This is a genomic window from Kitasatospora sp. NPDC036993, from assembly GCF_055607525.1.
On the sequence record NZ_JBVJRP010000011.1, the window covers coordinates 56755 to 112445 of the forward strand.

General features: G+C 73.2%; 52 protein-coding genes (1 of these 52 running past the window's edge). 26 read left to right on the plus strand and 26 right to left on the minus strand.

The window, feature by feature from the left end:
- The first annotated feature begins 129 nt into the window (after positions 1-129).
- Both ACZ7C5_RS23810 and ACZ7C5_RS23815 read left to right on the plus strand, forming a co-directional pair.
- Positions 130-1023 carry a phosphotransferase enzyme family protein gene (locus ACZ7C5_RS23810; protein ID WP_401079241.1) on the plus strand — a complete coding sequence of 298 codons (894 nt, stop codon included), beginning with the start codon at positions 130-132 and terminating at the stop codon, positions 1021-1023.
- A 175-nt stretch (positions 1024-1198) separates the two neighbouring features.
- Positions 1199-2203, plus strand: a complete 1005-nt coding sequence (locus tag ACZ7C5_RS23815) for a polysaccharide deacetylase family protein (RefSeq protein WP_470323430.1) — start codon at positions 1199-1201, stop codon at positions 2201-2203.
- A 39-nt stretch (positions 2204-2242) separates the two neighbouring features.
- On the opposite strand, the gene ACZ7C5_RS23820 is transcribed toward ACZ7C5_RS23815, so the two are convergent.
- The 4 genes from ACZ7C5_RS23820 to ACZ7C5_RS23835 form a co-directional block, all read right to left on the minus strand.
- Positions 2243-2785, minus strand: a complete 543-nt coding sequence (locus ACZ7C5_RS23820) for a GNAT family N-acetyltransferase (protein WP_401079237.1) — start codon at positions 2783-2785, stop codon at positions 2243-2245.
- Positions 2782-3483, minus strand: coding sequence for an exonuclease domain-containing protein (locus tag ACZ7C5_RS23825; RefSeq protein WP_188301225.1), 702 nt, complete (start codon positions 3481-3483; stop codon positions 2782-2784). The genes ACZ7C5_RS23820 and ACZ7C5_RS23825 overlap by 4 nt, the downstream gene beginning before the upstream one ends.
- Before the next feature lie 116 nt (positions 3484-3599).
- Positions 3600-4079, minus strand: a complete 480-nt coding sequence (locus ACZ7C5_RS23830; protein ID WP_401079234.1) for a GNAT family N-acetyltransferase — start codon at positions 4077-4079, stop codon at positions 3600-3602.
- 61 nt (positions 4080-4140) lie between these two features.
- Positions 4141-5415: an SAV2148 family HEPN domain-containing protein gene (locus ACZ7C5_RS23835; protein ID WP_223245464.1), complete on the minus strand. Its 1275-nt coding sequence runs from the start codon at positions 5413-5415 to the stop codon at positions 4141-4143.
- Positions 5416-5809: 394 nt separating this feature from the next.
- Here ACZ7C5_RS23835 and glgX point away from each other — a divergent pair, with 394 nt between their 5' ends.
- From glgX to treZ, 3 genes are all read left to right on the plus strand, one after another.
- Positions 5810-8068, plus strand: coding sequence for a glycogen debranching protein GlgX (gene glgX / locus ACZ7C5_RS23840; protein ID WP_470323431.1), 2259 nt, complete (start codon positions 5810-5812; stop codon positions 8066-8068).
- A gap of 335 nt (positions 8069-8403) precedes the next feature.
- Positions 8404-10839 carry a malto-oligosyltrehalose synthase gene (gene treY / locus ACZ7C5_RS23845; RefSeq protein ID WP_470323432.1) on the plus strand — a complete coding sequence of 812 codons (2436 nt, stop codon included), beginning with the start codon at positions 8404-8406 and terminating at the stop codon, positions 10837-10839.
- Positions 10839-12602 (plus strand): malto-oligosyltrehalose trehalohydrolase, encoded by a 1764-nt coding sequence (gene treZ / locus ACZ7C5_RS23850; protein ID WP_470323433.1) that lies wholly within the window; start codon positions 10839-10841, stop codon positions 12600-12602. The genes treY and treZ overlap by 1 nt, the downstream gene beginning before the upstream one ends.
- Positions 12603-12614: 12 nt before the next feature.
- On the opposite strand, the gene ACZ7C5_RS23855 is transcribed toward treZ, so the two are convergent.
- Positions 12615-13508, minus strand: coding sequence for a transketolase family protein (locus ACZ7C5_RS23855; protein ID WP_401079226.1), 894 nt, complete (start codon positions 13506-13508; stop codon positions 12615-12617).
- Positions 13509-13555: 47 nt separating this feature from the next.
- Entirely contained in the window at positions 13556-14269 is a 714-nt protein-coding gene (locus ACZ7C5_RS23860; protein WP_470323434.1) for a transketolase, read from the minus strand.
- Positions 14270-14326: 57 nt separating this feature from the next.
- On the opposite strand from ACZ7C5_RS23860, the gene soxR reads away from it, so the two are divergent.
- Complete coding sequence (soxR, locus tag ACZ7C5_RS23865) at positions 14327-14872, plus strand: redox-sensitive transcriptional activator SoxR (RefSeq protein WP_470323435.1); 546 nt, start codon at positions 14327-14329, stop codon at positions 14870-14872.
- A gap of 105 nt (positions 14873-14977) precedes the next feature.
- Here soxR and ACZ7C5_RS23870 read toward each other — a convergent pair whose 3' ends face one another.
- Positions 14978-15586 carry a CGNR zinc finger domain-containing protein gene (locus ACZ7C5_RS23870; protein WP_470323436.1) on the minus strand — a complete coding sequence of 203 codons (609 nt, stop codon included), beginning with the start codon at positions 15584-15586 and terminating at the stop codon, positions 14978-14980.
- A gap of 155 nt (positions 15587-15741) precedes the next feature.
- Between ACZ7C5_RS23870 and ACZ7C5_RS23875 the strand changes: the two genes are divergently transcribed.
- Positions 15742-16809, plus strand: coding sequence for an alcohol dehydrogenase catalytic domain-containing protein (locus ACZ7C5_RS23875; RefSeq protein WP_470323437.1), 1068 nt, complete (start codon positions 15742-15744; stop codon positions 16807-16809).
- Positions 16810-16877: 68 nt separating this feature from the next.
- Positions 16878-17879, plus strand: coding sequence for an alpha/beta hydrolase (locus ACZ7C5_RS23880; RefSeq protein ID WP_470323438.1), 1002 nt, complete (start codon positions 16878-16880; stop codon positions 17877-17879).
- Here the strand turns inward: ACZ7C5_RS23880 and ACZ7C5_RS23885 are convergent.
- From ACZ7C5_RS23885 to ACZ7C5_RS23900, 4 genes are all read right to left on the minus strand, one after another.
- Positions 17876-18409 carry a GNAT family N-acetyltransferase gene (locus tag ACZ7C5_RS23885; protein WP_401079214.1) on the minus strand — a complete coding sequence of 178 codons (534 nt, stop codon included), beginning with the start codon at positions 18407-18409 and terminating at the stop codon, positions 17876-17878. The two genes, ACZ7C5_RS23880 and ACZ7C5_RS23885, sit on opposite strands and share 4 nt — an antisense overlap.
- Positions 18410-18491: 82 nt before the next feature.
- Positions 18492-19148: a formylglycine-generating enzyme family protein gene (locus ACZ7C5_RS23890; protein WP_401079212.1), complete on the minus strand. Its 657-nt coding sequence runs from the start codon at positions 19146-19148 to the stop codon at positions 18492-18494.
- Positions 19149-19207: 59 nt separating this feature from the next.
- Positions 19208-19717: a hypothetical protein gene (locus ACZ7C5_RS23895; RefSeq protein ID WP_470323439.1), complete on the minus strand. Its 510-nt coding sequence runs from the start codon at positions 19715-19717 to the stop codon at positions 19208-19210.
- Between the two features lie 155 nt (positions 19718-19872).
- Positions 19873-21963, minus strand: coding sequence for a HelD family protein (locus tag ACZ7C5_RS23900; protein ID WP_470323440.1), 2091 nt, complete (start codon positions 21961-21963; stop codon positions 19873-19875).
- A 78-nt stretch (positions 21964-22041) separates the two neighbouring features.
- On the opposite strand from ACZ7C5_RS23900, the gene ACZ7C5_RS23905 reads away from it, so the two are divergent.
- Complete coding sequence (locus tag ACZ7C5_RS23905; protein WP_470323441.1) at positions 22042-22704, plus strand: class I SAM-dependent methyltransferase; 663 nt, start codon at positions 22042-22044, stop codon at positions 22702-22704.
- Positions 22705-22738: 34 nt separating this feature from the next.
- Here ACZ7C5_RS23905 and ACZ7C5_RS23910 read toward each other — a convergent pair whose 3' ends face one another.
- On the minus strand, positions 22739-23230 hold the full coding sequence (locus tag ACZ7C5_RS23910; protein ID WP_401079204.1) for a MarR family transcriptional regulator: 492 nt from the start codon (positions 23228-23230) through the stop codon (positions 22739-22741).
- A gap of 99 nt (positions 23231-23329) precedes the next feature.
- Between ACZ7C5_RS23910 and ACZ7C5_RS23915 the strand changes: the two genes are divergently transcribed.
- Both ACZ7C5_RS23915 and ACZ7C5_RS23920 read left to right on the plus strand, forming a co-directional pair.
- Positions 23330-23713, plus strand: a complete 384-nt coding sequence (locus ACZ7C5_RS23915) for a hypothetical protein (protein WP_401079202.1) — start codon at positions 23330-23332, stop codon at positions 23711-23713.
- A 474-nt stretch (positions 23714-24187) separates the two neighbouring features.
- Positions 24188-24958 carry a hypothetical protein gene (locus ACZ7C5_RS23920; RefSeq protein WP_401079200.1) on the plus strand — a complete coding sequence of 257 codons (771 nt, stop codon included), beginning with the start codon at positions 24188-24190 and terminating at the stop codon, positions 24956-24958.
- Between the two features lie 84 nt (positions 24959-25042).
- On the opposite strand, the gene ACZ7C5_RS23925 is transcribed toward ACZ7C5_RS23920, so the two are convergent.
- The 3 genes from ACZ7C5_RS23925 to ACZ7C5_RS23935 all read right to left on the minus strand — a co-directional run bounded on the left by ACZ7C5_RS23925 (position 25043) and on the right by ACZ7C5_RS23935 (position 27288).
- Positions 25043-25588 carry a hypothetical protein gene (locus tag ACZ7C5_RS23925; RefSeq protein ID WP_401079198.1) on the minus strand — a complete coding sequence of 182 codons (546 nt, stop codon included), beginning with the start codon at positions 25586-25588 and terminating at the stop codon, positions 25043-25045.
- Between the two features lie 171 nt (positions 25589-25759).
- Positions 25760-26320: a GNAT family N-acetyltransferase gene (locus tag ACZ7C5_RS23930; RefSeq protein ID WP_401079196.1), complete on the minus strand. Its 561-nt coding sequence runs from the start codon at positions 26318-26320 to the stop codon at positions 25760-25762.
- Between the two features lie 65 nt (positions 26321-26385).
- Positions 26386-27288 (minus strand): LysR family transcriptional regulator, encoded by a 903-nt coding sequence (locus ACZ7C5_RS23935; protein ID WP_470323490.1) that lies wholly within the window; start codon positions 27286-27288, stop codon positions 26386-26388.
- 79 nt (positions 27289-27367) lie between these two features.
- Here ACZ7C5_RS23935 and ACZ7C5_RS23940 point away from each other — a divergent pair, with 79 nt between their 5' ends.
- On the plus strand, positions 27368-28153 hold the full coding sequence (locus ACZ7C5_RS23940; RefSeq protein ID WP_470323442.1) for a CTP synthase C-terminal region-related (seleno)protein: 786 nt from the start codon (positions 27368-27370) through the stop codon (positions 28151-28153).
- Positions 28154-28160: 7 nt separating this feature from the next.
- On the opposite strand, the gene ACZ7C5_RS23945 is transcribed toward ACZ7C5_RS23940, so the two are convergent.
- The 3 genes from ACZ7C5_RS23945 to ACZ7C5_RS23955 form a co-directional block, all read right to left on the minus strand.
- Positions 28161-28715 carry a GNAT family N-acetyltransferase gene (locus tag ACZ7C5_RS23945; protein WP_401079192.1) on the minus strand — a complete coding sequence of 185 codons (555 nt, stop codon included), beginning with the start codon at positions 28713-28715 and terminating at the stop codon, positions 28161-28163.
- Between the two features lie 171 nt (positions 28716-28886).
- On the minus strand, positions 28887-29486 hold the full coding sequence (gene coaE / locus ACZ7C5_RS23950) for a dephospho-CoA kinase (protein ID WP_401079190.1): 600 nt from the start codon (positions 29484-29486) through the stop codon (positions 28887-28889).
- Positions 29487-29605: 119 nt separating this feature from the next.
- Positions 29606-30256, minus strand: coding sequence for an MBL fold metallo-hydrolase (locus ACZ7C5_RS23955; RefSeq protein ID WP_401079188.1), 651 nt, complete (start codon positions 30254-30256; stop codon positions 29606-29608).
- Positions 30257-30318: 62 nt separating this feature from the next.
- Between ACZ7C5_RS23955 and ACZ7C5_RS23960 the strand changes: the two genes are divergently transcribed.
- A complete protein-coding gene (locus tag ACZ7C5_RS23960) occupies positions 30319-30750 on the plus strand; it encodes a MarR family winged helix-turn-helix transcriptional regulator (RefSeq protein ID WP_470323443.1) in 432 nt (143 codons plus the stop codon).
- On the opposite strand, the gene ACZ7C5_RS23965 is transcribed toward ACZ7C5_RS23960, so the two are convergent.
- Both ACZ7C5_RS23965 and rpsA read right to left on the minus strand, forming a co-directional pair.
- On the minus strand, positions 30730-32982 hold the full coding sequence (locus ACZ7C5_RS23965) for an MMPL family transporter (protein WP_470323444.1): 2253 nt from the start codon (positions 32980-32982) through the stop codon (positions 30730-30732). The genes ACZ7C5_RS23960 and ACZ7C5_RS23965 overlap by 21 nt on opposite strands.
- 232 nt (positions 32983-33214) lie before the next feature.
- On the minus strand, positions 33215-34705 hold the full coding sequence (gene rpsA, locus ACZ7C5_RS23970; protein WP_188296733.1) for a 30S ribosomal protein S1: 1491 nt from the start codon (positions 34703-34705) through the stop codon (positions 33215-33217).
- Positions 34706-35122: 417 nt separating this feature from the next.
- On the opposite strand from rpsA, the gene ACZ7C5_RS23975 reads away from it, so the two are divergent.
- The 3 genes from ACZ7C5_RS23975 to ACZ7C5_RS23985 all read left to right on the plus strand — a co-directional run bounded on the left by ACZ7C5_RS23975 (position 35123) and on the right by ACZ7C5_RS23985 (position 39356).
- Positions 35123-36016, plus strand: a complete 894-nt coding sequence (locus tag ACZ7C5_RS23975; RefSeq protein ID WP_401079181.1) for a class I SAM-dependent methyltransferase — start codon at positions 35123-35125, stop codon at positions 36014-36016.
- A 4-nt stretch (positions 36017-36020) separates the two neighbouring features.
- On the plus strand, positions 36021-38534 hold the full coding sequence (hrpB, locus tag ACZ7C5_RS23980) for an ATP-dependent helicase HrpB (RefSeq protein ID WP_401079179.1): 2514 nt from the start codon (positions 36021-36023) through the stop codon (positions 38532-38534).
- Positions 38535-38879: 345 nt separating this feature from the next.
- Positions 38880-39356 (plus strand): hypothetical protein, encoded by a 477-nt coding sequence (locus ACZ7C5_RS23985; protein ID WP_401079177.1) that lies wholly within the window; start codon positions 38880-38882, stop codon positions 39354-39356.
- Between the two features lie 191 nt (positions 39357-39547).
- Here ACZ7C5_RS23985 and ACZ7C5_RS23990 read toward each other — a convergent pair whose 3' ends face one another.
- Together ACZ7C5_RS23990 and ACZ7C5_RS23995 are read right to left on the minus strand one after the other, a co-directional pair.
- Complete coding sequence (locus ACZ7C5_RS23990) at positions 39548-39724, minus strand: hypothetical protein (protein ID WP_401079175.1); 177 nt, start codon at positions 39722-39724, stop codon at positions 39548-39550.
- 193 nt (positions 39725-39917) lie between these two features.
- Entirely contained in the window at positions 39918-40379 is a 462-nt protein-coding gene (locus ACZ7C5_RS23995; RefSeq protein WP_401079794.1) for an NUDIX hydrolase, read from the minus strand.
- A 17-nt stretch (positions 40380-40396) separates the two neighbouring features.
- Between ACZ7C5_RS23995 and ACZ7C5_RS24000 the strand changes: the two genes are divergently transcribed.
- The 4 genes from ACZ7C5_RS24000 to ACZ7C5_RS24015 all read left to right on the plus strand — a co-directional run bounded on the left by ACZ7C5_RS24000 (position 40397) and on the right by ACZ7C5_RS24015 (position 43436).
- Positions 40397-41176, plus strand: a complete 780-nt coding sequence (locus ACZ7C5_RS24000) for a GntR family transcriptional regulator (protein WP_401079173.1) — start codon at positions 40397-40399, stop codon at positions 41174-41176.
- Positions 41177-42128: 952 nt separating this feature from the next.
- Complete coding sequence (locus ACZ7C5_RS24005; RefSeq protein WP_470323445.1) at positions 42129-42494, plus strand: hypothetical protein; 366 nt, start codon at positions 42129-42131, stop codon at positions 42492-42494.
- 22 nt (positions 42495-42516) lie between these two features.
- Complete coding sequence (locus ACZ7C5_RS24010) at positions 42517-43002, plus strand: radical SAM protein (RefSeq protein WP_401079169.1); 486 nt, start codon at positions 42517-42519, stop codon at positions 43000-43002.
- On the plus strand, positions 42999-43436 hold the full coding sequence (locus ACZ7C5_RS24015) for a hypothetical protein (RefSeq protein WP_470323446.1): 438 nt from the start codon (positions 42999-43001) through the stop codon (positions 43434-43436). The genes ACZ7C5_RS24010 and ACZ7C5_RS24015 overlap by 4 nt, the downstream gene beginning before the upstream one ends.
- Positions 43437-43618: 182 nt before the next feature.
- Here the strand turns inward: ACZ7C5_RS24015 and ACZ7C5_RS24020 are convergent, their stop codons facing one another.
- The 3 genes from ACZ7C5_RS24020 to polA all read right to left on the minus strand — a co-directional run bounded on the left by ACZ7C5_RS24020 (position 43619) and on the right by polA (position 47789).
- The gene (locus tag ACZ7C5_RS24020) at positions 43619-44155 is read right to left on the minus strand and encodes a hypothetical protein (RefSeq protein ID WP_401079165.1); all 537 of its coding nucleotides are present in this window, start codon (positions 44153-44155) and stop codon (positions 43619-43621) included.
- A 346-nt stretch (positions 44156-44501) separates the two neighbouring features.
- A complete protein-coding gene (locus tag ACZ7C5_RS24025) occupies positions 44502-44903 on the minus strand; it encodes an NUDIX hydrolase (protein WP_470323447.1) in 402 nt (133 codons plus the stop codon).
- 201 nt (positions 44904-45104) lie between these two features.
- Positions 45105-47789 (minus strand): DNA polymerase I, encoded by a 2685-nt coding sequence (gene polA / locus ACZ7C5_RS24030; RefSeq protein ID WP_401079792.1) that lies wholly within the window; start codon positions 47787-47789, stop codon positions 45105-45107.
- Positions 47790-48013: 224 nt separating this feature from the next.
- Between polA and ACZ7C5_RS24035 the strand changes: the two genes are divergently transcribed.
- The 6 genes from ACZ7C5_RS24035 (at position 48014) to ACZ7C5_RS24060 (ending at position 54941) form a co-directional block, all read left to right on the plus strand.
- Entirely contained in the window at positions 48014-48538 is a 525-nt protein-coding gene (locus ACZ7C5_RS24035) for a PaaI family thioesterase (RefSeq protein WP_401079161.1), read from the plus strand.
- Between the two features lie 630 nt (positions 48539-49168).
- On the plus strand, positions 49169-50410 hold the full coding sequence (locus tag ACZ7C5_RS24040) for a branched-chain amino acid ABC transporter substrate-binding protein (RefSeq protein WP_401079159.1): 1242 nt from the start codon (positions 49169-49171) through the stop codon (positions 50408-50410).
- Between the two features lie 130 nt (positions 50411-50540).
- The gene (locus ACZ7C5_RS24045) at positions 50541-51470 is read left to right on the plus strand and encodes a branched-chain amino acid ABC transporter permease (RefSeq protein ID WP_470323448.1); all 930 of its coding nucleotides are present in this window, start codon (positions 50541-50543) and stop codon (positions 51468-51470) included.
- Between the two features lie 5 nt (positions 51471-51475).
- Positions 51476-53407: a branched-chain amino acid ABC transporter permease gene (locus ACZ7C5_RS24050; RefSeq protein WP_470323491.1), complete on the plus strand. Its 1932-nt coding sequence runs from the start codon at positions 51476-51478 to the stop codon at positions 53405-53407.
- Positions 53408-53415: 8 nt separating this feature from the next.
- Positions 53416-54228 (plus strand): ABC transporter ATP-binding protein, encoded by an 813-nt coding sequence (locus ACZ7C5_RS24055; protein WP_401079787.1) that lies wholly within the window; start codon positions 53416-53418, stop codon positions 54226-54228.
- The gene (locus ACZ7C5_RS24060; RefSeq protein WP_401079156.1) at positions 54225-54941 is read left to right on the plus strand and encodes an ABC transporter ATP-binding protein; all 717 of its coding nucleotides are present in this window, start codon (positions 54225-54227) and stop codon (positions 54939-54941) included. The genes ACZ7C5_RS24055 and ACZ7C5_RS24060 overlap by 4 nt, the downstream gene beginning before the upstream one ends.
- Before the next feature lie 74 nt (positions 54942-55015).
- Here the strand turns inward: ACZ7C5_RS24060 and ACZ7C5_RS24065 are convergent, their stop codons facing one another.
- Positions 55016-55691 carry the 3' portion of an ANTAR domain-containing response regulator gene (locus ACZ7C5_RS24065; RefSeq protein WP_401079154.1) on the minus strand. It continues 11 nt past the right edge of the window, so 676 of the gene's 687 nt are visible here — the last part of the coding sequence; its start codon lies off the right edge, out of view; it ends in the stop codon at positions 55016-55018.

Below are 55691 nucleotides of genomic sequence, written 5' to 3' on the forward strand. Positions count from 1 at the left end.
GCCTCCGAACCGACCGCCCCGACCCGCACCGGTGCCGGGCCCCGCAGCGCGCGGGGCCCGGCACCGGTGCGTCATGATGATCACCGTCCGGGGTCCCCCGGATGAACGTCGGCGAAACGGAACCCAGTCATGATCCCCTTCGACGAGGGCCGCGCCCGGCTGCTGCTGGCCCAGGCCTGCGAGTCCGCCGGGCTGGCCGCCCCCGACGGGGCCACGCTGCTCGCGCTCGGCGAGAACGCCGTCTTCGACCTCGGCGACCCGGCGGTGGTCGCCAAGGTCGGCCGCGGCCCCGAGCTGTACGACCGGGCCCGGCGCGAGCTGGCCCTCGCCCACTGGCTGGCCGGGCAGGACGTGCCCGTGGTGCGCCCGTACGACGCGGTCCCGCCCGAGCCGCAGCTGGCCGACGGCCACCCGGTCACCTTCTGGCACCGCCTCGCGCCCGCCGTCCGCCCCGCCCGCCCGGTCGACCTCGCCCCGCTGCTGGGGGCCCTGCACCGGCTGCCGCCGCCGCCCTTCACGCTCGGCCGGCGCGACCTGCTGGCCCCGGTCGAGCGCTGGCTGGCCTCCGCCGAGGGCCACGTCGACCCGGTGGACGTCGCCTTCCTGCGCCACCGCAGGGACGCCTTCGCGGCCGCCCTGCCCGACCTCGTCCCCCGGCTGCACCCCGGGGTGATCCACGGCGACGCGCTGCCGCGCAACGTCCACGTCGGCCCGGACGGCCCGGTGCTGCTCGACCTGGAGTTCATGGCGAACGACCTGCGCGAGCACGACCTGGTGGTCCTCGCGCTCAGTCAGGACCGCTACGGCGTACCCGTCGAGGAGTACCGCGCGTTCACCGACGCGTACGGCTGGGACGTCCGCGAGTGGCCCGGCTTCACGGTGCTGCGCGGCGCCAGGGAGACCGCCAGCGCCTCCTGGGTGGCGCAGCAGGCGGCCAGCAGCCCGGCCGCGCTGAAGGAGTTCCGGCGCCGGGTCGACTCGCTGCGGGACGGGGCCACCGAGGTGCGCTGGTACCCGTTCTGACGGCCGTCCGCGGTACCCGCGGCGGCGCGGGACCGCCACCGGGGCGAGTGTGAGAAGACTCTTACGGCGCTTCGGTCCGGTCGGCAACCGGGGCACGTACGATCGGCGTCCTATCGGACAGTCGTCCTGACCTGTAGTGATCGGCACCGTCCTTCGCACCTCAGGAGCCGCCGCCATGCACCGGACCGCCCGCCGCCCCGCCGCCCCGATCCGACCGTCCCGCTCCCGGCGCCGGCTGTTCGCCGGATGCGTCGCGGTGACCGCCGCCCTGGGGCTGGCCGCGTGCGGGACCGCCAGCGGGGCGCTCCGGCCGCCGAGCGCGGCGGCGCCGTCCGGAACCCAGTCGCCGGCCGCCGCCCAGCCGGACGGGACGGCCGCGCCCACCATCGCGCCGGCCCCCGGCTCGGACGCCGTGCCGCCGGGCGCGGGTTCCCCGGCCGCCTCCGCCCCGGCGCCGTCGAAGCCGGCCCCGCCCGCGGCCACCGGCTCCCCCGTCTCCGCCACGCCCACCGCCCCGGCCGCTCCGACGGCGCCGGCCGCCGGCCCGTCCTCGCCCGCCGCGCCGCCCCCGCACCCCGTGGCGGGCACGGTGATCGGCTCCACCGCCTCCGGCGGCCGCACCGTCGCGCTCACCTTCGACGACGGCCCGGGCCCGGCCACCGGTCAGATCCTCGACCTGCTGGCCCAGTACCACGTCAAGGCCACCTTCTGTCAGGTCGGCCAGAACGCCGCCGCCAACCCGGCCATGGTCAAGCGCGTCCTGGCCGCCGGGCACCGGCTGTGCGACCACAGCGTCCACCACCCGCAGCCGTTCGCGAAGCTCCCGCACGACAAGGCGGTGTACGAGATCACCGCCGCCCGGGACATGATCGTCCAGGCGGGCGGCCCCGGCACCGAGGTCGGCTGGTTCCGCGCCCCGGGCGGCGGCTTCACCGCCGACAACGAGCGGATCACCGCGGGCCTCGGGATGTCCTCGCTCGGCTGGTCCGTCGACCCGCGCGACTGGTCGCGGCCGGGGGTGCCGGCGATCGTCTCGGCCGTGCAGAAGCAGCTCAAGCCCGGCGGGGTGATCCTGATGCACGACGGCGGCGGCGACCGCGGCCAGACCGTGGCCGCGGTCAGGCAGCTGCTGCCCTGGCTGGTCGCCCAGGGGTACGACTTCGACTTCCCGGCCGGGTAGCGCCGTCGGGGCCCTCGCCCCGGAACGTCTCCCCCTCGGTCACCCGGCGGGCCGCCCTCCGGCCCGGTCCGTTCCGGTGCCGGCCGGGGGCCGGTCGACGCCCGAACGGTCGACGCCCAGCCGGTAGACCTGCCGGGAGCCGCCCTCCGGGCCGGGCTCCGCCGCCTCGGCCGGGGTGAAGCCCAGCCGTTCGTAGAAGACCCGCGCCCCGCTCGTCACCGCGCCCGGGTGGTCCGGTCCGAAGGTCACCACCTCGACGGTGGCCGGGCCGCGGACGTGGCGGCGCAGCACGTCCTCGACCAGCTCCCGGCCGACGCCGGTGCCCCTGGCCCGCCCGGCGACCACGAGCCAGTGCAGGTGGTGGAGCCCGGTGCCTCCGGTGCCTCCGGTGCCGAAGAGCAGGCCGCCGAGCAGCCCCCGGCCGTCCTCGGCGACGGTCGCCAGGCCTGCGTCGATGCTGTCGCGCACCGCGCGGTGGAAGCCCGGTTCGGCGACCATCGGGCCGAACCAGTGCTCGACCTCGGCGGCGAGGGCGAGGAAACCGGGCAGGTCCGCGGGGCGGGCCGGGCGCACCTCCGTCACCGGGCGGGCCAGCGCGGGTCGACCACCGCCTGCGGGTCCTTGCCGCGGCGCAGCCAGGCCTGGAGGCCCTCGGCCCACTCCCGGTACCAGTCGACCTGCCGGCGGTGCAGCTCCGCGGGCGCCACCGCGCCCACCTCGGCCGGATAGCGCTCGGCCAGGGCGACGGCGACCCGGACGGCGGCCAGGGCGTCACTGCCCGCCTCGTGGGCGTCGGTCAGCTCCACCCCGTACAGCTCGCAGACCCGTTGCAGGGTGCGGGAGCCCTTGCGGTACTTGTCCACGGCCCGGTCGATCACCAGCGCGTCCAGCACCGGCCCGACCGGCCGGCCCAGGCGCTCGGCGAGCGTGGCCAGTCCGTGCCGGTTCAGCTCGGCGTCGAGCAGCGAGAGGTCGAACGGCGCGTTGAACGCCACCACCGGCCGGCCGGCGGCCATCCGCTCGCAGAGCGCTGCGGCTATCTCCTCCACCGCCTCCTTCGCCGGTCTGCCCTTGCCGCGCGCCACCTCGTCCCCGATCCCGTGGATCGCCTCCGCCTCGGCGGGTATCGGCACCCCGGGGTCGAGCAGCCAGTGCGCGGCGCCCACCCGGGCGGCCCCGACGGTGTCCACGAGGGCGGCCGTGACGATGCGGTCCACGGCCGGGTCGGTGCCCGTGGTCTCCAGGTCGAAGCCGACCAGTGGCTGCTGCCACCAGCTCATCAGGTGTGTCCTTCCGTCCTGTCTCCCGAAACAGCCCCTATCATCACCCGCCCCACCGACAACCCGGCCCCGGGGGGAGCCGGAGCCGGTGGGCGGGACGGCGGCAGGGCGGCGGGCTACCGTACGCCGGTGGGCAGTTCGGGCCCCCGGGCCGGACGGAGCATGGCGACGTCGACCGGGTCCTCGTGGACGACGGCGAAGCCGTGCCGTTCGTACAGCCGCTGGGCGGCGCTGCCACGGAGGACGACGAGGCGGACCGGGTCCCCGGCGGCGTCGGCGTCGGCGAGGAGGTGGCGCAGGACGGCGCTGCCCAGGCCCCGGCCCTGGAGGTGCGGGGCCAGGTAGAACAGCTCCAGGTGGCGCCCGCCCTGCTCGTCGGGGCGGACGGTGACGCAGCCCGCGAAGGCGCCGTCCACCAGGAGCACGGAGGTGTGGCGGACGGAGAAGGACTTCCGCACCCGCTCCCGGGAGCGGTCCTGGTCCCAGCGGCCGAGGCGTTCCAGGTCGGCGCGCATGACCCGGGCCTTGAGCGCGGTGACGGGTTCGAGGTCGTCGGCCGTGGCGGGGCGCAGGCTCCACCGGGGGTCACTGTTCACGGCCCGCATCCTCGCAGCCTCGTCCGCCGCCCCGACCGGCGGCCCCCGGGGTGGGCACGGCTCAGGACACCGGCCTGGAGTCGGCCCAGATGCCCTCGAACTCCTCGCGGTAGACCTCCAGCAGTCCGGACTCGGTGCCGCCCGGCTGCTGGCCGGCGCCGCCGCGCAGCACCAGGGCCGGGGACTCCATGCCGCGGGCGCGGCGCAGGTAGGGCTGGATGACGCCGAGGTCGCGGCCCTGCCGGCGGCCGCCCGCCTGGCCGGCCGTGCGGGGACCCTCGACCAGGTAGGCGGTGAAGCGCGGGGTCTCGTCGAAGACCCTGATCTCGAAGCCGCCCTGGTCCCGCAGCCGGGCCCTGACCCGCCGTACGTGCATGATGTTCATCTCGATCGAACGCGACAACTCGCTGCGCCCGAGGCCGAGTTCGCGTTCGCGGCGGCGCACCGCGCTGCTCGCCGGGTTGAGGAAGAGCAGCCGCACCCGGCAACCCTCGCCGGCCAGCCGCACCAGGCGTTTGCCGGTGTAGTTCTGGCAGAGCATGCCGAGGCCGATGCCGAGGGCGTCGAGCCGCCTGGCGCCGTCCAGCAGGTCCTCGACCGGCAGGTCGCGCTGGAGCCGGACCCGGTCGGCGTGCACCGCGACCACGTCGGCGTACCGGCCGGCCACCAGGGACTCGACCACGTCGGCGGGCACCCCGCCGGCGCCGCCGTCGAGGACGGCGAGCAGCCGGGCGGCGGCCCGCTCGGTCTGGGCCAGCACGGTCTGGGTGAGCACCCGGTTGCGGGAGACCACGTGCCTGGCCACCTCCAGCTCGTCCAGCGCCAGTTCGATCTCGCGCCGGTCGGCCAGGTACGGCTCGAAGCAGGGCCAGTGCTGGACCATCAGCTCGCGCAGCTGGGGCATGGTGAGGAAGACCAGCGGGTCGTCGTCGGCCGGGTCGAGCAGGTAGCCCTTGCGGCGGCTGATCTCCCGTACGGCCCCGGCCCGGTGCGCCCACTCCTCGCCCGCCGGACCGGCGGCGGCGGTGACCCAGTCCTCGCCGTGGGCGGGGGCGTAGATCGGGTGCAGCACCTCGTCGACGAGGGCGCGCAGCCGCTGCTCGACCAGGTTGAGCCAGACGTAGGCGCGGCCGGACAGCCGTACCCGCTGGTAGGCGTCCTCCCACTCGGCTGTCGACCAGGCCAGTGCGGGTATCTCGACCGGGCCGCCCTGCGCGGGCACCAGGGCCCGGCCGGTCAGGGTGGGGCGCATGACCACCGTGGGCGCCTCGCTGCGGGCCGCGCCCCGGTCGGGGCCGCCGGGCCCGGAGCCACGGCCGCCGGCGGGGAACACCATGCGCCACCTCATCTGGTTGCTGCGGCTGACCCCCGCAGACGCGGGGACCGTCGAATCCCGGTCGGCCCGCCCCGGGCGGCCGGACGATCAAGGGTACTGCCCGCCGCGAGCCGCTCGCAGCCGGATGCCGGGGGCCTTCCGCACCCCCGACGCGTTCTTCACACGATTGCCCGGCGGGCGCTCGTTCGGCCCAACCCGGGCCGGATCTCCCGGCCGTCGGGGACGGGCTCGGGGAGTATGCGCTGTGCCGTGCGTCACGGCGCACGGGTCCGCACATGCCCGGCCGTCCGGCCGGGAAGAGAGCGTCCGGGGTCGGGCGGACGGCCCGGACGGTCCCGCACCCGTTGTCGGATCACACGTCAGTTTCCGTCGGCAGCAAGGAAGTTGAGGAGTCATGCAGGTCTGGCCCGGTACGCCCTACCCGCTCGGCGCCACCTACGACGGGGCCGGCACCAACTTCGCGGTGTTCTCCGAGAGCGCCGACCGGATCGAGCTGTGCCTGATCGCCGCGGACGGCTCCGAGACGGCCGTCGAACTACGCGAGACGGACGCCTTCGTCCGGCACGCCTACCTCCCCGGCATCCAGCCGGGCCAGCGCTACGGCTTCCGCGTGCACGGCCCGTACAACCCGGGCCTGGGCCAGCGGCACAACAGCGCCAAACTGCTGCTGGACCCGTACGCCAAGGCGATGAGCGGGCACATCGACTGGGACGAGTCGGTCTACGGCTACCACTTCGGCGCCCCCGAGCGCCGCAACGACCTGGACTCCGCCCCGCACACCATGCACTCGGTGGTGATCAACCCGTACTTCGACTGGGGCACCGACCGGCCGCCGCGCACCGACTACCACCGCACCGTCATCTACGAGGCCCACGTCAAGGGGCTCACCCGGCTGCACCCCGGCATCCCCGAGGAGATCCGCGGCACCTACGCGGGCCTCGCCCACCCGGCGGTGATCGAGCACCTGGCCAAACTCGGCGTCACCGCGATCGAGCTGATGCCGGTGCACCAGTTCGTCCGCGACCACCGGCTGCGGGACCTCGGCCTGGCCAACTACTGGGGCTACAACACCGTCGGCTTCTTCGCCCCGCACTCCTCGTACTCCTCCACCGGCGACCGCGGCCAGCAGGTGCAGGAGTTCAAGTCCATGGTCAAGGCGCTGCACGCGGCCGGGATCGAGGTGATCCTGGACGTCGTCTACAACCACACCGCCGAGGGCAACCACCTGGGCCCGACACTGTCGCTGCGCGGCCTGGACAACGTCTCCTACTACCGCCTCGCCCAGGACCAGCGCTTCTACGAGGACACCACGGGCACCGGCAACAGCCTGCTGATGCGCAGCCCGCACGTGCTCCAGCTGATCATGGACTCGCTGCGCTACTGGGTCACCGAGATGCACGTGGACGGCTTCCGCTTCGACCTCGCCGCCACCCTGGCCCGGCAGTTCCACGAAGTGGACCGGCTCTCCTCCTTCTTCGACCTGGTCCAGCAGGACCCGGTGGTCTCCCAGGCCAAGCTGATCGCCGAGCCCTGGGACCTCGGCGAGGGCGGCTACCAGGTGGGCAACTTCCCGCCGCTGTGGACGGAGTGGAACGGCAAGTACCGGGACACCGTGCGCGACCTGTGGCGCGGCGAGACCGCGGCCCTCGCCGAGTTCGGCTCCCGGCTCACCGGCTCCGCCGACCTCTACCAGGACGACGGCCGCCGCCCGATCGCCTCGATCAACTTCGTGACCTGCCACGACGGCTTCACCCTGCGCGACCTGGTCTCGTACAACGAGAAGCACAACCAGGCCAACGGCGAGGACAACCGGGACGGCGAATCCTTCAACCGCTCCTGGAACTGCGGCGTCGAGGGGCCCGCCGCCGACCCTGCTGTCGACCCGGCCACCGACCCGGCCACCGACCCGGCCGTCGAGGAGCTGCGGGCCCGCCAGCAGCGCAACTTCATCGCCACCCTGATGCTCTCCCAGGGCGTGCCGATGCTCTCGCACGGCGACGAGCTCGGCCGCACCCAGCTGGGCAACAACAACGCCTACTGCCAGGACAACGAACTCACCTGGGTGCACTGGCCCGAGGGGGACGGGCCACGGGCCAGACTGCTGGAGTTCACCCAGGGGATGATCTGGCTGCGCCGCGACCACCCGGTGTTCCGGCGGCGGCGGTTCTTCCACGGCCGGCCGGTGTCCGGGCGTCCGCGGCCGGGCGCGCCCGGCTCGACGGCGCCGGGGCCGGCGGCGAAGGGCTCGACGGCGCCCGGCCCGACGGCACCCGGTCAAGGTCTGCCCGCCTCCGGCGGGTTCGACGACCTGACCGACATCGCCTGGTTCACCCCCGCCGGGGAGGAGATGACCAAGCGCAACTGGGGCACCAGCTACGCCAAGTCGCTGACCGTCTTCCTCAACGGCTACGCGATCTCCGAACCCGACCGGCGCGGCGGGCGGATCGTCGACGACTCCTTCCTGCTGATGTTCAACGCGCACTTCGAACCGCTGGAGTTCACCGTGCCCGCCGAACACGGGCAGGAGTGGCAGGTCGTGGTCGACACCGCCCAGCCCCGGCTGCCCGCCCCGGGAACGGGGGCCCGGGTCAAGGCCGGCGACAGCCTGTGGCTCACCGACCGCTCCCTGATGGTGCTGCAACGGCCCGCCTAGGGTCCGTCTTCAAACTCCCGTCGTCCGCCCGGAGGGCGGGCGGGGCGGCGTTGGGGTGCGTGCATCGCAAGGCGGAGGTGGGGGCACCTCCCGGCCGCCAGGCTGGGGGCCATTGGCGACCGACGACAACGCGGCGAGGCGCGTGCCGCGGCGTCGCCCCGCAGGCGCGAGTTTGAAGACGGACCCTAGGAGCGGCCCCAGGGCCCTGACCTGCCCGGACGGCCCGCGGCCGGACGCGCGCGGAGCGGCGCGGCGGCTCCGGACGGCCGGGGCGGTCACCTGTTCGGATCAGCAGCGGGTCTTGGCGCCGGGCTCCCCCGGGTACCTATGGAGCTATGACCCCCGCCGCCGAGCCCGCGCAGCCCCGCCCGGCCGCCACCGTCCCCTCGTCCACGTACCGCCTCCAGCTCCAGCCCGGCTTCACCCTCCGCGACGCCACCGCCGCCGTCCCGTACCTGGCCGCCCTCGGCGTCTCCCACCTGCACCTCTCCCCGCTGCTGGAGGCCGTCCCCGGCTCCACCCACGGCTACGACACCGTCGACCACACCCGGATCAGCGAGCAGCTCGGCGGCGAGCCGGCCCTGCGCGAGCTGGCCGCCGCCGCGCAGCGCCACGGACTGCGGCTGATCGCCGACGTGGTGCCCAACCACATGGCCGTGCCCGCCCCCGAGCGGCTCAACCGGCCGCTGTGGCAGGTGCTGCGCGACGGGCCCGACTCGCCGTACGCGCGCTGGTTCGACATCGACTGGACCGCCCAGCCGGGCCCCGCCGACGCCCCGGCGCGCGGCCGGGTGCTGCTGCCGCTGCTCGGCGACCGGCTCGGCGCCGTGCTCCACGAGTTCACCGTGGACGCCGGCGTGCTGCGCTACCACGAGCACGAGCTGCCGCTGCGCCCCGGCACCGAGGAGCTTCCGCTGCCGGAGCTGCTCGCCCGCCAGTGGTACCGGCCGGCCTGGTGGCGGCTGGCCCGCACCGAGCTCAACTACCGGCGCTTCTTCACCGTCAACGAGCTGATCGCGCTGCGCGCCGAGGACCCCGAGGTGTTCGCCGCCACCCACGCCGTGCTGCTCGCCCTGCACGCCGACGGCGTCCTGGACGGCTTCCGGATCGACCACCCGGACGGGCTCGCCGACCCGCGCGGCTACCTGCGGCGCCTCGCCGGGGCGACCGGCGGCGCGTACGTCGTGGTCGAGAAGATCCTCACCGGCGAGGAGCGGCTGCCCGAGGACTGGCCGGTGGCCGGCACCACCGGCTACGACGCGCTGCGCCGGATCGACGGCGTGCTCACCGACCACGCGGGCGCCTGCCGGCTGGCGGGGGCGTACGAGTCCTTCCGGCACGGCGGCCCGGTCCGGGACCTCTGCGCGGACCCGCACCCCGCGATCGCCGCCGCCCGGCGGGGGCGGGCCGACATGACCGGCCCGGACGGCGAACTCGCCGCCGAGGTCGAGCGGCTGGCGCGGATCGCGCTGCGGATCGGCACCGCCGAGCCCGCGCACGCCGACCACTCCCCCGCGCAGCTGCGCGCGGCGCTCGGCCGGCTGCTCACCGGCTACCCGGCGTACCGGCCGTACGCCCGGCCCGGCGAGCCGCCTCCACCGGCCTCCGAGGACCAGCTGCGGGCCGCCCTGGACTGCTCCGCCGACCCGACCGACCGGCTGGTCGCCGCGCTCGCGCTCGGCGAGCTGGGCCGGGGCGCGGACAAGGACGAGTTCTGCGTGCGCTTCGCCCAGACCGCCGCCGCGGTGGCCGCCAAGGGCGTCGAGGACACCGCCTTCTACCGCTGGAACGCGCTGCCGGGCCTCAACGAGGTCGGCGGCGAGCCCGCCAGGCCCGGGCTGCACCCGGCGGAGTTCCACGACTGGTGCCGCCGGCAGGAGCGCGCCTGGCCGCACGGCATGACGGTGCTCTCCACCCACGACACCAAGCGCAGCGCGGACGCCAGGGCCCGCCTCTCCGTGCTCGCCGAGCGGCCGGACGCCTGGGCCGCCGAGGCCGCCGCCTGGTCCACCGCGGCCGGGCCCGGTTTCGACCGGGACGCCGACTGGCTGCTCTGGCACACCCTGGTCGCCGCCTGGCCGGTCACGCCGGACCGGCTGGTCACCGCCCTGCTCAAGGCCGCCCGCGAGGCCAAGCTGCACACCTCCTGGACCACCCCCGACGCCCGCTACGAGCGGGCCCTGGAGCAGCGGGCCCGCTCGGTCCACGGCCACCCCGGGCTGCTGCCCAGGATCGAGGGCGCCGTGCACGCCCTCGCCCCGTACGCCCGCGCCAACACCCTGGCCGCCGCGCTGCTGCACCTCACCGTGCCGGGCGTGCCCGACCTCTACCAGGGCAGCGAGGAGCCGCTGTACACCCTGGTCGACCCGGACAACCGGGGCGTGGTGGACTTCGGCGCGCTCGCCGTCCGGCTCACCGACGCGGCCGCGCCGCGCCCCGGCGACCTCGCCCGGGAGAAGCTCCACCTCACCACCACCGCGCTGCACCTGCGCCGCTCCGGCCCGTTCGGCCGGTACCGGCCGCTGGCCGCCGTCGGCCTCTCCGCCGACCACCTGCTGGCCTTCGCCCGGGGCGAGGACGTGATCACCGCCGTCACCCGGCTGCCGTACGGGCTGGAGCGGGCGGGCGGCTGGCGCGACACCGTGCTGGAGCTGCCCGCGGGCACGCCGTGGACGGACGAGCTGACCGGGCGGAGCTTCCCACCGGGCGCGGTGCCGGTGGCCGAGCTGCTGGCGGCCCTGCCGGTGGCGCTGCTGACGAGGAGGGGCTGATGCCGGTCTACGAGGTGTGGGCACCCAACGCGGGTTCCCGGGTGCGGGTCGAAGTCGACGGAACGGCACACGAGTTGGCCCGCAGCGCGGACCGGGCGGGCTGGTGGTCCGGCGAGGCCCCGGCGGGCGACTACGCCTTCCGGCTCGACGAAGGGCCGCCACTGCCCGACCCGCGCTCGCCCCGGCAGCCGCACGGCCCGCACGGCCCCAGCCGCCCGGTGGACCACGCCGCGTTCCGCTGGTCGCACCCCGGCCGGCGCGGCCGGGCGCTGCCCGGCGCGGTGCTGTACGAGCTGCACGTGGGCACCTTCACGGCCGCCGGCACCTTCGACGCCGCCGCCGGACGCCTGGACCACCTGGTCGAGCTGGGCGTGGACTTCGTCGAGCTGATGCCGGTCTGCCCGTTCCCCGGCAGGCACGGCTGGGGCTACGACGGGGTCTCGCTCTGGGCCGTCCACGAGCCCTACGGCGGGCCCGAGGGGCTCAAGCGCTTCGTCGACGCCGCCCACCGCAAGGGCCTCGGGGTGGTGCTGGACGTGGTGCACAACCACCTCGGCCCTTCGGGCAACTACCTTCCCGCGTACGGCCCGTACTTCACCGACCGGCACCACACCCCGTGGGGATCCGCGGTCAACCTGGACGCGCCCGGCTCGGACGAGGTGCGCGCCTACCTGGTCGGCAGCGCGCTGGCCTGGCTGCGCGACTACCGGATCGACGGGCTGCGACTGGACGCCGTGCACGCCCTCGCGGACGACCGGGCGGTCCACTTCCTGGAGGAACTCTCCCGCGAGGTTGCGAAGTTGGCGGTCGCCACCAACCGGCCGCTGTTCCTCGTCGCCGAGTCCGACCGCAATGACCCGGCCACCACCACCCCCCGCGAGGCCGGCGGGCAGGGCCTCACCGCGCAGTGGAGCGACGACTTCCACCACGCCCTGCACTGCGCGCTCACCGGCGAATCCCAGGGCTACTACCGGGACTTCGCGCGCGAGCCGCTCGCCGCCGTCGCCAAGGCGCTCACCCGGGGGTTCTTCCACGACGGCGGCCGGTCCTCCTTCCGCGGCCGCCGCCACGGACGCCCGTTCGCCCCGCTCGGCGAAGGGCACCGGCTGCTCGGCTACCTCCAGACCCACGACCAGGTCGGCAACCGGGCACTCGGGGACCGCCTCTCCGCCGGCCTCTCCCCCGGCCGGCTCGCCTGCGGCGCCGCGCTGGTGCTCACCTCGCCGTTCACCCCGATGCTGTTCATGGGCGAGGAGTGGGGCGCCGCGACCCCCTGGCAGTACTTCACCGACCACACGGAACCGGACCTCGCCGAGGCCGTCCGGCGGGGCCGGCGGCGGGAGTTCGCCGAGCATGGCTGGGCCGCCGAGGCCGTCCCCGACCCCCAGGAGCCGGCCACCCTGCTGCGCTCGGTCCTCAACTGGACCGAGCCGCGGCGCGGACCGCACGCCGAACTGCTGCTCTGGTACCGGACGTTGATCAGGCTTCGGCGCGAACGGCCGGAGCTGTCCGACCCCGACCTCGGCGCGGTACGGGTGGCGTACGACGAGGCGGCGGGCTGGCTGGTGGTGCACCGGGGGCCGTACCGGGTCGCGGTCAACCTCGGCCCCGGCGAGGCCTCGCTGCCACTGGGGACCGCCGGGCGCGAGGTGGTGGCGGCCTTCGGTGCGGCGGCACTGGAGGGGACGGCGCCGGAGGGGATGGCGCCGGACGGGGCGGCGGTGCGGCTGGCGGCGGACACGGTGGCGATCGTCGCCGTGTAGCGACCCGAGCGACTACCAGAGGAAGGTGCCGATCCGCTCCCGGAGCGACGGGGCGTCCAGGCCGTAGGCGGCCAGGTGCTCCTGGATCGAGCCGTAGTGCCGGTGCTCCTCGCGCGGCACGCCCAGCGCCAGCACCCGGTGCGGGCGGTCGGCCAGCGCCGCGTGCGCCTCGTTGGCCGAGGTGCCCGCCAGGTACGGCTCGACCAGCACCACGTCCGCCCGGTCGCCGAGCGCCGCGCGCAGTCCGGCGGCGTCGAAGGGGCGCACCGTCGCCGCGTACTGCACCGTGACGTCCAGGCCCTCGGTGGCCGCGAGCACCGCGTCCAGCATCGGCCCGACGGCGAGCACCGTGCCGCGCGAGCCCGTACGGACGGTGGTGAAACGGCCCGGCTCGACCGGCACCGGGGCTCCGTTCCGGTGCTCCGAGAGCCGGACGTACACGTTGCGGTCGCCGTCCGCGTAGGCGTGGCGCAGCAGTTGCTCGGCCTCGTCCGGGTGGCCGGGGACGTGGACCGTCCAGTCCGGCAGGGTGTCCAGCAGGGCGACGTCGCCCGGGGACATGTGGGTGCGGCCGCCGGCCGGCCAGTCGTACGAGCCCGCGGCGCTCACCAGGACGGCGCCGACGCCCTGGTGGACGAGGTCCAACTTGACCTGCTCGAAGGGGCGTTCGATCAGAAAGCTGGCGAAGGTGTGGGCGATCGGACGCATCCCGGTGAGCGCCAGGCCGCCGGCCGCGCCGATCAGCAGCTGCTCGCGGATCCCGACGTTGACCACCCGGTCGGGGTGGCGCTCCTGGGCCGGGGCGAAGGCCGCCGCGGTGATGTCGGCGAGCACCAGGGCCAGCCGGGGGTCCTCGTCCAGCAGTCGGCTGGTCACGTCCACGAAGCGGTCGCGCATGGTGTCCATCGGTGAAGTCCCTTTCGTTGTCTGCGGATCGGCAGTGATCGAGGCGCTCAGAGGCCCTTGGGCTCGACCCGGGCGACCACCACGTGCGGGCGGCCCGGGTGCTCGGCGGTGAACGCCCGGTACAGCGCCTCGTGGTCGCGCCCGTCCACCGTCTCGGCGGACCATCCCTCGGCCGCGAACCGCCGGGCGATGCCGCCCTGCCAGCCGTGCGTGGCCGAGGAGTTGTCGATCACCACCACGTGCAGCCGGTCCAGTCCGCAGGCCCCGGCGAAGGCCACCGCCTCGGCGTTGGAGCCCTCGTCGAACTCCGCGTCGCCGACCAGCACCCAGACCGCCGGGCCGGCCAGGCCCTGCGCCCGAAGCCCGAGCGCGGTGCCGACGGCCAGCGGCAGGCCGTGCCCGAGCGAACCGGAGGCGATCTCCACGCCGGGGAGCAGCGTGCGGTCCGGGTGGTGGCCGAGCGGCGAGTCGTAGCCGCCGAAGCTCGGCAGCACCTGCGGGTCGAGGAAGCCCTTGGCAGCCAGCACGGCGTAGTAGGCCATCGGGCCGTGGCCCTTGGAGAGCAGGAAGCGGTCGCGGTCCTGCGCGTCGGCGGTGTCCGGGGCCACCCGCAGCACCCGGTCGTACAGCACCCAGAGCGCGTCCAGGGTGGAGGTCGCGGCGGGGCCGTGCTTCTCGGCGCCGGTCATCAGCCCCATCAGCGCGGGCAGGTCCTCGAAGCGGGTGCCGGTCGCGGTCTTGGCGGTCGCGTTCGTCGTCATGACCACGATGGTGCAACTTAAAGCCAGCTTGAGGTCAAGCGGCTACAGTGGGCTCCCATGACCGCCCACCCCGACGGCCGCCGCACCGGCGGCCCGCACCACGGCGACCTCCTCACCATCGGCCAACTCGGCGACCGCAGCGGCCTCGCCGCCTCCGCGCTGCGCTACTACGAGAGCCTCGGGCTGATCCAGGCCACCCGCACCGCCGGCGGCCAGCGCCGCTACACCCGCGGCACACTGCGCCGGATCGCCTTCATCCGCGCCGCCCAGCGGGTCGGCCTCTCCCTGGACGAGGCGAAGGTCGCCCTCGACCGCCTCCCCGAGCGCCCTGCCCCCAGCGGCAGCGAGTGGGACCGGGTCGCCGAGTCCTGGCAGAGCCGGATCGACGAGCAGATCACCGAACTCCGGCTGCTGAAGGCCAAGCTCACCGGCTGCATCGGCTGCGGCTGCCTCTCGCTCTCCCGCTGCGCCCTCTACAACGCCGCCGACCGCGCCGGCGAGGCCGGGCCCGGCGCCCGCTACCTGCTCACCCGCAACCCGGACGACGGCCCGGAGCCGGCCTCCTCGGACGCCGACGCCCGCGGGAGCCGCTGCCCGTCCTGACGCCGAACGACCCCTGAGGGCACGGGCGTCAGCCCGTGCCCTCCACCTTGCACGCCCGCACCCCTCCACGCCCACGGCGCCCCGCCGCGCCGAAGCCGACGCGCCCTACTCGCCGTCGGCGGTCGTCCGCGCCCTGGCCCGGTAGGCGCGCTTCTTGACGAGAGCGCCGCAGGTCTTCATCGAGCACCAGCGCCGGGCGCCCGCCCGGGAGGTGTCCACGAACGGCGTGCCGCAGGCGGGGTTTCCGCAGATCCGCACGCGCGCGCGGTGTTCGGAGTCGCAGAGCGCGATCAGGTCCCGCGCGACCATGGAGAGCACCGCGCCGGCCCCGCCCCCGCGCCAGCGCACGGAGGCCGCGCCGGCCGAGAGCTCGGGCACCGAAGTGGGCTCGGCCGCGGCGCCGTTGACGAGCGCGATGTCCTCGGCGGCGGGCGGCGCCGCGTCCGCCAGGGCCCGGCCCGTCCGCTGGATCGCCTCGCGCAGCGCCCTGGCGCGCTCCAGGTCGGCTTCGGTGCAGACCGGCGCGGCCGTGGTGCAGCCGCTCTCCACGCACCAGCGGCTCAGGTCCTCCGGCAGGACCAGCCGTTCGACGTGCACGTCCGCGCCGCGGTCGGCCAGCGTGCCGGCGAAGGCGAAACACAGCCGCGCGTCGTCGAACCGGAAGTCGGTCTTGGCGCGCTGGCGCCCTTCACGTCGGCCACCCTCGTCGTTCATGTCCACCACTTTATGCGGTTGACATGAAGCTCGGCAAGCACATAGCTTCCAAGTCCACCGCTTGAATCGGTGGACATTGCGAGGGTCCGCCGCTCCGCAGCACCGACCGCGGACCGCTCGCCACACCGCTCACCAGACACGAGGAGGTCGCGCCCATGCGCGCCGCAGTCATCGAGGAACTCCACCAGCCGCTCGTCATCCGCGAGGTGCCCGACCCGGTGTGCCCGCCGGACGGCGCCGTCCTGCGCGTCGGGGCGAACGGCATCTGCCGCACCGACTGGGCCCTGTGGGCCGGGGACTTCTGGACGGGAGGGCCTCGGGTCGAGGCCCCGTTCGTGCTCGGCCACGAGTTCGCCGGCACCGTCGTGGAGGTCGGCCGGGAGGTGCGGGGCTGGAAGGAGGGCGACCGCGTCATCTTCCCGATGAACCCCGGCGAGGGGAACTGCGAGATGTGCCGCAGCGGCAACCAGCACGTCTGCGACCACGTGGACTCGCTCGTGCCCGGGGTGTCCTACTGGGGCGCCTTCGCCGAGTACGTCATGGTCCGCTTCGCCGACGTCAACCTGGTCGAGATGCCGGAGTCCGTCGGCTTCGTCGACGTCGCCGCCCTGGCCTGCCGCTACATGACCGCCTTCCACGGTGTCGTCGACCAGGCCCGGGTCCGCGGCGGGGAATGGGTCGCGGTGTACGGAGCCGGCGGCGGCATGGGCCTGTCGACGGTGGAGATCGCCGCGGCGACCGGCGCCAACGTCATCGCGATCGACATCGACGAGGAGAAGCTGGCGGCCGCGCGCGCCCTGGGCGCCGTCCACACCGTCAACGCTGCCACGGACGATCCGACGGAGGCGGTGAAGACCCTCACCAGGGGCGGCGCCCACGTGTCCGTCGACGCCGTCGGGATCGCCGAGGCCTGCCGCAACTCCGTCCTGTCCCTGCGGACGCGCGGCCGCCACCTCCAGCTCGGGCACACCACCGGCGCCGAGAAGGGTGACGTCGCGCTGCCGGTCGACGTGATGATGGTCAAGGAGCTGGAGTTCCTGAGCGCGTTCGGCATGCAGGGCCAGCGCTTCGGCACGATGCTCAACATGATCGAGGCCGGGCGCCTCAACCCCGGCCGGATCGTGACCCGCACCGTCGGCCTGCACGAGGCGAGCGGGGTCCTGGAGTCCCTGGAGACCTACGGGCCGACCGGAGTGGTCGTCATCGACGAGTTCCGGGCCTGAATCCCCCGCTCACCCACCGACAACGGCGCCGGTCCGCGGCGCCCTCCCCATGGAAAGCAGGCCCACCCATGCCCGTCTCCCGTCTGCTGATGGACCGGGAACTCGGCCAGGCCCTCGACGGCGTCCCGATGACCCCCAACGGCGCCTTCGACCTGACCGACATCGCCGCGACCCGCGAGGCACTCCGCTCCTTCGCCGAGTCGGTCGCCGCCGGCACGCCCGACGACCCGTCCGTCGTCACGGAGGAACACCGGGTGAGCCGGCCGGACGGCCCGGACGTACCCGTCCGCCTGCTGCGGCCCACCGCCGCGCCCGGACCGCTGCCGGTGATGCTCTGGTTCCACGGCGGCGGGCAGGTGCTCGGCTTCGCCGCCCAGGACGACCCGTGGCTCAAGCGGCTGAGCTCCCGGCTCGGGTGCGCCGTCGCCGCGGTCGACTACCGGCTCGCCCCGGAAACCCCCTCCCCCGGCGCCGCCGAGGACGGCTTCGCCGCCTACCGGTGGCTCGGCCGCGAAGCCGGCGTCCTGGGCCTGGACGGAGCCCGCATCGGCATCGCGGGCCAGAGCGGAGGCGGCGGCATCGCGGCGGCCACCGCGCTGCTGGTCCGGGACCGCGGCGGCGCGGCACCGCTGTTCCAGTCGCTGACGTACCCGATGCTCGACGACCGCAACCTGACCGCGTCGAGCCACGAGATCACCGACATCGGCATCTGGGACCGCTCCACCAACATCCTCGCCTGGCAGACGATCCTGGGCGACCGCGCCGGAACCGACGAGGTCTCCCCGTACTCGGCGCCCTCCCGCGCGGACGATCTGGGCTCGCTGCCGCCCACGTTCATCGCGGTCGGCGAACTCGACTGCTTCCGCGACGAGGACCTCGACTACGCGACCCGCCTGCGCGCCCACGGGGTCCCGGTCGAAATGCACCTGTACCCCGGCGCCTACCACGCCTTCGACCTGTTCGCCCCCGAGTCGCAGCTCGCGGCCACCTTCCAGCAGACCTGGTTCAGCTACCTCGCCCGGAAGTTCGGGGACGCGGCCCCGGCCGGGCACCGCCCGGGGCGGGTCTAGGCCCGGGGGTCGGTGCGCAGCAGGCTGTAGCGGACGACGTCGCGCCACTCCCCGGCGCGGAAGGTCACCGCGCGCTGGACGCCCTCCCGGGTGAAGCCGAGCTTCTCCAGGACGCGCTGCTCGGCCAGGTTGCCCGCCTCCGTGTCCGCCTCCAGCCGCATCACCGGCGTGTGCGCGAACAGGTAGTCCACCAGCAGCCGTTGGGCGCGCGTGCCGATCCCCCGGCCGCGCGCCTTCGGCAGCAGCTGCACGCCGAGGGTCCAGTACGGGGCGGCCGGCCGCACCCCGGCGCGGCCGGCGGCGACGAAGCCGGCGAACCCGCCCCCGGCGACGACCGCGAACACCCACTGCTCGTCCCCGAGCAGCCCGTTCTCCGCCCACCGGCGGCGGAACCGCTGCGGGTCCTGCCAGCCGTACCACTGGAACTCGCCCAGCGCCTCGGGCTCGTTCAGCAACACGTCGATGGCGGACAGGTCGGCCTCGACGACCGGGCGCAGCGAAACGCCTTCCTCGGCTCTCTCATCACTCATGCAGGCGTCAACGCGCGTGGACGGGGTGACGGTTCCTCATACCGCCGGGGGAATGCGCGCGGATGCCCCGCGGGCCTGCGGTTCAGCGCGCCGCGGCCTCCCCCGCCGCGCCCGCGCTCCCTCCGGAGAGCGACCGCGCGAGCCGGAAGCCCACGTCGTCGATCCGCAGCGTCGGGTGGCTGCGGCGGCGGACGGAGGCGCGGCAGCTCCAGTGCTCGTCGAACCAGCCGCCGCCGCGCAGGACGCGGTAGTCCCCGTACACCGCGGGGTCGTAGCGGTCCCAGCACCACTCCCAGACGTTGCCGAGCAGGTCGTGCAGCCCGTGGGCGTTCGGGCGCAGCCCGCCGACCTCGTGCGGGCGCTCGTCCGAGTTGCCGCGGTACCAGGCGATCTCGTCCAGCGGGCCGTAGCGCGGGCCTTCGGTGCCGGCCCGGCAGGCGTGCTCCCACTCGGCCTCGGTGGGCAGCCGGTAGCCGTCGGCGGTGCGGTCCCAGGAGACGTCCTCACCGTCCGCCGCGTAGGCGGGAGTGCGGCCCTCGCGCCGGGAGAGTTCGTTGCAGTAGTGGACGGCGTCGAGCCAGGAGACGCTGTGGGCCGGGCGGCGGTCACCGGTCGCGCCTTCGTACTGTTCGCGGGTCACCGGACAGGCCGCCAGCTCGTACGAGGCGACGTCGACGGCCCAACTCTGCTGGGTGCGACGGTCGGAGAGCGTGACGCGGCCGGACGGAACGGTGATCATCCGGCGATCCTAGGACGTGTCCTCACGCTCGCGCCCGCGGGGCGCCGAACGGCCGGGCCCTAGCTGCTGCGCGAGGCGAAGGGCCGTTCCCAGGTCAGTGCCCGGACCGCGAGGTAGGTCCAGCCGATCACCGTGACCGCCGTGAACACCCAGGCGACCACGGCCGCGCGGCGGCCGCACTCGCCGCCCCTGGCCCGCTGGAACCCGGCGATCAGGCCGGCGATCGCGGTGGCCGGGAGGGCCAGGAGGGTGAGGAGGGTGAGGTAGGACAGCCAGCCGCCGACGAGCAGCGCGACCATGGCGCCGAAGAGTCCCGTCGGCACCGACACCGTCGCCAGCGTCATCCCGGCGGCCGCGCAGGCGACCCGGAAGTGGTCGCGCCGCCGGAAGAACGGTGGAACGGCACACGGCACGACGCACAGCATGACGCACAGCAGTCCGAACGCGGACAGCACACCCTGCCCGGAGCCCGCCGCCACGGGGATCAGCGGCAGCAGGAACGCCCCGACCCCCAGCCCGGACATCCACCGGGCACTCACCGGCACCGCCACCATGCTCTCCCCCTGCACACCGGCTATCTGAACGCGCTCAAAACCTAGCACCCGGGGGGGGGCTGGATCGCCGAGCGGGCGGGCGTGACGGCGACGCCAATGGTGATGGTGACAGTGGTCAACCGCTCCCCCGACTCGGAGGAGGGCCTGTCCGCCCAGGCCCTCGACCGGGCCTACCCGCCCGCCGACCGCACGGTGACCGTGCACAGCCGCTTGGTGGCGCGGGTGAGGGCGACGTACAGGTCCCGCTCACCGGCCGGGCGGGCGGCGACGATCCCGTCCGGGTCGACCACGACGGCCTCGTCGAACTCCAGGCCGCGCGCCTGCGAGGCCGGCACCAGCCGGGCGTACCGCTCGACCCCCGCGGCGGCCAGCTCCGCCACCCTGTCGTCCGCGCACACCACCCCGAGCAGCTCGCCCGGGTGCGCCGCGCTCTGCGCCCGCAGCTCCCGGAGGAGGTCCCCCGCGAGCCGCCGCGGTTCCACCGCGACCGTACGGGGTTCCTCGCCGTGCCGGATCGACCGGACGGGCGGCTGCCCCGGGGCGATCCGGGCGAGCAACTCCCCCGTGGTGGCCAGGATCTCCTCCGTGGTCCGGTAGCTGACGGTCAGCGTCCGCAGGTCGAAGCGCCGGCCGACGTGCGGGTCGAGCGCCTCGCTCCAGTCCCGTGCGGCCGTCGCCGGGCCCGCCTGCGCGAAGTCGCCGACCAGTGTCATCGACCGGCCGGGGCAGCGGCGCACGACCGTCCGCCACTGCATGGCGGTCAGCTCCTGCGCCTCGTCGACGACGACGTGCCCGAAGGTCCGCCCGGGCGGGCCGTCGACCAGGCTCGCCGCCTCGTCGAGGAGCGGCAGGTCGGCGTCGGTCCACGGCGCTCCGGGTGAGCGCAGCAGCAACGCCCGCTCCTCGTCGGTGAGTTGCGGCAGGTGCTCGGCCAACGCGTCGGCGTCGGCCAGCAGGGCGCCGACGAGGTCGCCGGGCACCAGCCGCGGCCAGAGCCCGTCGACGGCCCGGTCGAGGTGCGGGTCGTCCAGGAGTGCGGCGCGGACGGCGTCGGCGTCGAACTCGTCGGCCCCCGTGGCGGGCGCGTCGTCGATGCCGAGGTTGCGCAGGTCCCGGGCCGCCATCCGGTCGAGGTCGACCCCGGTGAGCTGCATGACCTCGGCATCGAGCCGCTCCAGCGTCGCCGCCGTGTCCCGGGCCAGCGCGCCGGTCAGGGCGTCGACCAGCAGCTCCAGGAACACCCGGCGCGCCCGGTTGTGCGCGAGACCGCTCGCCTGGGCCGCCTGCCGCACCCCGGCGACCTCACCCTCCTCCAGCCGGACCCACTCCTGCCCGACCCTGACCGTGAAGTCCCCGTCCGGGGCCTGCCGCGAACGGACCAGCCCGGCCAGCGCGTCGGCCAGCGCGGCACCGCCCTTGAGCCGCGCCGCCCCGAACCCCTCCACCGCGCCCGGCACGACGCCCGCCAGTTCCCCGCACGTCGCCAGGACGACGTCGTTCTCCCCGAGCGAGGGCAGCACCTGGGAGATGTAGTCCAGGAACCGCGCGTTCGGGCCCAGCACCAGCACCCCGTGCTCGGCCGCCTTCGGGAACGCGTACAGCACGTACGCGGCACGGTGCAGCGCCACCACCGTCTTTCCGGTGCCGGGGCCGCCCTGCACCACCGTCACCCCCCGGTGCGAGGACCGGACGATCGCGTCCTGCTCGACCTGGAGCGTCGCGACCGCCGTCCCCATCCGCCCCGTACGCCGCGCCTGGAGTGCCGCCGCCAACGGGCCGTCGCCGACGACGTCCCCGGCGGTGGGCTCCGAGCCGTCCAGCAGTTCGTCGCTGAGCCCGACCACCGTACGGCCCGTCAGGCTCAGATGACGGCGGCGCCGCAGCCCCATCGGATGGACCGGCGTCGCCTCGTAGAAGGAGCGGGCCGCCTCCGCCCGCCAGTCCACCAGGAGCGGCAGCTCGTCCTCGTCGCGTTGCAGGCCCAGCCGCCCGATCCGCAGCACCATCCCGTCCGCCAGGTCGATCCGGCCGAACACCAGCCCGCCCTCGGCCCCCTCCAGCCGCCGCACCTCACCGGCCAGCCGCCCGGCCGCCACCTCCCGCTCGTACACCTCGCCCGCACCGTCCGCCACCGAGGCCAGCACCTGCCCCAGCGACGCCCGCGCCCCGGCGAGCCGCTCGTCGAACAGCGCGCCGATGGCGGACACCCGCGCCCGCTCCAACTCCACCTGGCGTTCGGCGTTCTCATTGATCTGCGACAAGGAAGGCCCCTCTCGGTTCGACCCGTCACTATGCAGAGGGATTCCGGAAATGTAAATGTTGACTTGCCCGGACCGAATGTGTCCCTCCATTCCCCGCATTCCATTTCCCGGACGGAATTCCACCGCCGATCGCCGGATACCGGGCGCCGCCGGAGGTTTGACCGAAGCGTTACGCCGGCCCCCGTTCCGGCCCCTCTCCCCGCCCCGCGGAAAGGCCCCTTCCCGGCTCTGGAGAAGGGCGCCGCCAAGCGCCGCTCCGGCCCCGAAGGGCCCGGCTCCGGTCTGCCGCGGAAAGCCCCGGTCACCCACCGCACAGGGGATGAGGAGCGCGCCCGCGAGGCCGGCACCGGCCTCCGGTTCCACCGGGCCGACATCTTCGACGCCGAACTCCCCCACGCCCACTACGACCTGGTCTACGACTCCGGCTGCCTGCACCACCTCGCGCCGCACCGGCGGGTCAGCTACCTCGCCCTCCTCGACCGGGTCCTGGCGCCGGGCGGACACTTCGGCGTCACCGCGTTCGCGGCCGGCGCGATGGGCTCCGAGCGGTCCGACGAGGAGCTCTACCGGCTGGGCACCCTGGAGGGCGGCCTCGCCTACTCACCGGACGAACTCCGCTCGCTCTTCCGCGAGTTCACCCCGCTGGAGATCCGCCCGATGGCCGCCCAGGCCGCGGGCTCCGGGCTGTTCGGCGTCCCCTTCCTGCTCGCCGCGCTCTTCCGGCGGGCCACCCACGGCTAGCGCGCACGGCTGACACCCGCGGCCGGCCCGCGCGTCAGTCCCGCTCCCGCCCCACCGCCGCCTCGTACGCCAGCAGCGTGTCGACCACCAGACGCCGCTGCGCCGGGCCGAGCGGTCCGAGGGCCGTGCGCCAGGCGGCGGCGCCCGGGGCGAGCCAGGCCTCGATCGCGGGCAGCTGCCCCGGGGTGACGGCGACGATGCGGCGCCGGCGGTCGGCCTCGTCCTCGCGCCGTTCGAGGATGCCCTGCCGGCTGAGGTCGCCGACCATCAGGCTGACCGTGGTGGGGGCGACCTCCAGCCGGGCGGCGAGGTCGTTGACGCCCATCGGCCCGTCCAGCAGCAGACAGGCGAGCAGCGACAGGTGACGGGGCGCCAGCGCGAAGCCGCGCAGCGGTTCGGGGACGGGGATCCGCTTGGCCCGCCCGACCAGCCGGGGCATCAGCAGCAGCATCGACCGCACCGCGTCGTCGAGCCCCTCCCCGCCGGCCGGCTGCCCGTCGCGCGGTTCTCCCCCGGGCGTTGACATCGCACACCCCTCCCCAGTTATCTTTGATAGCAAAGCTGTTTTACGTGCAAAGTGAGTCTGTCCGTCCATGGTACGAACCGAGCCGAACGGAGCTCCACCATGCCGCACCTGAGCCTGCACATCCGCGAGGAGTCGCTCGACGCCGACGTCGAGCCGAAGCTCATCGCCGCCCTCACCGGGGCCGTCGCCGCGGTCTTCGGCGAGCGGTTCCGCCCCCTGGTCGCGGTCGAGCTGATCGGGGTCCCGCAGCGCCGCCGGGGCATCGGCGGGGTGCCGACCGAGGAGGCCGCACCGGTGGTCACGCTGAGCATGCGGGAGGCGGCCTACCACCTGCCGCAGGTGCCGGACGCGCCCGCCCGCCTGGTCGCGGCGGCCACCGGGGCGATCACCGACGTGCTCGGCGAGGCCGTCGGGAAGCAGACCGTGGTCACCCTCGACGGCGTGCCGGCGGGCCGCTCCGGCGTCGGCGGCCGGGTCGGCTGACCGCGACCGCCCACCGGCCGCCGGCACTCCCGTACGGCCCGGCGCACCCGCCCCCACCAGCACGGATGCGCCGCCCGGGCCCGCGCAGGACGCGATCGCGCGCCCCCGGCACGCCCCGCACCCCACCCGGCAGAGCCCCCGCGCCCGCTCACACCCGGCCCACCGGCCCCGTCGGCGCCGATCGGGAATCCGTCCCTCCGGCCGGAACCCGGCTTTGCTCCCGGCGGTCCGGTGGCATAGGTTTTCGACGCCGTCGACGCGCCACCGCTGCTGACCGCCCCTCAGTCCCCGGGCGGACGAGGGCGCGAGGAGCCCGGCGGCCGTACGCACGGGGGAGGAGCCGCCATGCCGCAGGCCCGCGACCACCGGTCGACCGGGTGGCGAGGACCGACGGACCGCACCGCCCACCGGCGGCCCGCGGCCGGCCCGCGACCGACCCCGATCCACGCCACCGGACACCCGAGGAACCGTCAGTTGCGCACCGTCAGACTCGTCACCGCCACCGCCGCAGTCCTCGTCTGCCTGGGTGCCCTGAGCGCCTGCGGCCCGGAGGACTCCGGCGAGGACGCCGGAAAGACCGCCGCCCCGGCGGCCGGCGGCACGCCCACCACCAACCCCACCAAGCCGACCGGGTCCGAGAAGGGCATACCGGACAAGGCCTGGATGGACACCAAGAGCATCCCGATGGACGAGAGCTACCACTACACGCCGCTGGCGGCCAACGCCAAGCAGCTCTCCGGCCCGGTCCAGTTCAAGGGCATGGAGCTGTGCCGCGAGGCGCTCGCCAAGGACGACGAGCCGCTGTTCACCGGCACCGCCACCGCGAAGGCCTCGGTCGGCTTCGGCGGGGACCGCTGGACCGCCCAGCAGACCCTGCTGTTCCACGGCGACCCGACCCGCAGCAGCGCCGTCAAGCAGTCCGCCAAGCTGGCAGAGGGCCGCCTGACCGAGGCGCTCAAGTCCTGCGCCAAGACCGCGCCCGGCGCCACCGTGAAGGTCGACAGCGCCCAGGACGCGCCCTACTTCGCCGCCGTCCTGACCGTCCCGCAGGCCGACGGCGGCACCGTCACCCTGCACGAGTACGTGGTCAGCGACGGCGGGGTGGTCAGCGAGCTGGCCGTCTGGGCCACCGCCAAGGCCGGCGCCCAGCCCAAGGACCCCTGGAAGGCCCCCGAGGACAAGTACGTCGGCACCGGCATGACGGCGCCGATGTGCGAGGCCCTGCCGGGCTGCGACGGGCACTGACACCCGGCGGCCGTGCGGGCGGGCGCCCGCCCGCACGGCCGGGCCCCTGGCGGCTCCTTCAGGCCCGTTCCCGGGGAGCCGGCCTCACAGCCCCAGGACGCCGAGCGCGGTGGTCCAGTCGTTCGCGATCGCGCCGCGGGCCGCGTCGAGACCGACCCGGCCGCCGCACACCGCGTTCTTGAGCTTGGTCTCGACGGAGTCCTTGCTCTGCGCCGGCTGGCTGCCGTAGCGCGGCTCGGGCCACAGGTTGGCCGGGTCGCGCGGGGCACCGCCGAGTTCCAGCGGGACGAAGTGGTCCTCCTCGTAGTCCGCCGTGCTGGTGTCCGCGTAGCCGTAGGCCGCGATCTGCTGCACCTTCAGCGCGTTGGTGTAGCTGGTCGGCGGGCGGACGGTGGCGGTCCAGCCGGAGACGCAGATGGTCTGCCCGATGGTCGCCTGGGTGACGTCCGGGTTGTACGCACCCGGGGTGCAGTTCGGGTCGGGCAGCGGCAGGTACGCCTGCGAACAGCCCGTCGCGAGCGGGGCCGGCCCGGCGACGGGTCCGGCGGCCCGCGCGGTGCCGGCGGCGAGCCCGGCGGCCGCGAGGGCGGCCGCCGAGGCGATGACGGCGAGACGGTGACGGAGCATCATGGGGGAAGCACTCCTTGGCCGGCCCGGCCCCTCGCCGGGCGACTGCGTTCATGACAGCACCGTCCGGCCGGCCACCGTCAGGCCCGGGGGCGTGAACGCCTGGTGCCCGCGCCTCCACAACCGTCGTGGGGCCCGCGCGCCGGGCCCCGCGCCCCACCTCCCGTCGGCCGGTCAGCCTCGCGGGACCGCCAGTTCGGTCTCCCTGCGGGTCCGGTCGCCGGGCACCGGCAGTGCCACGCCGGTGCGCTCGAAGCCGGCCTTCAGGTACATCGCCTCGGCCCTGGCGTTGTCCTCGTGGACGAACAGCCGCACCCGCTCGATCCGGGGCTCGGTGAGCGACCACGCCCACTCCTGGACGGTCCGGATCAGCTCGCCCGCCAGCCCGGTGCCCCGCGCCCGCGGCCGGACGTAGACCCCGACCACGTGCACCTGGTCGACCTCGACGACATCGCCCTCCAGGGCCCCGTTCCCGCCGGCCCGTTCGACCACCCCGGTCATCGAGCCGAGCCAGCTCCCGTCCCCGGCCTGCGCGATGAACTGCGCCACGTGCGGGTCCGTCGCGGCCCGGGTGGTGCGCTCCTGCCAGAACTCGTCCGGCCTGGTCACGGCCTGCTCGTGCCTCTCCAGGAAGGCCACGGACGCGACCGGGTCCAGCAGCGCTTCCAGGCGGAGGTCCCTGGCCTGCGGCCAGTCCTCGATCCGTACCCGTCTGATGATGATTCCGGTGCTCATCGCGTGATCATGTCACCGGCACCGGCGGCCCACGCAACCCGGTTTTCGGCGCCGCCGGCCGGCCCTCAGGCCCTGGACCGCTCCAGCAGCAGCGCCAGCAGCGCCGCCGGCCCCTCCGGCAGGCTGCCGTGGACGAGTTCGGTGCGGTGCACCAGCCTGGGCACCGCGATCGGCGCGTACCCGACTCCGAGCGCCGCTCCGAGCGCCCCCGCGAGCACCGGCTCGGGCAGCAGGGTGAGCCCGTGCCCGGCCGCCACCAGCGCGAGCAGCCCGTGCAGGTCGGTGCCCTGGTAGCGGGTGGCGGGCCGGAACCCGTCCACACCGGTGGCCGCGCGCAGCCGGGCCGCGGTGGGGGTGAGGTCCGGGGCGTCCAGCCAGCGGGCGGCGGAGAGGTCGGCGAGGGCGAGGCCGCCTCGGCCGGCCAGCGGGTGGCCGGCGGGCAGGGCGACGGCGACCGGCTGCTCGGCCACCGCGACGGTGCGCAGCGGGCCGACGTCGGGCAGCGGCAGCGGGTCGCTGGGCGCGGCCAGTCCGTCGATCAGGGCGAGGTCGACCTCACCGGTGGCGACCCGGGCGGGCAGGGCGTCCTGGGCGAGCACCCTGACCACCGGCTCCACCCCCGGATACTCCCGGCGCACCTCGCCGAGCGCGCGCCCCAGCGTCGCCCCGACCGCCAGCGGGGTGGCCCCGAGGACCAGCCGGGCGCTCGGGGCGCCGGCCAAGCGCGCGACGTCGGCGCGCGCTGCCTCCAGCCGGACCAGCAGTGGCGCGGCGTGCTCCAGCAGCCGCCGTCCGGCCCCGGTCGGGCCGACCGGGCGGCGGACCAGCACGGCAGCCCCGAGGTCCGCCTCCAGCGCGGCGATCTGCTGGGAGACCGCGGACTGGGTGTAGCCGAGTTCCCGCGCGGCGTCCGAGAAGGAGGCGAGCCGGACGACGGCGACGAAGGTGCGCAGCTGCTGCGGGTCCACGGCGGTCATCAACCGATCTGATCGGAGCTTAAGGAATCATCGTTGGCACTGATCCTGGGTGCGGGGTCAGGATAGCCGCATGACCTACCTGACCCCGCGGGTCGCCCTGGTCGGCGACCGCTCCCCCGCCGTCCGCTCGCACGCCCGCGTCCCCGGCCTGCTGGACGCCCTCGCCGAGCACGACCACCTCGTGCTGGACGCCTACTGGATCCCGACCGGGGACGCCGCCGAGCCCGGCGCCCTGGACGGCTTCGACGCGCTCTGGCTGCTGCCCGGGAGCCCGTACCGCAGCGAGGCGGGCGCGCTGGCCGCCGTCCGGACGGCCCGCGAGCGCGGCATCCCCTTCCTCGGCACCTGCGCCGGGTTCCAGCACGCTGTGCTGGAGTTCGCCCGGAACGTCTGCGGCCTGACCGGGGCCGTCCACGGCGAGGAGCACCCCGACGGGGAGCAGCAGGTGATCGCCCCGCTGGCCTGCTCGCTGGTCGGCCACGAGGGGGCCGTCACGATCACCCCGGGGAGCCTCGCCGAACGGGTCCTCGGCGCCACCCGCACCCTGGAGCGCTACCACTGCGCGTACGGCCTCGACGGCGCCTACCTGGAGCGGCTGTCCGCGCACGGCCTCAGGTTCAGCGGCGTGGACGGGTCGGGCGAGGTGCGCGTCCTGGAGCTGCCGGGCCACCCGTTCTTCCTGGCCTCGCTCTTCCAGCCCGAGCTGTCCGGCGACGGCAGCCGGGCGCATCCGATGATCCGGGCCCTGGCCGGCGCCGCCGTGGCGCACGCGGACGCGGGCACCCCGGCCGCTCCGACCACGCCGACCGCCACGGCCACCCCGACCGTCATGACCGCTCCGTCCGCCACGGCCTGAGCGCACCTCACAGCGGCAGCGAACGCAGCCGCACCGGCCCCTCCGGCCAGCCGGCCCCCGCCACCAGCGGCGCCCACATGGTCCGCAGCGGCATCTGCGCCAGCCGCCCCTCCGGCTGTTCCACCGTCACCGCCTCCGCCACCTTCCGGAATCCGAGCTCCCGGTAGAACGCGGCCAGCGGCGGACGGCAGAACAGCAGCGCGTACCGGTGGCCGAGCGTGGCCGCGTGGTCGAGGGCGGCCCCGGCCACGGCCCGCGCGAGGCCGCCGTGGCGCCGGTGGGGCGCGACGCAGACCCCGCCGACGCCCATCGCCGCCAGGTCGGTGCCGCCCACGGTGAGCGGCAGCGGCCGCAGCCCGGCGTGGGCGACGAGCCGGCCGTCGTCGGCCCGGACCCCGAAGTGGATCTCCTTGGGCAGGAAGGTCAGCCCGGTGTACGCGACGCCGTACGGGTCGTCCGTCGGGCCGAGGATCTCCTCCTGCTCGGCGCGGCCGTACCGGGCGAGCCGTTCGACCACCGGGGCCCCGGTGAGGTGCTGCTCGGGAGAGAAACGATCATTCATTCCGCCATGCTCCCCTCCCACCAGGGCCGATAACCAGTCCCTTCCCGGCCACTCGATCCGATGATCGTCCCGGAGCCGCGCCGGCGCCCGGCCCGTCACCGCGGCGGCCCGACCGAGCCACTGAGCCCCCGAGTCGCTGAGCCGCCGAACCGCCGAACCGCCGAACCGGCGTCAGGCCGCCGCGCGCCGCGCCAGCTCGGCCCAGACCTCCGCCACCCGCGCGTCCAGCTCCGCCAGGCCGGCGCTGTTGTCGATCACCAGGTCCGCGATCGCCAGCCGGTCCTCCCGGGAGGCCTGCGCGGCCATCCGGGCCCGGGACTCCTCCTCGGTCGTCCCGCGCAGCCGGACGAGCCGCTCCAGCCGCACCTCGTCGGCCGCGTCCACCACCACGACCAGGTCGAACAGCGGCGCCAGCCCGTTCTCGGCCAGCAGCGGCACGTCGTGCACCACGACCGCGTCCGGCGCGGCCGCCGCCTCCAGCTCGGCGGAGCGGGCCCGCACCAGCGGGTGGACGATCGCGTTCAGCGCCTTCAGCCGCTCCGGGTCGGCGAACACGACCGCTCCGAGCGCCGGACGGTCCAGCGTGCCGTCCTCCCGCAGTACCTGCGGGCCGAACTCGGCGACCACCGCCGCCAGACCGTCCGTCCCGGGGGCGACCACCTCGCGGGCGATCACGTCGGAGTCCACGATCACCGCGCCGCGCGCGGCGAACAGCCGGGACACCTCGCTCTTGCCCGCACCGATGCCGCCCGTCAGTCCGATCTTCAGCATGCCCGTCAGGCTACCGGCGCGGCACCGGAAGCGTCAGCACGGGGCGTCAGCACGGGGCGTCAGCACGGGGCGTCAGCACGGGGCGTCAGCACCGTGATCCCACACCACCGGCACCCCGGTCAGCCCAGCTCCAGGCTCTCGCCCTCGCCCAGCACCGCCAGTTCCGCCCCCGTCCCCGGCCCCTCGGGCCCGACCAGCCGGGTCTGCACGGCGAGCCCGATCGGGCTGAGCACCGCCTCGTGCACCGGCACCGCCCGGCGCGGCCCGGCCTCCCGGACGTAGTCGATCACCTCGGAGGCCTTGCTCCAGGGCGCCGCGAGCGGCAGCAGCAGGGTCTCCACGGCGTGCGGCGGCACGGTGAACGCGTCGCCGGGGTGGAACAGCCGGCCGTCGAAGAGGAAGCCGATGTTCGGCACCCGCGGGATGTCCCGGTGGATCTCCGCGTGCCACTCGCCGTGCACCGAGACGCTCAGCCCGCCGGGCCCACCGATCTCGAAGACGTCACCCTCGCCGACCACGCCGACCCGCTGCGCCACGCCGTCCAGCCGGTCGGCGACGGCCCGGTTGGTCCACACCCGCAGCGCCGGGTCGGCCTCCAGCGCGGCGCGCAGCCGGGACTCCTCGAAGTGGTCCATGTGCTCGTGGGTGATCAGGACGGCGTCCGCTCCGGCCAGTGCGGCGGGGTCGGTGAACGCCCCCGGATCGACGACGACGGTGCTGCCGCCGTGCTCGACGCGTACGCAGGCGTGTCCGAACTTGGTGATTCGCATGCCCGAAACCCTACAGCAAAGCTGTACAGCAAGGCTGGATACATTCCGGATAGACTCCTCCCATGACCAGCGACACCCCCCACCCGGACACCCTGGAACTCGCCGCCGACCTGCGTGCCGCGCTCGGCCGCCTGGTCCGCTCCCTGCGCGACGGCGACGAGCTGCCGCAGAACCAGGCCGCCATCCTCGGCCGGCTGGTCCGCGACGAGCGTTCCCGCACGGTCGCCGAACTCGCCGCGCTCCAGCGGGTCCGCCACCAGTCGATGGCCCGCACCGTCACCCTGATGACCGAGGCCGGACTGGTCACCCAGCAGCCCCACCCCACCGACGGCCGCAAGCTGCTCGTCGCCGCCACCGGGGCCGGCCGCACCGCCCTGCTCGACCAGCGGGCCCGCCGCGAACACCGGATCGCCACCGCCATCGAGTCCCGCCTCAGCCCCGCCGAGCAGGACCGGCTCCGCGCGGCGGTCGCCCTACTGGACCGCCTGTCCTGAGCCGACCAGGCCCTTGGCCACCGACTGCTCCGCCGACTGTTCCACCGGCTCTTCCGCCGACCGCGGCGCCGGGACCGCCGCCGCGCCGACCTCCGGCAGGTCGACGTGCTCGCTCAGCCCGAACCGCCGGTGCAGCCGCCGCAGCGGTGCGGGCGCCCACCAGTTGAACTCGCCGAACAGGCTCATCGCGGCGGGCACCAGCAGGCACCGAACCAGCGTCGCGTCCACCGCGACGGCGACGGCCAGCGCGATGCCCATCTGCTTGACCATCAGCATGTCCCCGAGCGCGAACCCGGCGAAGACGATCACCATCAGCAGCGCCGCCGAGGTGATGATCCGACCGCTGCGCTGCACGCCCAGCTCCACCGCCCGGACACAGTCGTGCCCGCGCAGGGTCAGCTCCCTGATCCGGGAGAGCAGGAACACCTCGTAGTCCATCGACAGCCCGAAGGCGAACGCGAAGACCAGCACCGGGATGAAGGTCTCCAGCCCGCCGGTCGGACTGAACCCGAGCAGCCCGCTGAACCAGCCGTCCTGGAACACCAGGGTGAGCGCGCCGAGCGAGGCCCCCAGCGAGAGCAGGTTCATCAGCAGCGCCTTGACCGGCATCACCACCGAGCCGGTCATCAGGAACAGCAGCACCAGCGTCCCGGCCGCGACCAGACCCAGCGCCCACGGTCCGCGCGAGAGCAGCTCGTCCTGGAAGTCCACCACCGAGGCCGCGCCGCCGGTGACGTACGTGGTGAGCCCGCCCCGGTCGGCCCGCAGCTCCCGCACCACCTGCTTGGCCTGCCCGCCCTGCGGGTCCCCGTGCACCAGCACGTCGATCGTGGAGGCCGCGTCGCCCACCGGCGAGACGGCCCGCACCCCGCTCACCCCCGGCAGCTTGGCGACCACGTCGTCCGCGTACGCCTGCGCCACCTTCGCGCCGCCCTCGACCACCACCGTGACCGGCGCCTCCGAGGCCTGCGGGAAGCGCTGGTCGATCGTCTCGGCGACCTGCCGCCCCGCCGAGGAGACGGGCAGCACCGCGGCGCCGGAGCTGCGCATGTCCGCGTGGAGGAAGGGCGCCCCGGCCGCCATCAGCAGCGCCACCGAGGCGAGCGTGACCGCGACCGCCCGCTTGCGCACCCGGCGCACGGTCCGGCTGAAGAACCCCTCGTCCGCGACGGGCGCGGTGGGCGCCTTGATCCGCGCCCCGGCGAAGCCGAGCAGCGCGGGGATCAGCGTCAGCGCGGCGGCGACGGCGATCACCACCACGCTCACCCCGGCCGCCGCCACCGCGCCGAGCACCGGGCTGGTGAAGACGAAGAGGCCCGACAGCGCGACGGCCACGGTCAGTCCGGAGAAGGCGACGGTGCGCCCGGCGGTCGCCGCGGTGCGTTCGACGGCGGCGGCGATGTCGGCGCCGTGGCCGCGCTCCTCGCGGAAACGATTCACCATGAGCAGCGCGTAGTCGATCGAGAGGCCGAGCCCCAGCACCGTGGCGATCGGCAGCACGCTGGTGTCGATGTCCATGATCCGGCTGAAACCGAACATGGCCAGCAGCGCGCCGCCCACCGAGGCGACCGCCCCGATCACCGGCAGCGAGGCCGCCGCCAGACCGCCGAAGACCAGCACCATGACGATCAGCGTGAGCGGCAGCGTCACCAGCTCGCCGAACCGGGTGTCCTGCTCGGTCTGCTTCTTGACCTCCTGCTGGAGCACCAGGTCCCCGCCGACCGTGACGTGGGCGCCGCCCGTCCCGTCCAGCGCCGCGAGCCGCTGGGTGACGGCGTCGGTCTGGGCGGTGCTCGCGCTGTCGGCCATCCGTACGGTGACCAGGCTCGCCGTCCCGTCGGCGGAGCGCAGCGCGGCCGGCGCCGGGCCGGGACCGTACGCGTCGAGCGCGGAGGAGACCCCGGGCAGACCGGCGATCTCGGCGGTGGCCCGTTCGACGGCGGCCCGCACAGCCGGATCGTCCACCGGCCGGCCGTCCACCACGGCGGTGACCGTTCCCTTGGCCGGGTCGGCCGCGGTGACCACCGCGCTGCCCCGGTCGGCCTCGGCGCTGGCGGAGGAGGCTCCGGCCACCGAACTCTCGAAGACCCGGCCCCCGATCAGCACGCCGACCGCCAGGACGACGGCCCAGAAGCCGAGCACCCAGCGACGGTGGCGGAAGCAGAACCGGCCGACGGCCGCGAGCCGGCCGCCGACCACGGCGGTGGGGGCGGCGGAGGAGGGGTTGCGCATGAGGAGCCTTTCGGGCAGCTCCCCTCAATCTAGGTGCAACCCGAACTCCGGCCTATAGATGGGCAATGAGCCCCATCTCACACTTTCCTTCACATGAACATCACATAAGTGAAGGCGGGATAAGCCGGGCCCGGACCGCGGGAAGAGCCACCGCGGACAACGAAATGGGCCCCACCCGGAAAGTCCGGGTGGGGCCCACCGTCTAGCTATCGGCTAGCGGGAAGCGAGAGCCTCAGCTCTGGCCGCCGGCCAGCTTCTCGCGCAGGGCGGCGAGGGCCTCGTCGGAGGCCAGGGCGCCCGAGCCCTCGTCGCTGCTGGACGAGTAGGAACCACCGGCGGCAGCGGCGACGGCGTCGCCACCCTCCTCGGCGGCCTGGGCGTCGGCCTCGCGGCTCTTGATGACCTGCGCCTGGTGCTGCTCGAAGCGGCTCTGCGCCTCGGCGTACTGGCGCTCCCACTCCTCGCGCTGCTTCTCGAAGCCGGACAACCAGTCGTTCGCCTCGGGGTCGAAGCCCTCCGGGTAGATGTAGTTGCCCTGGTCGTCGTACGAGGCGGCCATGCCGTACAGGGTCGGGTCGAACTCGACCTCGGCCGGGTTGGCACCCAGGGCCTCGTTGGCCTGCTTGAGCGACAGGCTGATGCGGCGACGCTCGAGGTCGATGTCGATGACCTTGACGAAGATCTCGTCGCCGACCTGGACGACCTGCTCCGGGATCTCCACGTGGCGCTCGGCCAGCTCGGAGATGTGGACCAGACCCTCGATGCCCTCGTCCACGCGGACGAACGCACCGAACGGAACCAGCTTGGTGACCTTACCCGGAACGACCTGGCCGATCTGGTGGGTACGGGCGAACTGCTGCCACGGGTCCTCCTGGGTCGCCTTCAGCGACAGGGAGACACGCTCGCGGTCCATGTCGACGTCGAGAACCTCGACGGTGACCTCCTGGCCGACCTCGACAACCTCGGACGGGTGGTCGATGTGCTTCCAGGACAGCTCGGAGACGTGCACCAGGCCGTCGACGCCACCCAGGTCCACGAAGGCACCGAAGTTGACGATCGAGGAGACGACGCCGGAGCGCACCTGACCCTTCTGGAGGGTGGTGAGGAAGGTCTGGCGGACCTCGCTCTGGGTCTGCTCCAGCCAGGCACGGCGGGACAGGACCACGTTGTTGCGGTTCTTGTCCAGCTCGATGATCTTGGCCTCGAGCTCCTTGCCCACGTAGGGCTGGAGGTCGCGGACGCGGCGCATCTCGACGAGCGAGGCCGGAAGGAAGCCACGGAGGCCGATGTCGAGGATGAGACCACCCTTGACGACCTCGATGACGGTACCGGTGACGATCCCGTCCTCTTCCTTGATCTTCTCGATCGTGCCCCAGGCACGCTCGTACTGAGCGCGCTTCTTGGACAGGATGAGACGACCCTCCTTGTCCTCCTTCTGGAGAACCAGGGCCTCGATGTTGTCACCGACGGCGACGACCTCGTGCGGGTCAACGTCGTGCTTGATCGAGAGCTCGCGGGACGGGATGACGCCCTCGGTCTTGTAACCGATGTCGAGGAGGACCTCGTCACGGTCGACCTTCACGATGACGCCCTCGACGATGTCGCCATCGTTGAAGTACTTGATGGTCTCGTCGATGGCGGCGAGGAACGCCTCGGCGTCGCCGATGTCGTTGACCGCGACCTGCGGGGTGGTGCTGAGGGAGGAGTCGGTGGGGCTCGTCATTAGGAAAAGGGCTCCGGTACGGACATGAAAGTCGTAGGTAATGCCACGCGGAGGGCCCGTATCGCTCCCACCGAAAGCCGGACAGCCAAGAACACGGCGCACCGGGATTCCCGTGAACAACGAGAACCGGTGTCCGTCTTGCGACCGTGGGGTCTTCGACAGATGCGAGCGCGACCTGCTCCGTCCGAGGCGCGCAGGCCCGCAGCGCAACTTGTAGCATACGGGGACGGCCAGGCACGGTCAATGCCGAAGGACGGCAAGACGGTGGAGCCCGGTACGGATCAGGCCATATCCTCCGAATGCGCGCCTCGCGGCGGCGCCCGAAGGGGCCTTCTGTCCCCGGATGCCACCGCCAGGATCCGAGCCCTCACGGGCCGGTTCGCGGCAGCGGCGCTTCCGCACTCCATACCCTACGCGATGGGCATTGTCACCGTGGCCACCACCCCCCAGTCCGACTTCCACGATCTTGACACCTCCGTGGCCGGACCCTTCACGGACGCCGACGAGACCGAGGACGGCGACGACGCGGTGCGCCGCGAGGCCGGCACCGGGGAGAGCAGCCGGGCCAGCCGGCACTGGTGGGACCGCAACGCCGACGAGTACCAGGACGAGCACGGCGAGTTCCTCGGCGACGACCGCTTCACCTGGTGCCCCGAGGGCCTGGACGAGGCGGACGCCCGGCTGCTCGGCGAGGTGGCCGGCCGGGACGTGCTGGAGATCGGCGCCGGCGCCGCCCAGTGCTCCCGCTGGCTCGCCGCCCGGGGCGCCCGGCCGGTCGCCCTGGACATCTCCCACCGCCAGCTCCAGCACTCCCGCCGGATCGACCTCGGCCGCGGCACCGCGCCCGTCCCCGTCGTCCAGGCCGACGCCGCCGTGCTGCCGTTCGCCGACGCCTCCTTCGACCTCGCCTGCTCCGCCTACGGCGCCGTCCCGTTCAGCGCCGACACCGGCGCCCTGATGCGCGAGGTGCACCGGGTGCTGCGGCCCGGCGGGCGCTGGGTGTTCTCGGTGACCCACCCGATCCGCTGGGCCTTCCCGGACGAGCCCGGCGTCGAGGGCCTCACCGCGGCGTCCTCCTACTTCGACCGCACCCCGTACGTCGAGCAGGACGAGCAGGGCCACGCCAGCTACGTCGAGCACCACCGCACCCTCGGCGACCGGGTCCGCGAACTCGTCGCCGCCGGCTTCCGGCTGGTGGACCTGGTCGAGCCCGAGTGGCCGGCCGGCCTGGAGCAGGAGTGGGGCGGCTGGTCCCCGCTGCGCGGGCGGCTGATCCCCGGCACCGCGATCTTCGTCACCGAACGGGGCTGACGTCTTGCTGAACCCGGCCTGGCGCGAACTGCCCGTCCGCACCGCCCTGCCCGCCCTGCATGACGCGCTGGACGGGCCCGGCACCGCCGTCCTCGCCGCGCCGCCCGGCACCGGCAAGACCACCCTGGTGCCGCTCGCCCTGGCCGGACTGCTCTCCGACGGCCGGCCCGTACGGCGGGTGCTGGTCGCCGAACCGCGCCGGCTCGCCGTACGGGCCGCCGCCCGGCGGATGGCCTGGCTGCTCGGCTCGTCCGTGGGGCGCGAGGTCGGGTACACGGTGCGCGGGGACCGGCGCGTCGGGCCGGACACGGTGGTCGAGGTGGTCACCACCGGGGTGCTGCTCCAACGCCTCCAGCGCGACCAGGAGTTGCCCGGGGTGGACGTGGTCGTCCTGGACGAGTGCCACGAACGGCACCTGGACGCCGACACCGCGCTCGCCTTCCTGCTCGACGTCCGGGCGGCGCTGCGGCCCGAACTGCGGCTGGTCTGCGCCTCGGCCACCTCCGACACCGGGGCCTGGGCCGAACTGCTCGGCGGCGCACCGGTGGTGGAGGCGCACGGGACCTCCCACCCGGTCGAGGTGCTCTGGGCGCCGCCGCCCCGCGCCGTCCGGCCCGCTCACGGAACCCGGGTGGACCCGGCGCTGCTCGACCACGTCGCGGCGGTGGTACGGCGGGCCCTGGGCGAGCAGGACGGGGACGTGCTCTGCTTCCTGCCCGGCGTCGGCGAGATCGCCCGGGTGGCCGGGCAGCTGGGCGGCCTGCCCGCGGAGGTGTTGCAGCTGCACGGCCGCGCCCCGCAGGCCGTCCAGGACGCCGCGCTCACCCCGTCCTCGGCACGGCGGGTCGTGCTCACCACCGCCGTCGCCGAGTCCTCGCTCACCGTGCCGGGCGTACGGGTCGTGGTGGACGCCGGACTGGCCCGCGAACCCCGCACCGACCACGCCCGCGGACTGGCCGGGCTGGTCACCGTCCGGGCCTCCCTCGCCGCCGCCCGCCAGCGCGCCGGCCGCGCCGGGCGCGAGGCCCCCGGCACCGTCTACCGCTGCTGGAACGAGGCCGAGGACGCGCTCGCCGCCCGCTTCCCCACAGCGGAGATCGCGCTCGCCGACCTCACGTCGTTCGCCCTCCAGGCCGCCTGCTGGGGCGACCCGGACGCCACCGGCCTCGCCCTGCCCGACGCCCCGCCCGCCGGGGCGATGGCCGCCGCCCGGCAGACCCTCCAGGCCCTCGGCGCCGTCTCCCCGGACGGGCGGGCCACCGAGCGCGGCATCCGCCTCGCCCGCACGGGGCTGCACCCCCGGCTCGGCCGCGCCCTGGTCGACGGTGCTCCCGCCGTCGGCGCCCGCCGGGCGGCCGAACTCGTCGCGCTGCTCTCCGAGGAGCCGCCCCGGGCCCTCGGCGACGACCTCGGCGCGGTCTGGCGGACGGTCCGCACCTCCCGTGACCCCTACGCGGGCCGCTGGCGCGACGAAGTCCGCCGCCTGCTGCGCGCCACCTCCGACGAACCCCCCACCGGTCTGCCGGATGCCACCGCCGCCGGGCTGGTCGTCGCCCTCGCCTTCCCGGAGCGGATCGCCCGCGCCCGGGTGGAGCGGCCCGCCCCCGGCGAGCGCAGCCCGTACCTGATGGCCGGCGGAACGGCCGCCGAACTCGCGCCCGGCACGGTGCTCGGGGCGCTGCCGTGGCTCGCCGTCGCCGTCGCCGACCGCCCGGCGGGGTCGCACTCGGCCCGCATCCTGCACGCCGCGGCCCTGGACGAGGCCACCGCGTTGGTCGCCGGGGCGGCGCTGGTCGCCGCTCGCGACGAAGTCCACTGGGACACCCGGCGCGGCGAGGTCGTCTCCCGCCGGGTCGAGTCACTGGGCGCCATCGAACTCGCGGAGAAACCGCTCAACCGCCCCGACCGGGCCCTCGTCCGGGGCGCCCTCCTCGAAGGGCTGGCCCGCGAGGGCGTCAGCACGCTGCTGACGTTCCCCTCTGGCCTTCGCGAACGCCTCGCCTTCCTCCACACCGCCCTCGGCGCCCCCTGGCCCGACGTCAGCGACGAGGCTCTGCTTGAGCGCGCCGACGAGTGGCTGGAGCCCGAACTCTCCCGCGCCCGCCGCCGCTCCGACCTGACCAGGATCGATACGACGTCCGCCCTCCAGCGCCTGCTGCCGTGGGCCACCGGCGAGGCGGGCCGCCTCGACGAGTTCGCCCCGGAACGCGTCACCGTGCCGTCAGGATCAAAGATCCGCGTCGACTACAGCACCGAACGCCCGGTCCTGGCCGTCAAGTTGCAGGAACTCTTCGGCTGGAAAACCGCCCCCGCCCTGGCCGGAGGCCGCGTCCCGCTGACCATCCACCTGCTCTCCCCCGCCGGCCGCCCCGCCGCCGTCACCAGCGACCTGGAGGGCTTCTGGCACAACGGTTACCGCGCCGTCCGCGCGGACCTGAGGGGCCGCTACCCCCGCCATCCCTGGCCCGAGGACCCGACCACGGCCGAACCCACCCGCCGCGCCAACACCCGGAAGTAGCAGCGGCGCGATCCGGCCACCTGTCCGTGCGTTCACGGCTGGGAAGTGGCCGGATACGTGGCCACTCCCGCCGGATGCCGGAGATCCCCAGGAGGACGGCGCGGCGATCACCCGGTGAACGGCGCATGACGGGGTGATCGCCTTCCCCGCGCCGCACGTCCCGAATCCCTCGGACGGAAGGCGGCGGTCGGCAAGCCGGTTTCCGTCAGGAGAAGCACGCCGGAACTCGCACCAGCACATGGGCACCTTCAGTGAAGGAGCGGCTTCGCAACGGTTCATCGGACACTCTTCCGATGTCGCGTCCGCCATGGACACGACATGAACCAGCGAACTCCAGGGAGAAGCATGTCCAAGTGGACCGGGAACCTCGCCAAGCTGCTCGTCGCCGGCGCCGTCGCCACCACCGGCCTGGTCGTCGGCGCCGGTAGCGCCCACGCCAACGCGTCGGCCTGCCGATCGGACACCACCCACAACTACGCCTACGTCACCAACAACATCTCCATCGACTCGTGTTACTTCGTCTCCGGCGGCTACACCATGTCCGGCGCCATCGCCTTCAACAACGACCCCGGCAGCACCGTCGTGTACTGCGCGCACGCGATCAACGTCAACACCGGCGGCTGGGCCCACGACTTCGGCTGCGCTCCGGCGACTTCGGCGAACACCGGCTTCGTGAACGCGGGCACCGGCGGCGGGGCCGCCGGGTACAGCCAGTACTGGAACGCGCCGGCCGGCACGTACGTGGTCTCCGCCGGCTTCTGGCTGAACGGCACCTATTACGGCGACGTCCAGAGCCCCCGCACCACCATCGGCGCCCACTGACCGGCCACCCGGCCCGGGACCCCACTGCCCGTCGAGGGGCAGTGGGGTCCGTCGAGTCCTCCGATGAGGCCCCGCGGGCGCGGTCCCGACCCCGGTCCCGGGAAGGCCGTTCGAACGGGGAAGGACACCTGCCATGGCACCGACTGTCCTGATTGCCAGCCGCCCCTTCGCGGCTGACGCCGCCAGTGGCGTCAGCCGCGCCGGTCCGGCCGGATCGCGGAGAAGAGGACGAGCGCCAGGATCACGACGGTGAAGACGATCAGGAGCTCCCGGAAGCCCTCGGAACTGGCGGGCAGCCAGCCCTGGAGGAGCCCGACCAGCAGCACGATGTCGAGCACCACCGCGATCGCGTACCCTGGCCGCTTCATTCGCTCCCCCTCCCGGATCCCGCTCGCGCGATACCCGCCATTTTCTGGGAGGTCGAGCGGAATTTGACGATGCGACAGCCAACGTCGGCATCCCGGAATCCGCCCCCGTCAACGCGAGTGGCAGCGACTTCGCCCCGGGAGCGTCCAGGTCGTCACGCCTGGACGCGGTCCACCACCTCCGCCGCCCGGCTTGTCACAGCAGGTGTCGGCCGTCATGAGTCCGGACACTTGGTGCGGTGTCGCCCCGAAGCCCGTCCAGGACACGCACGGCATAGACCTCGGCCATGCGCTCGGAGACCTCGGCCGGTGTGAGCCAGGCGACCTCGACCGACTCTTCCGAAAGCCGTATCTCCTTGCTCTCCGGTCGGCAGCGAAGGACGAGGGCGACGATCCCCCGGCTCACGTTCTTGTAGACGCCGGTCAGCCGCTCCACGCCGACCTTGATCCCGGTCTCCTCGTAGATCTCGCGACGCACGCCGTCCTCGATGGCCTCATCCGGTTCCAGCACGCCACCCGGGGGTTCCCAAGTTCCGTTGTCAGCCCGACGAATCGCCAGCACGCAGCCGTCCTCGCGCACCACCACTCCGGCGACGGACACCGAGTGGAGCGGCGTTGACCGGGACTTCCCGGCACTGTTACTCATGTGCAGGAGAATAGGAGCCCTGAAGGACTATGGCGAATGGTGAAGTGGCCTCGTCGGCCACAGCGAAGTACCTACAGATAGCGGCCGACCTCGCCGCACAGATCAAGTCGGGCGTTCTACCTCCCGGCGCGATCGTGCCGAGCGAGGCCGAGCTCATGCAGCGGTATGGAGTCGCATCCGGGACAGCGCGCAAGGCCGTCGCCGAACTCCGAACGGCTCAGCTCATCGAGACTCACCACGGTCGAGGCTCGTTCGTCCGCTCCCGCCCGCCGGTACAGCGGAAGTCCGCGGACCGGTTCCGCCGCGCCCATCGCAAGGCCGGCAAGGCCGCGTACCTCGCAGAGGCGGAGACCTCTGGCGGCGTCCCGTCCGTGACCGTGCTTTTCGTGGGCCCGACAGCAGCGCCTTCTGAGATCGCCGATCGACTGGGTCTTCCCACCGGCACCCAGGTACTGGCTCGCAAGCGCCGGTACTTCCGCGATGGGACACCTACCGAGGAAGCCACGTCGTACCTGCCGTGGGACGTAGTCAGGGACATCCCTGAGGTCTTCGCCGACAACCCCGGCGGCGGCGGCATCTACGCCCGCCTCGAAGACCACGGCTACTCCCTGGCCGAGTTCACCGAGTCCGTACAGGCCCGGCTCGCAACCAAGCCCGAGACCAAAGCGCTCGCACTGAGCCCCGGAGCGCCGGTGATCCATCTCATTCGCGAAGCCATCACCACGGATGGCCGGGTGGTGGAGGTGTGCGACACCGTCATGGCCGCCGACCAGTTCGTTCTCGACTACCGGTTCCCCGCTCATGACTGACTGATAATCAATTTCCTCAACCCGTCGCGAGATTCTCCTCGCGACGGGTTGACTCATATACAGGAGTCAGGCACTCTTCTACTTGCTACTCATGTACATAAGTACATGGCTTCGTCTCACGTCCATGAGACGGCCGAGTCGTAGCACCCGGCTACTGGATGGCGCCACAGCAGGAATGTGTGGCGCGACGAGTCTCTCCATCCGTACACACTGACCCCCTGGGGTACTTCACCATGGTCAAAACCTGCTGCCGCCCCCACCCATGCCCGCACGGGCTGCTGGGCCGCCCGTCTGGACATCCCGGGCACCGTCACCGTCCGCTCCCGCCCGCACCCGAAGGCCCCGGGTTCGCCCGCAGGGAGGACATGGAATCCACCCATGGCGCCTGGGCCGCCCGGTCGCGCTCTGGCGTAGCTCCTTGTCCACACCCACAGGCGCTCTCCCCAACTGCGGAGTGACACCGCATCACGCACGCCCGATCCAAGACGTGCTTCCTCCCCGTCCTCCCGAGGTACCCCCATGCTCACGTCCCACCGGCCCCGCATGTTCGTCGCGCGCCTCGACTCCCGGATCGAATCCAAGCCCCTGGCCCGCTACTTGCTGCGGGCCTACCCGGCCGGACTCCCCACCGGCGACCGCTACACCGACACCGCCGAACTCCTCCTCGGCGAACTGTTCGCCAACGCCGTCCAGCACTCCGACGCCCCCGACGACTGCCACATCGAGATCCACTTCGCCCTCACCCCGGATGACCTGCTGCGCCTCGAAGTCCACGACGCCGGCGCCAACACCCCCACCCTCCACACCCCAACGCCCTTCAACGAATACGGACGGACGAGGACTCCACCTCGTCAACGAGCTCGCCGAACGCTGGGGCTACTCCCCCCGCCCGGGCGGCATCGGCAAGTTCGTCTGGACCCTCATCGCCCCCGCCACCACCTGAAAGCCCCCGATGAACCTCACCACCCTCGCCCGCCACGCCCTCACCCGCGGCCACACCCCCGCCGCCACCTACGCCCTCCTTACCAAACGCTCCGGCAAACCCCTGCCCTCCGCCCGCGCCGTCTGCCTCGCCCTCACCATCCCCCTCGCCGAGACCACCCGCCACCTCACCGACTGCCACGACGCCCTCCTCGCCGACCCCCGCCCGAACTCCGAAACCGACACCGGCGAAGTCCTCGAAGCCCTCGGCGTCTTCGACATCCCCAAGTCCCTCACCGACACCGAACTCACCTACGCCCTCACCCAAGCCCAAGCCCAAGCCGCCAAGCACCAGAAGTCGGCCCCACCGACTTCCCGCGCGCCGAACGGACGCTGACGCCGAATGGAGAGGACCGACCGTGAGCACCACACCGACCCGACAGGATGCGGCCCTGCTGCGCCGCTACCAGCACCGGATCCTCGGCGTTCCCCGGAACCTGGTGGTCCAGCCAACCGGCTTCTGCAATCTGGACTGCACGTACTGCTATCTGCCCGGCCGCGACAACAAGTCCCCCATGCCGGCAGCGGTCGCCGAGGCCGTCGCACGATCGGCAAGCGAACTGGTGGGCCGCCATCGCAAACCCCTCGGGCTGATCTGGCACGCCGGAGAGCCGCTGGCACTCGGGCGTCCGCGCTTCACGGAGCTGCTCCAACCCTTCGAGGAACTGCGCCGCAAGGGCCTGTTGGAGCACGCCGTCCAGACGAACGCCACCCTGATCGACGACGAGTGGTGCGACCTCCTGACCGAGTACGGCTTCCGGGTGGGCGTGAGCATCGACGGCCCCGCAGACCTGACCGCCCGGCGCACCGACCGCAAGGGCGCCCGGCGTTCGACCGGATCATGAAGGGAATCGGGCGGCTGCACCATCACAACGTCCCGTTCTCGTTGATCGCCGTCGTCGGACGGGAGAGCATCGCCCGCCCCGACCGGCTCCTCGACTTCCTTGCCGCACTCCGGCCGGTCAGCATCGGCCTCAACACCGAGGAGTTGGAGGGCGTCAACACCGAGCGGACCCCGCCCACCCGCGAACAGGCCGTCGGGTTCTGGCGCGAGGTTCTTGACCCGGCGCACCACCCACACACCGACGACATCCGGGCCTACGTGCGCGCCGGGCATCCCTTGCGCTGCCTACGGCTGCGGCTCGATCCAGGCGAGGGATACATCGCCCCCACCGAACTGCTGCCCCATGACGGATCCACGAGCGACCTCCCCGAACCTTCCACTGCCGCGTTCTGGCTCGACCACTGGCCGATCGGGGTGTTCCCCTCCCTGATCTGACCGACAGGACGCGGTGCCCGTGTGCGGTCCGGAAGAACGACCACCGCGCGCCCGCGTGGAAACATCTGGAAACCTTCCGCATCGCGAGGCACTGTCGTGCACGGGAAGTCGACCCCGCCGACGTCCCGCGCGGCCCGGCCTCGTCCTCTCGGGGAGTCCGGGCCCGGGGCGCCGCCCGTCGGTCACTCCCAGCGCCAGCCGTTCTTGTCCTCGCAGGTGAGGACGTGCCCTGTGGCATCGGTGCCGGTGTCTCCATGGGCGCTGTTGGGGCAGAACCTCCCCCGGACGATGCAGGCGCCCTTGGAGTCGGTGGTGCACCCGGCCGCCTGGTGCTGCGTGGGCGTGGGCTGCGGCGCCGGCGGGGTGTGCGCCGGAGCCGGTTCGTGGGTGGCCGGGGCGGCAGGAGCGGGCGTCGAGGTCGGTGCCTCGTGTACTGCCTCGGTCGCACTCGCGGCCGGGGGCGGCGGCGTGATGACCGGCGGGGCGGCCGGGGCAGCCCCCGGGCAGTCCTCCTCGTTCTTCACGACGGACAGCGTCACCGTCATGTCCTTCACCGAGGGTTCCCCGGCGGCCGGCTGCTGGGAGCAGACCTTCCAGTGGCTCGGCATGAGGACCGAGCGGGTGTGGGACTCGCCCGGGTGGACGTCCTTGAAGTCCACGTTCTTGGCGACGCGGGCGTCCCGCTGCTGCAAGGCGTCCTTGGCCTTGTCCCCGTGCATGCCGACGACACTCGGAACCGGTGTGCCGTTCGTCCCGGCAACGCCCGAAGCCGACGTGCCGTCAGCCTCGGCCTTGCAGCCGGCCATCACGAGCACGGCGGCGACCGCACCCGCACCGAGGACGGTCGCCCGCGCCCTGCGGGACGGACTCGCGGGACGGACTCGGCGCGGCTGGAATATCGGCGGCTGTATCACGGCAGGAAGACACACTTTCGAGTCAGTGGCGGCGCATCGCGCCGGGTTCCGAACGCGGAGAACGCCTGAACGTACCCCAGTCGAACTCGCGGTGGCATCCGCGCCCGAAATCCGGGCCCGCGCTGGCTGCCGACGCCGCCCCGCCCCGGCGTCAGCTCAGCAGGCCCGCCGCGTGCAGGTGGTCGAAGATGAGGCGGTCGACGGGCGACGTACGGTGCCTGTCGCCGTACGCGAGCCAGACCGCCTCCTCGATCTCGCTGCTCGCCTCCAGGTGCCCCTCGTACGCCGCGGTGTAGCAGGTCATCCGGACGACAACGCCGTCCGGATGCCCGTGGGCCTGGGCCTCGAACACGCCCAGCAGTGCCGCGGACTCGGGCGCGATCGCAACGGTGAGTTCCTCGGCGATCTCCCGCACCAGGGTGTCGAGGCCGCTCTCCCCGGGCTCCCGCTTGCCACCCGGCAGGTAGTAGGCGTCCTTGCCGCGGGAACGCGTGCTCAGCACCTTCCCGCCTTCCGTGTGGATCCAGGCCACCTTGTCGATGACGGTTGCCATGTCTCTTCCCCACTCCTCGACCGGTCCGGCCGGACTCGCCCCTGGAAGCCCCGGACACCGCCCACACCGACCCGCCCACCAGCGCCGCCAACCCGGCGGGGACCACCACCCGGGGCCACGGGAACCTCCGGGCCGCCTCCGGTTCGGGACCGCGACGGGCCCGGACACTCGCGTGCCCGGGCCCGTGCGACAGCGGTGCTGTCAGTGCGCGGCGGCCTCCCAGTCGGCGCCGACGCCGACCGAGACGTCCAGCGGGGCGCGCAGCGGGTAGGCGCCCGCCATCTGCTCGCGGACCAGGGCCTCGACCGGCTCGCGCTCGCCCGGGGCCAGCTCCAGCACGATTTCGTCGTGCACCTGGAGCAGCATCCGGGAGGTGAGCCCGGCCGTGCGCAGCGCCTCGTCCACCCGGAGCATGGCGATCTTGACGATGTCGGCGGCCGAGCCCTGGATCGGGGCGTTGAGCGCCATCCGCTCGGCCATCTCGCGGCGCTGGCGGTTGTCGCTGTTGAGGTCCGGCAGGTAGCGGCGGCGGCCGAGCAGGGTCTCGGTGTAGCCCGTCGCGCGCGCTTCCTCGACGACCCGGTGCAGGTAGTCGCGCACGCCGCCGAAGCGCTCGAAGTAGGTGTCCATCAGGCCCTGCGCCTCGCCGGGCTTGATGCCGAGCTGCTGCGAGAGCCCGTACGCGGACAGCCCGTACGCCAGGCCGTAGGACATCGCCTTGATCTTGCGGCGCATCTCGGCGTCCACCGCGGCGCCGGGGACCTCGAAGACCTGGGAGGCGACGGTGGTGTGCAGGTCCTCGCCGGAGGCGAAGGCTTCGAGCAGCGCCTCGTCCTCGGACAGGTGCGCCATGATCCGCAGCTCGATCTGCGAGTAGTCGGCGGTGAGCAGGGACTCGTAGCCCTCGCCGACGATGAAGGCGCGGCGGATGGCCCGGCCCTCCTCGGTGCGGACCGGGATGTTCTGGAGGTTCGGGTCCTGGGAGGAGAGCCGGCCGGTGGCGGCGACCATCTGGTTGAAGGTGGTGTGGATGCGGCCCTTGGGCGAGACGGTCTTGAGCAGGCCCTCGACGGTGGTGCGCAGCTTGGCCTGGTCGCGGTGGCGCAGCAGGATGACCGGCAGCTCGTTGTCGGTCTGGGTGGCCAGCCAGGTGAGCGCGTCGGCGTCGGTGGTGTAGCCGGTCTTGATCTTCTTGGTCTTGGGGAGCGCGAGTTCGCCGAAGAGGATCTCCTGGAGCTGCTTGGGCGAGCCGAGGTTGAACTCGTGCCCGGCGGCGGCGTGCGCCTCCTCCACCACGCGCTGGATCTCGGCGGCGAACTGCGCCTCCAGCGTGGTGAGCCAGTCGCGGTCGGCGGCGATGCCGTAGCGCTCCATCCTGGCCAGCAGGGCGGCGATGGGCAGTTCCATGTCGTGCATCAGCCCGGCGGCGCCGACCTCGGCGAGGCGGGTGTCGAAGAGCGCGGCGAGGTCGAGCACGGCGCGGGCCTGGAGCATCAGCGCCTGGGCTGCGGCCGTCTCGTCCTCCTCCGGTGCGTCGAAGGCGAGTTGGCCGCTCTCGGTGGCGGGGGCGGGGGTGAGCGAGCGGGCCAGGTACTCCTCGGCGAGCACCTCCAGGGTGAAGGTGCGGCGGCCGGGCTTCTCCAGGTAGGCGGCGAGCGCGGTGTCGGCGACGACGCCCTCGACGGCCCAGCCGCGCTCGGCGAAGGCGCGCATGACGTGCTTGGCGATGTGCAGGGCCTTGGGGGCGGCCGGGTCGGCGAGCCAGCCGGCAAGGGCCCGCTCGTCCTCCTCGGCGAGCAGTGCCGGGTCGAACCAGGCGGCGGACTCCCCTGCGGCGAGGGCGACTTCGGTGACTTCGCCGGTGCCGAGCGCCCACTGGTAGACAGCGGCCAGCGCGACGGCGGTCTTGCCGTCGGAGGCGTGCTCGGCCAGCCAGGCGGCCAGGGTGCCCGGGTCGGTGAGGAGTTCGCCGTCCACCTCGACGCCGGGGGCGAGTTCGGCGGCCTCCTCCTCGCCGCTGGAGGGGTCGATGCCGAAGACGCGGTCGCGGAAGTTGGCGTTGCGGAACTCCAGCGACTCCATCAGGGTGCCGACGGCGGACTTGTCGAACGGCTTGCGGTCCAGGTCGGTGACACCGAGCGGGAGTTCGACGTCGCGGACCAGCTCGGTGAGCACCCGGTTGCGCTTGACCGAGTCGAGGTTGTCGCGCAGCTTCTCGCCGATCTTGCCCTTCACCTCGTCGGCGCGGGCGACGAGTTCCTCGAAGGAGCCGAACTGGTTGACCCACTTGGCGGCGGTCTTCTCGCCGACGCCGGGGATGCCGGGCAGGTTGTCGGACGGGTCGCCGCGCAGCGCGGCGAGGTCCGGGTACTGGCGCGGGGTGACGCCGTACTTCTCGGCGACCTTCTCCGGGGTGAAGCGGGTCAGCTCGGAGACGCCCTTGGTGGGGTAGAGCACGGTGACGTGGTCGGTGACCAGCTGGAGCGAGTCGCGGTCGCCGGTGACGATGTCGACGTCGTAGCCGGCCGCCTCGGCGGCGGTGGCCAGGGTGGCGATGATGTCGTCGGCCTCGAAGCCCTCGGCCGTCAGCCGGGGGACGTTCATGGCGTCGAGCAGTTCGCCGATCAGGCCGACCTGGCTGCGGAACTCGTCCGGCGTCTTGGCGCGGTTGGCCTTGTAGTCGGGGAACTCGACGGAGCGGAAGGTCTGCCGGGAGAGGTCGAAGGCGACCGCGAGGTGGGTGGGCCGCTCGTCCCGGACGGTGTTGGCGAGCATCGAGGCGAAGCCGTAGACCGCGTTGGTGGGCTGGCCGGTGGAGGTGTTGAAGTTCTCCACGGGCAGGGCGTAGAAGGCCCGGTAGGCCATCGAGTGCCCGTCGAGCAGCATCAGCCGGGGCCGCGGGCCGGCCCCGCCGCCACCCGTCGCGCCCTTGTCCGTACTCTGCGTAGCCACGTCAACGTCCGTTCCTGCCGATTCCACTACCGGCCACCGATCCTATGGCCCGGCACCGACAAAAAGGACGCCGCGCCGGTTCTGCCACAGCTGTTACCTACGAGTAGGACGGTCGTACGATCACAGTCGGCACATACCCGAGCGGCAGGAGCTCCCCGATGACCGACGCGGCCCCCGACACCGCACCCGAGACCGTCTCCGCGGCCGTCCCCGACACGGCGCCCGGCACCGCCCCCGACACCGCCCCCGTCCTGGACGTCCCGCAGGACGTGCTGGACCACTTCGCCAAGCTCGGCGTGAACCCGGAGACCTTCTCCGGCGGCCACCTCGGCGAGAAGCTCGGCATCCGGATCGTCGAGGCCTCCGGCGACCGCGTGGTCGGCACCATGCCGGTGGAGGGCAACCAGCAGCCGTACGGGCTGCTGCACGGCGGCGCCTCGGCGGCGCTGGCCGAGACGCTGGGCTCGATCGGGGCGATGCTGCACGCCGGGCCCGGCCGGTACGCGGTCGGCGTGGACCTCAACGCCACCCACCACCGCTCGGCCACCTCCGGACTGGTGACGGGGGTGGCGACGGCCGTGTTCAAGGGCCGCACCGCCGCCACCTACGAGATCGCGATCACCGACGACACCGGCCGGCGGATCACCAGCTGCCGGCTGACCTGCATGCTGCGCGACCTCTGAGCCCCCGGCCTCCGGCCTCCGACCCCCACCCTGACCTCCGCGCCGACAACGTCCGTACCGCACCGGAGAGTTCACCCGGGACGAGATCAAGTCCCTTTCCCGCCCCCTTGTTTGACCTTCCGCCACCCTGGGCAGGCGTTGGTCTGGACAAGGGGGCGTTCACATGCCCGGGCGCAGTCGGCGCGCAACCTGCGCTTGTAACGCTGCGTAACAAGTAGGAAATCCGATCAATTGCCGGTTCCGAGGGTCCCAAAACGCCCCGGGACCGCTTTGCCGCACCCTCGGTGTCCGAAATGCGGACGCTCAAGGCCGGAGGCAGGTCATCGGACACCAGTGTCCGATATTCGGTGATGCCAGCTGCAACCCCCATTTCTGGCCCTTACATCGGCCTACCAGGAAGTAAACGCCCGTCATCGCGGGATCGATCGAGCCAGAACGACCACATGATGAGACAATTGCTCTGTGTGCTCATAACAAGAGAATCACAGCCTGCTCGCAGCACTGCCCGAGCCGCCCAACGACATCTAGAGTCACGGCCAGTCACCGCGCCATTCGATTGGGCCAGGCCCTCCGCGCACTCCGGCTCCCGCCATTAAGGCGCGGGCGCCTCCTGAACCGAAGGGGACCCTCGTGCGTCACCGTTCAGCAGTTGTCGTGAGCATTGCCGTGATCGGCGCCCTCAGCCTCAGCGCCTGCGGCTCCCGCGGAGAGAAGAAGAACGCCGACGGCGGCGGCTCCAACTCCGGCTCCACCACCGTCGTCATCGGCGTCGACGCCCCGCTCACCGGCGACCTCTCCGCCCTCGGCCTCGGCATCCGCAACTCCGTCGACCTCGCCGTCAAGAAGGCCAACGAGACCAACGAGGTCCCCGGCGTCAAGTTCGAGATCAAGGCCCTGGACGACACCGGCAAGCCCGCCCCCGGCCAGCAGAACGCCACCCAGCTGGTCGGCGACCCCAAGGTCCTCGGCGTCGTCGGACCGCTCAACTCCAGTGTGGCGCAGTCGATGCAGCAGATCTTCGACGACGCGAGCCTGGTCCAGGTCTCCCCCGCCAACACCGGCGTCGCCCTCAGCCAGGGCGAGAAGTGGGCCAGCGGCGAGAAGAAGCGGCCCTTCACGTCCTACTTCCGCACCGCCACCACCGACGCCGTCCAGGGCCCGTTCGCCGCCCAGTTCCTCTACACCGACGCCAAGAAGACCAAGGTCTTCCTGATCGACGATCAGAAGACCTACGGCGCGGGCCTGGCAGGCACCTTCAAGGGCGAGTTCACCAAGCTCGGCGGCACCCTGGCCGGCGAGGAGCACGTCAACCCCGACGACCGCGACTTCTCCGCCATCGTCACCAAGGTCAGGAGCTCCGGCGCCGAGGCCGTCTACTACGGCGGCGAGTACCCCGCGGCCGGCCCGCTCTCCCTCCAGCTCAAGGAGGCCGGCGTCAACATCCCGCTGATGGGCGGCGACGGCATCCAGAGCGGCGACTTCATCAAGCTCAACCCCAAGAGCCAGGGCGACTACGCCACCGCCGTCGGCCTGCCGGTCGAGACCCTCGACACCGCCAAGAAGTACATCGCCGACTACAAGACGGCCGGCTACAAGGACGCCTACGAGACCTACGGCGGCTACTCCTACGACAGCGCCTGGGCCATCATCGAGGGCGTCAAGAACGCCGTGAAGGACAACAGCGGCAAGGTCCCCTCCGGCCAGGCCGGCCGCAAGGCCGTCCGCGACGCCGTCCAGAAGGTCACCTTCGACGGCGTCACCGGCAAGGTCTCCTTCGACGAGTTCGGCGACACCACCAACAAGCAGCTCACCGTCTACACCGTCAAGGACGGCAAGTGGGCCGTGGAGAAGTCCGGCACCTTCAAGGGCTGACTCTCCGTCACCACCCGTTCCACCGGCTCGACTTCTCCACACCGCGCGCGGGGGCGCCACGAGTGCCCCCGCGCGCGCCCACATCCACCACCCACGCGGACACCCCCGAACGCACTACGGAGGCCCAGCGGTGCACGACCTACCGCAGCAGCTGGCCAACGGCCTGATCCTCGGCGCCCTCTACGGGCTCGTCGCGATCGGCTACACGATGGTCTACGGCATCGTCCAGCTCATCAACTTCGCCCACGGCGAGATCGTCATGGTCGGCGGCTTCGGCGCCCTGACCGCCTACCTCGCCCTCCCCGGCGGCACCACCCTCTGGCTGGCCCTGCCGCTCATGCTGATCGCCGGCATCCTGGTCTCCACCCTCACCGCCGTCACCGCCGAGCGCTTCGCCTACCGCCCCCTGCGCAACGCCCCCCGGCTGGCCCCGCTGATCACCGCGATCGGGCTGTCCATCCTGCTCCAGCAGCTCGTCTTCTCCTTCTACCCGGACGCCAAGAAAGCCCGGGTCTTCCCCAAGCTCCCCGGCGACCCGTTCAGCCTCGGCTCCGTCACCATCCAGCGCAGCGACCTGTTCCTGATCATCGCCGCCCCCCTGTGCATGCTCGCCCTCGGCTGGTTCGTCACCCGCACCCGCTCCGGACGCGCCATGCAGGCCACCAGCCAGGACCCGGACACCGCCAAGCTGATGGGCATCGACACCGACCGCATCATCGTCATGGCCTTCGCCATCGGCGCCGCGTTCGCCGCCGTCGCCGCCGTCGCCTACGGGCTGCGCAGCGGCCAGGTCGACTTCCGGATGGGCTTCATCCTCGGCCTCAAGGCCTTCACCGCCGCCGTCCTCGGCGGCATCGGCAACATCTACGGAGCCATGCTCGGCGGCCTCGCCCTCGGCCTCGCCGAAGCCCTCGCCACCGGCTACATCCAGCACCTGCCCGGCATGCACCTCTTCGGAGGCGGTGCCTGGAAGGACGTCTGGGCCTTCGTACTCCTCATCCTCGTACTCCTGATCCGGCCCCAGGGCCTGCTCGGCGAGCGCGTCGCGGACAGGGCGTGACCACCATGACCACCACCCACACCGAGACGACCCCGGTCGTCCCGCTGCCGGCCCGCGCCGCCGCGGCCGTCACCGGCCTCGGCGCCCTCCTCACCGCCGCCTCCGCCGCCATGGCCTGGACCTGGACCTCCGACTTCCCCGGCGACCTCACCTACTACGGTTCGCCGGCCGGCCTCCAGTGGCTCGCCCTCGCCTCCGGCCTGCTCACCCTGGTCCTGCTGCTCGCCGGCCAGGGCGTCCCCGGCCTGCGCTGGGCCGCCCCCGCCCGCAGCCACAACGCCGTGCTGTACGCCGCCACCGGCGCCCTCACCCTCGCCGTCTACTCGGCCGCCGCCATCTCCGCCGACCTCGGCGGCCTCGCCAACCTCGAACCCGGCGGCTGGGCACTCCTCGCCGGCGGCCTGCTCGCCGTCCTCGGCGCCCTCGGCCTGCCGCTCGACCGCCGCACCGCCGTCCCGCTGCGGATTCTCGACAAGCGCCTCTTCCTGCTCGTCCCCGCCGCCCCCCTCGCCTGGTTCGGCGCCCACGCCATCCCCGAGGACAAGCCGGTGGCCCCGGTCATGACCGCCCTGGCCGGCGGGATCGTCATCGCCGCCGGCGCGGTCCTGCTGCTCCAGCTCGGCCACCTCGCCAACAGCGGACTGCGGCTGGGCCGGATCGACCGCCCGCTGCCCGCGCCGCGCGCCCTGCCCTCCTGGGCCGAGGTGCTGGTGATCGTCCTCGTCTTCGGGCTCGGACTGTTCGCGATCACCTTCGGCATCGACACCGAGTACGGCCAACTCTTCACCGGCTACCTGCTGTTCGTCGCCCTCGCCGTCCCCGCCCTGACCAGGGCCGGCCTGATCGCCCGGCTGCGCGCGCTGACCGTCAAGCACCGCCCGGTCACCACCGGCGCAGCCTTCGCCGCCGCCGCCAGCTTCCCGTTCACCCAGACCAGCGACCAGTACACCTCGGTCGCCACCAACATCCTGATCTTCGCCACCGTCGCCCTCGGCCTCAACATCGTCGTCGGCCTGGCCGGCCTGCTCGACCTCGGGTACGTCGCCTTCCTCGGCGTCGGCGCCTACGCCGCCGCCCTGGTCTCCGGCTCCCCCGCCTCGCCCATCCACGTCCAGTTCCCGTTCTGGGCCGCGATGCTCACCGGCGCCGTGGTCTCGATGATCTTCGGCGTGCTGATCGGCGCCCCCACCCTGCGGCTGCGCGGCGACTACCTCGCCATCGTCACCCTCGGGTTCGGCGAGATCTTCCGCATCACCATGCTCAACCTCAACGGCACCACCGGCCCCAAGGTCACCAACGGCTCCAACGGCATCCCGCGCATCCCCGACCTGGAGATCCTCGGCTTCGACCTCGGCAACCCGCACACCGTGTTCGGCGTCGAACTCGGCCGGTTCTCCAACTACTACCTGCTGATGCTGCTGGTCACCGCGCTGGTCGTGCTGGTCTTCGCCCGCGTCGGCAACTCCCGCATCGGCCGCGCCTGGGTCGCCATCCGCGAGGACGAGACCGCCGCCGAGGCCATGGGCATCAACGGCTTCCGGCTCAAGCTGCTCGCCTTCGCCCTCGGCGCCCTGCTGGCCGGCCTGGCCGGCACCGTCCAGGCCCACGTCAGCTACACCGTCACCCCCGACCAGTACACCTTCGCCGAGGCCCTCCCGCCGAACTCCGCCTTCCTGCTCGCCGCGGTCATCCTCGGCGGCATGGGCACCATCAGCGGCCCGCTGGCCGGCGCCACCCTGCTCTTCCTCATCCCGAAGAAGCTCGAGTTCCTCGCCGACTACCAGCTCCTCGCCTTCGGCGCCGCCCTCATCCTCCTGATGCGGGTGCGCCCCGAAGGGCTCATCCCCAACCGTCGCCGGCAGCTGGAGTTCCACGAGGCCGACATCCCGGCCCAGACCGCCGGCGAGCCGACCGCACTCACCAAGGCAGGGGCGTGACCGACCCGATGACCACCACCACCGCCGCACCCCTGCTCGAAGTCACCGGCGTCACCATGCGCTTCGGCGGCCTCATCGCGGTCAACGACGTCTCGCTGACCGTCGGCGAAGGCGAGATCATCGGTCTGATCGGCCCCAACGGCGCCGGCAAGACCACCTTCTTCAACTGCCTCACCGGCCTGTACGTCCCCACCGAGGGCGCCGTCCGCTTCCGCGACACCCTGCTGCCGCCCAAGCCCCACCTGGTCACCCAGGCCGGCATCGCCCGCACCTTCCAGAACATCCGGCTGTTCGCCAACATGACCGTCCTGGAGAACGTCCTGGTCGGCCGGCACACCCGCACCAGGGAGGGCATCTTCTCCGCCGTCCTGCGCGGCCCCCGCTACCACCGCGCCGAGGCCGAGAGCCGCGAGAGGGCCATGGAACTCCTGGAGTTCACCGGCCTCGCCGAGAAGGCCGACCACCTCGCCCGCAACCTCCCGTACGGCGAGCAGCGCAAGCTGGAGATCGCCCGCGCCCTCGCCTCCGAACCCGGCCTGCTGCTGCTCGACGAGCCCACCGCCGGCATGAACCCCCAGGAGACCCGCGCCGCCGAGGAACTCGTCTTCGCGATCCGCGACAGGGGCGTCTCCGTCCTCGTCATCGAGCACGACATGCGCTTCATCTTCAACCTCTGCGACCGCACCGCGGTGCTCGTCCAGGGCCAGAAGATCGTCGAGGGCGACCGCGAGACCGTCCAGAACGACGAACGCGTCATCACCGCCTACCTGGGCGCCCCGCTCGAAGGCACCACCCCGGCCGTTACGGAGTCCGACCAGTGACCGCACTTCTCGAAGTCCAGGACCTCCGCGTCGCCTACGGCAAGATCGAGGCCGTCAAGGGCATCGGCTTCACCGTCGAACAGGGCGAGGTCACCACCCTGATCGGCACCAACGGCGCCGGCAAGACCACCACCCTGCGCACCCTGTCCGGCCTGCTCAAGCCCACCGCCGGACGGATCACCTTCGACGGCCGGGACCTCTCCACCGTCCCCGCCCACAAGATCGTCGCACTCGGCCTCGCCCACTCCCCCGAGGGCCGGCACATCTTCCCGCGGATGACCATCGAGGAGAACCTCCTCCTCGGCGCCTTCCTGCGCACCGACGCCGCCGGCATCACCGCGGACGTCGAACGGGCCTACGAGCTGTTCCCGATCCTCGGCGAACGCCGGCGGCAGGCGGCCGGCACGCTCTCCGGCGGCGAGCAGCAGATGCTCGCCATGGGACGGGCTCTGATGTCCCGGCCGAAGCTGCTGATGCTGGACGAGCCCTCGATGGGGCTCTCGCCGCTGATGATGCAGAAGATCATGGCCACCATCGTGGAACTGAAGTCCTCCGGCACGACCATCCTGCTGGTCGAGCAGAACGCCCAGGCGGCGCTCTCGCTCTCCGACCGCGGCTACGTCATGGAGACCGGCCGCGTCGTCCTCTCGGGGACGGGAGCGGACCTCCTGCACGACGAGTCCGTCCGCAAGGCCTACCTCGGCGAGGACTGAGCCTTCCGCACCCGAAAAGGGCCCGGCGGTAACGTTCTGCCGGGCCCTTCGCGCATGCCCTGTCCGGACGGGTCCTATTCGGACGTGCCCTCGTCCGCCTTCTTGCGGTCCTGGGCCTCGCCCTCCTCGATGACCGCCTCGGCCACCGCCGCCATCGTCATCCGACGGTCCATCGAGGTCTTCTGGATCCACCGGAAGGCGGCCGGCTCGTTCAGCCCGAACTTGGTCTGGAGCACGCCCTTCGCCCGGTCCACCAGCTTCCGGGTCTCCAGCCGCTGGCTGAGGTCCCCGATCTCCTTCTCCAGCGCCCGCATCTCCGCGTACCGGGAGACCGCCATCTCGATCGCCGGCACCAGGTCCGACTTCGAGAACGGCTTGACGATGTACGCCATCGCCCCCGCGTCCCGCGCCCGGTCCACCAGCTCCCGCTGCGAGAACGCCGTCAGCATCAGCACCGGCGCCAGGTGCTTGTCGTGGATCTGCTCGGCCGCGGACAGCCCGTCCAGCACCGGCATCTTCACGTCGAAGATCGCCAGGTCCGGCTTCAGCTCCTCCACCAACCGCACCGCCGTCTGCCCGTCTCCGGCCTCACCGACGACGGTGTACCCCTCCTCCTCGAGCATCTCCTTGAGGTCGAGACGGATCAGCGCCTCGTCCTCGGCGATCACAATCCGTGTGATCTGGGGCGTTTCGGTCTCAAGCGGCTGCGCCTGCTCGTCGGCGGTGCTCACGGGGCTCCTAGTTCCGGCG

What these genes read in the sequence shown, in the direction of transcription:
- ACZ7C5_RS23810 (WP_401079241.1), top strand. Translation starts at nt 130, where the DNA reads ATGATCCCCTTCGACGAGGGCCGCGCCCGGCTGCTGCTGGCCCAGGCC.
- ACZ7C5_RS23815 (WP_470323430.1), top strand. Translation starts at nt 1,199, where the DNA reads ATGCACCGGACCGCCCGCCGCCCCGCCGCCCCGATCCGACCGTCCCGC.
- ACZ7C5_RS23825 (WP_188301225.1), bottom strand. Translation starts at nt 3,483, where the DNA reads ATGAGCTGGTGGCAGCAGCCACTGGTCGGCTTCGACCTGGAGACCACG.
- ACZ7C5_RS23835 (WP_223245464.1), bottom strand. Translation starts at nt 5,415, where the DNA reads ATGGTGTTCCCCGCCGGCGGCCGTGGCTCCGGGCCCGGCGGCCCCGAC.
- glgX (WP_470323431.1), top strand. Translation starts at nt 5,810, where the DNA reads ATGCAGGTCTGGCCCGGTACGCCCTACCCGCTCGGCGCCACCTACGAC.
- treY (WP_470323432.1), top strand. Translation starts at nt 8,404, where the DNA reads ATGACCCCCGCCGCCGAGCCCGCGCAGCCCCGCCCGGCCGCCACCGTC.
- treZ (WP_470323433.1), top strand. Translation starts at nt 10,839, where the DNA reads ATGCCGGTCTACGAGGTGTGGGCACCCAACGCGGGTTCCCGGGTGCGG.
- ACZ7C5_RS23855 (WP_401079226.1), bottom strand. Translation starts at nt 13,508, where the DNA reads ATGGACACCATGCGCGACCGCTTCGTGGACGTGACCAGCCGACTGCTG.
- ACZ7C5_RS23860 (WP_470323434.1), bottom strand. Translation starts at nt 14,269, where the DNA reads ATGACGACGAACGCGACCGCCAAGACCGCGACCGGCACCCGCTTCGAG.
- soxR (WP_470323435.1), top strand. Translation starts at nt 14,327, where the DNA reads ATGACCGCCCACCCCGACGGCCGCCGCACCGGCGGCCCGCACCACGGC.
- ACZ7C5_RS23870 (WP_470323436.1), bottom strand. Translation starts at nt 15,586, where the DNA reads ATGAACGACGAGGGTGGCCGACGTGAAGGGCGCCAGCGCGCCAAGACC.
- ACZ7C5_RS23875 (WP_470323437.1), top strand. Translation starts at nt 15,742, where the DNA reads ATGCGCGCCGCAGTCATCGAGGAACTCCACCAGCCGCTCGTCATCCGC.
- ACZ7C5_RS23880 (WP_470323438.1), top strand. Translation starts at nt 16,878, where the DNA reads ATGCCCGTCTCCCGTCTGCTGATGGACCGGGAACTCGGCCAGGCCCTC.
- ACZ7C5_RS23885 (WP_401079214.1), bottom strand. Translation starts at nt 18,409, where the DNA reads ATGAGTGATGAGAGAGCCGAGGAAGGCGTTTCGCTGCGCCCGGTCGTC.
- ACZ7C5_RS23890 (WP_401079212.1), bottom strand. Translation starts at nt 19,148, where the DNA reads ATGATCACCGTTCCGTCCGGCCGCGTCACGCTCTCCGACCGTCGCACC.
- ACZ7C5_RS23910 (WP_401079204.1), bottom strand. Translation starts at nt 23,230, where the DNA reads ATGTCAACGCCCGGGGGAGAACCGCGCGACGGGCAGCCGGCCGGCGGG.
- ACZ7C5_RS23915 (WP_401079202.1), top strand. Translation starts at nt 23,330, where the DNA reads ATGCCGCACCTGAGCCTGCACATCCGCGAGGAGTCGCTCGACGCCGAC.
- ACZ7C5_RS23925 (WP_401079198.1), bottom strand. Translation starts at nt 25,588, where the DNA reads ATGATGCTCCGTCACCGTCTCGCCGTCATCGCCTCGGCGGCCGCCCTC.
- ACZ7C5_RS23930 (WP_401079196.1), bottom strand. Translation starts at nt 26,320, where the DNA reads ATGAGCACCGGAATCATCATCAGACGGGTACGGATCGAGGACTGGCCG.
- ACZ7C5_RS23940 (WP_470323442.1), top strand. Translation starts at nt 27,368, where the DNA reads ATGACCTACCTGACCCCGCGGGTCGCCCTGGTCGGCGACCGCTCCCCC.
- ACZ7C5_RS23945 (WP_401079192.1), bottom strand. Translation starts at nt 28,715, where the DNA reads ATGAATGATCGTTTCTCTCCCGAGCAGCACCTCACCGGGGCCCCGGTG.
- coaE (WP_401079190.1), bottom strand. Translation starts at nt 29,486, where the DNA reads ATGCTGAAGATCGGACTGACGGGCGGCATCGGTGCGGGCAAGAGCGAG.
- ACZ7C5_RS23955 (WP_401079188.1), bottom strand. Translation starts at nt 30,256, where the DNA reads ATGCGAATCACCAAGTTCGGACACGCCTGCGTACGCGTCGAGCACGGC.
- ACZ7C5_RS23960 (WP_470323443.1), top strand. Translation starts at nt 30,319, where the DNA reads ATGACCAGCGACACCCCCCACCCGGACACCCTGGAACTCGCCGCCGAC.
- ACZ7C5_RS23965 (WP_470323444.1), bottom strand. Translation starts at nt 32,982, where the DNA reads ATGCGCAACCCCTCCTCCGCCGCCCCCACCGCCGTGGTCGGCGGCCGG.
- rpsA (WP_188296733.1), bottom strand. Translation starts at nt 34,705, where the DNA reads ATGACGAGCCCCACCGACTCCTCCCTCAGCACCACCCCGCAGGTCGCG.
- ACZ7C5_RS23975 (WP_401079181.1), top strand. Translation starts at nt 35,123, where the DNA reads ATGGGCATTGTCACCGTGGCCACCACCCCCCAGTCCGACTTCCACGAT.
- ACZ7C5_RS23985 (WP_401079177.1), top strand. Translation starts at nt 38,880, where the DNA reads ATGTCCAAGTGGACCGGGAACCTCGCCAAGCTGCTCGTCGCCGGCGCC.
- ACZ7C5_RS23990 (WP_401079175.1), bottom strand. Translation starts at nt 39,724, where the DNA reads ATGAAGCGGCCAGGGTACGCGATCGCGGTGGTGCTCGACATCGTGCTG.
- ACZ7C5_RS24000 (WP_401079173.1), top strand. Translation starts at nt 40,397, where the DNA reads ATGGCGAATGGTGAAGTGGCCTCGTCGGCCACAGCGAAGTACCTACAG.
- ACZ7C5_RS24005 (WP_470323445.1), top strand. Translation starts at nt 42,129, where the DNA reads ATGAACCTCACCACCCTCGCCCGCCACGCCCTCACCCGCGGCCACACC.
- ACZ7C5_RS24015 (WP_470323446.1), top strand. Translation starts at nt 42,999, where the DNA reads ATGAAGGGAATCGGGCGGCTGCACCATCACAACGTCCCGTTCTCGTTG.
- ACZ7C5_RS24020 (WP_401079165.1), bottom strand. Translation starts at nt 44,155, where the DNA reads ATGCACGGGGACAAGGCCAAGGACGCCTTGCAGCAGCGGGACGCCCGC.
- ACZ7C5_RS24025 (WP_470323447.1), bottom strand. Translation starts at nt 44,903, where the DNA reads ATGGCAACCGTCATCGACAAGGTGGCCTGGATCCACACGGAAGGCGGG.
- polA (WP_401079792.1), bottom strand. Translation starts at nt 47,789, where the DNA reads ATGCTGCTCGACGGGCACTCGATGGCCTACCGGGCCTTCTACGCCCTG.
- ACZ7C5_RS24035 (WP_401079161.1), top strand. Translation starts at nt 48,014, where the DNA reads ATGACCGACGCGGCCCCCGACACCGCACCCGAGACCGTCTCCGCGGCC.
- ACZ7C5_RS24050 (WP_470323491.1), top strand. Translation starts at nt 51,476, where the DNA reads ATGACCACCACCCACACCGAGACGACCCCGGTCGTCCCGCTGCCGGCC.
- ACZ7C5_RS24055 (WP_401079787.1), top strand. Translation starts at nt 53,416, where the DNA reads ATGACCACCACCACCGCCGCACCCCTGCTCGAAGTCACCGGCGTCACC.